This is a genomic window from Burkholderia reimsis (assembly GCF_003294055.1).
Classification (GTDB): domain Bacteria; phylum Pseudomonadota; class Gammaproteobacteria; order Burkholderiales; family Burkholderiaceae; genus Burkholderia; species Burkholderia cepacia.
The window spans coordinates 57010-102128 of record NZ_QMFZ01000032.1 but is presented as its reverse complement, the minus strand read 5'-3'; the positions used below and the strand labels follow the sequence as shown (position 1 = coordinate 102128).

Annotated in this window: 41 protein-coding genes (1 of these 41 running past the window's edge); 23 read left to right on the top strand and 18 right to left on the bottom strand. The window is 69.1% G+C overall.

The window, feature by feature from the left end; all coding sequences use genetic code 11:
* Positions 1 to 612 (bottom strand): glycosyltransferase (locus DPV79_RS43475; RefSeq protein ID WP_244321834.1); only part of this gene is annotated, 612 nt, incomplete at its 3' end.
* 27 nt (positions 613 to 639) lie between these two features.
* Between DPV79_RS43475 and DPV79_RS30320 the strand changes: the two genes are divergently transcribed.
* Positions 640 to 1014 (top strand): phage protein NinX family protein, encoded by a 375-nt coding sequence (locus DPV79_RS30320; protein WP_021164387.1) that lies wholly within the window; start codon positions 640 to 642, stop codon positions 1012 to 1014.
* Between the two features lie 29 nt (positions 1015 to 1043).
* Here the strand turns inward: DPV79_RS30320 and DPV79_RS30315 are convergent, their stop codons facing one another.
* Both DPV79_RS30315 and DPV79_RS30310 read right to left on the bottom strand, forming a co-directional pair.
* Positions 1044 to 2030, bottom strand: a complete 987-nt coding sequence (locus DPV79_RS30315; RefSeq protein ID WP_113047204.1) for an ABC transporter substrate-binding protein — start codon at positions 2028 to 2030, stop codon at positions 1044 to 1046.
* 193 nt (positions 2031 to 2223) lie between these two features.
* Positions 2224 to 3114, bottom strand: coding sequence for a LysR family transcriptional regulator (locus DPV79_RS30310; protein ID WP_059495034.1), 891 nt, complete (start codon positions 3112 to 3114; stop codon positions 2224 to 2226).
* A gap of 100 nt (positions 3115 to 3214) precedes the next feature.
* On the opposite strand from DPV79_RS30310, the gene DPV79_RS30305 reads away from it, so the two are divergent.
* Positions 3215 to 4786 carry an MFS transporter gene (locus DPV79_RS30305; protein ID WP_113047203.1) on the top strand — a complete coding sequence of 524 codons (1572 nt, stop codon included), beginning with the start codon at positions 3215 to 3217 and terminating at the stop codon, positions 4784 to 4786.
* Positions 4787 to 4887: 101 nt separating this feature from the next.
* On the opposite strand, the gene DPV79_RS30300 is transcribed toward DPV79_RS30305, so the two are convergent.
* The 4 genes from DPV79_RS30300 to DPV79_RS42830 all read right to left on the bottom strand — a co-directional run bounded on the left by DPV79_RS30300 (position 4888) and on the right by DPV79_RS42830 (position 9033).
* Positions 4888 to 6159, bottom strand: a complete 1272-nt coding sequence (locus DPV79_RS30300) for a LysR family transcriptional regulator (protein ID WP_113047202.1) — start codon at positions 6157 to 6159, stop codon at positions 4888 to 4890.
* A gap of 61 nt (positions 6160 to 6220) precedes the next feature.
* On the bottom strand, positions 6221 to 6949 hold the full coding sequence (locus tag DPV79_RS30295; RefSeq protein WP_113047201.1) for an aspartate/glutamate racemase family protein: 729 nt from the start codon (positions 6947 to 6949) through the stop codon (positions 6221 to 6223).
* Between the two features lie 22 nt (positions 6950 to 6971).
* A complete protein-coding gene (locus tag DPV79_RS30290) occupies positions 6972 to 8522 on the bottom strand; it encodes an NCS1 family nucleobase:cation symporter-1 (protein ID WP_113047200.1) in 1551 nt (516 codons plus the stop codon).
* A 238-nt stretch (positions 8523 to 8760) separates the two neighbouring features.
* Positions 8761 to 9033, bottom strand: coding sequence for a hypothetical protein (locus tag DPV79_RS42830; RefSeq protein ID WP_244321833.1), 273 nt, complete (start codon positions 9031 to 9033; stop codon positions 8761 to 8763).
* A gap of 175 nt (positions 9034 to 9208) precedes the next feature.
* On the opposite strand from DPV79_RS42830, the gene DPV79_RS30275 reads away from it, so the two are divergent.
* Positions 9209 to 9766 carry a DUF3005 domain-containing protein gene (locus DPV79_RS30275; protein ID WP_021164411.1) on the top strand — a complete coding sequence of 186 codons (558 nt, stop codon included), beginning with the start codon at positions 9209 to 9211 and terminating at the stop codon, positions 9764 to 9766.
* A gap of 106 nt (positions 9767 to 9872) precedes the next feature.
* Here DPV79_RS30275 and DPV79_RS30270 read toward each other — a convergent pair whose 3' ends face one another.
* A complete protein-coding gene (locus tag DPV79_RS30270) occupies positions 9873 to 10637 on the bottom strand; it encodes a DUF4397 domain-containing protein (RefSeq protein ID WP_113047199.1) in 765 nt (254 codons plus the stop codon).
* A 512-nt stretch (positions 10638 to 11149) separates the two neighbouring features.
* On the opposite strand from DPV79_RS30270, the gene DPV79_RS30265 reads away from it, so the two are divergent.
* Positions 11150 to 11482 carry a hypothetical protein gene (locus DPV79_RS30265; RefSeq protein WP_042978286.1) on the top strand — a complete coding sequence of 111 codons (333 nt, stop codon included), beginning with the start codon at positions 11150 to 11152 and terminating at the stop codon, positions 11480 to 11482.
* A gap of 121 nt (positions 11483 to 11603) precedes the next feature.
* On the opposite strand, the gene mmsB is transcribed toward DPV79_RS30265, so the two are convergent.
* The 3 genes from mmsB to DPV79_RS30250 form a co-directional block, all read right to left on the bottom strand.
* Entirely contained in the window at positions 11604 to 12494 is an 891-nt protein-coding gene (gene mmsB, locus DPV79_RS30260) for a 3-hydroxyisobutyrate dehydrogenase (protein WP_113047198.1), read from the bottom strand.
* A gap of 14 nt (positions 12495 to 12508) precedes the next feature.
* Positions 12509 to 14035 carry a CoA-acylating methylmalonate-semialdehyde dehydrogenase gene (locus DPV79_RS30255; protein ID WP_059706295.1) on the bottom strand — a complete coding sequence of 509 codons (1527 nt, stop codon included), beginning with the start codon at positions 14033 to 14035 and terminating at the stop codon, positions 12509 to 12511.
* A gap of 115 nt (positions 14036 to 14150) precedes the next feature.
* Positions 14151 to 15470 carry an MFS transporter gene (locus DPV79_RS30250; RefSeq protein WP_027791229.1) on the bottom strand — a complete coding sequence of 440 codons (1320 nt, stop codon included), beginning with the start codon at positions 15468 to 15470 and terminating at the stop codon, positions 14151 to 14153.
* A gap of 157 nt (positions 15471 to 15627) precedes the next feature.
* Here DPV79_RS30250 and DPV79_RS30245 point away from each other — a divergent pair, with 157 nt between their 5' ends.
* The 3 genes from DPV79_RS30245 (at position 15628) to DPV79_RS30235 (ending at position 18026) form a co-directional block, all read left to right on the top strand.
* Complete coding sequence (locus DPV79_RS30245) at positions 15628 to 16587, top strand: LysR family transcriptional regulator (protein ID WP_021163344.1); 960 nt, start codon at positions 15628 to 15630, stop codon at positions 16585 to 16587.
* A 90-nt stretch (positions 16588 to 16677) separates the two neighbouring features.
* Positions 16678 to 17469 (top strand): uracil permease, encoded by a 792-nt coding sequence (locus DPV79_RS30240; protein ID WP_113047210.1) that lies wholly within the window; start codon positions 16678 to 16680, stop codon positions 17467 to 17469.
* Between the two features lie 59 nt (positions 17470 to 17528).
* Positions 17529 to 18026 carry an SRPBCC family protein gene (locus tag DPV79_RS30235; RefSeq protein ID WP_059484229.1) on the top strand — a complete coding sequence of 166 codons (498 nt, stop codon included), beginning with the start codon at positions 17529 to 17531 and terminating at the stop codon, positions 18024 to 18026.
* On the opposite strand, the gene DPV79_RS30230 is transcribed toward DPV79_RS30235, so the two are convergent.
* Positions 18023 to 19033 (bottom strand): hypothetical protein, encoded by a 1011-nt coding sequence (locus DPV79_RS30230; RefSeq protein ID WP_244321832.1) that lies wholly within the window; start codon positions 19031 to 19033, stop codon positions 18023 to 18025. The two genes, DPV79_RS30235 and DPV79_RS30230, sit on opposite strands and share 4 nt — an antisense overlap.
* Positions 19034 to 19088: 55 nt before the next feature.
* Positions 19089 to 19811 carry a haloacid dehalogenase type II gene (locus tag DPV79_RS30225; RefSeq protein WP_021163339.1) on the bottom strand — a complete coding sequence of 241 codons (723 nt, stop codon included), beginning with the start codon at positions 19809 to 19811 and terminating at the stop codon, positions 19089 to 19091.
* A 23-nt stretch (positions 19812 to 19834) separates the two neighbouring features.
* On the opposite strand from DPV79_RS30225, the gene DPV79_RS42295 reads away from it, so the two are divergent.
* Together DPV79_RS42295 and DPV79_RS30220 are read left to right on the top strand one after the other, a co-directional pair.
* Complete coding sequence (locus DPV79_RS42295; RefSeq protein ID WP_133295744.1) at positions 19835 to 20221, top strand: hypothetical protein; 387 nt, start codon at positions 19835 to 19837, stop codon at positions 20219 to 20221.
* Positions 20222 to 20406: 185 nt separating this feature from the next.
* Positions 20407 to 22656 (top strand): putative bifunctional diguanylate cyclase/phosphodiesterase, encoded by a 2250-nt coding sequence (locus tag DPV79_RS30220; protein WP_113047196.1) that lies wholly within the window; start codon positions 20407 to 20409, stop codon positions 22654 to 22656.
* A gap of 34 nt (positions 22657 to 22690) precedes the next feature.
* On the opposite strand, the gene DPV79_RS30215 is transcribed toward DPV79_RS30220, so the two are convergent.
* Entirely contained in the window at positions 22691 to 23758 is a 1068-nt protein-coding gene (locus tag DPV79_RS30215) for a response regulator (protein WP_113047195.1), read from the bottom strand.
* A gap of 55 nt (positions 23759 to 23813) precedes the next feature.
* A complete protein-coding gene (gene cheB / locus DPV79_RS30210) occupies positions 23814 to 24818 on the bottom strand; it encodes a chemotaxis response regulator protein-glutamate methylesterase (protein WP_027791239.1) in 1005 nt (334 codons plus the stop codon).
* A gap of 338 nt (positions 24819 to 25156) precedes the next feature.
* On the opposite strand from cheB, the gene DPV79_RS30205 reads away from it, so the two are divergent.
* The gene (locus DPV79_RS30205; RefSeq protein WP_113047194.1) at positions 25157 to 25585 is read left to right on the top strand and encodes a hypothetical protein; all 429 of its coding nucleotides are present in this window, start codon (positions 25157 to 25159) and stop codon (positions 25583 to 25585) included.
* Positions 25586 to 25642: 57 nt separating this feature from the next.
* Here the strand turns inward: DPV79_RS30205 and DPV79_RS30200 are convergent, their stop codons facing one another.
* A complete protein-coding gene (locus DPV79_RS30200) occupies positions 25643 to 25867 on the bottom strand; it encodes a hypothetical protein (protein WP_027791241.1) in 225 nt (74 codons plus the stop codon).
* 338 nt (positions 25868 to 26205) lie between these two features.
* Here DPV79_RS30200 and DPV79_RS30195 point away from each other — a divergent pair, with 338 nt between their 5' ends.
* From DPV79_RS30195 to DPV79_RS30180, 4 genes are all read left to right on the top strand, one after another.
* A complete protein-coding gene (locus tag DPV79_RS30195) occupies positions 26206 to 26895 on the top strand; it encodes a DUF969 domain-containing protein (protein WP_021157620.1) in 690 nt (229 codons plus the stop codon).
* Positions 26892 to 27842: a DUF979 domain-containing protein gene (locus DPV79_RS30190; protein WP_113047193.1), complete on the top strand. Its 951-nt coding sequence runs from the start codon at positions 26892 to 26894 to the stop codon at positions 27840 to 27842. The genes DPV79_RS30195 and DPV79_RS30190 overlap by 4 nt, the downstream gene beginning before the upstream one ends.
* A 19-nt stretch (positions 27843 to 27861) precedes the next feature.
* On the top strand, positions 27862 to 28884 hold the full coding sequence (locus tag DPV79_RS30185) for a DUF2891 domain-containing protein (protein WP_060222154.1): 1023 nt from the start codon (positions 27862 to 27864) through the stop codon (positions 28882 to 28884).
* Positions 28885 to 28999: 115 nt separating this feature from the next.
* Positions 29000 to 29323, top strand: a complete 324-nt coding sequence (locus DPV79_RS30180; protein ID WP_113047192.1) for a hypothetical protein — start codon at positions 29000 to 29002, stop codon at positions 29321 to 29323.
* A gap of 31 nt (positions 29324 to 29354) precedes the next feature.
* Here DPV79_RS30180 and DPV79_RS30175 read toward each other — a convergent pair whose 3' ends face one another.
* Complete coding sequence (locus tag DPV79_RS30175; protein WP_027791246.1) at positions 29355 to 30179, bottom strand: IclR family transcriptional regulator; 825 nt, start codon at positions 30177 to 30179, stop codon at positions 29355 to 29357.
* 188 nt (positions 30180 to 30367) lie between these two features.
* Here DPV79_RS30175 and DPV79_RS30170 point away from each other — a divergent pair, with 188 nt between their 5' ends.
* The 7 genes from DPV79_RS30170 to DPV79_RS30130 all read left to right on the top strand — a co-directional run bounded on the left by DPV79_RS30170 (position 30368) and on the right by DPV79_RS30130 (position 41916).
* A complete protein-coding gene (locus DPV79_RS30170; protein ID WP_059622039.1) occupies positions 30368 to 32023 on the top strand; it encodes a GMC family oxidoreductase in 1656 nt (551 codons plus the stop codon).
* 128 nt (positions 32024 to 32151) lie between these two features.
* Positions 32152 to 33456, top strand: coding sequence for an MFS transporter (locus DPV79_RS30165; protein WP_113047191.1), 1305 nt, complete (start codon positions 32152 to 32154; stop codon positions 33454 to 33456).
* A gap of 522 nt (positions 33457 to 33978) precedes the next feature.
* Positions 33979 to 35394 carry an NAD(P)/FAD-dependent oxidoreductase gene (locus DPV79_RS30155; RefSeq protein WP_113047190.1) on the top strand — a complete coding sequence of 472 codons (1416 nt, stop codon included), beginning with the start codon at positions 33979 to 33981 and terminating at the stop codon, positions 35392 to 35394.
* Positions 35395 to 35583: 189 nt separating this feature from the next.
* Complete coding sequence (locus tag DPV79_RS30145) at positions 35584 to 37008, top strand: amino acid permease (RefSeq protein ID WP_027791249.1); 1425 nt, start codon at positions 35584 to 35586, stop codon at positions 37006 to 37008.
* A 223-nt stretch (positions 37009 to 37231) separates the two neighbouring features.
* Positions 37232 to 40168 carry a molybdopterin oxidoreductase family protein gene (locus DPV79_RS30140; protein WP_113047189.1) on the top strand — a complete coding sequence of 979 codons (2937 nt, stop codon included), beginning with the start codon at positions 37232 to 37234 and terminating at the stop codon, positions 40166 to 40168.
* A gap of 16 nt (positions 40169 to 40184) precedes the next feature.
* Positions 40185 to 40931: a 4Fe-4S dicluster domain-containing protein gene (locus tag DPV79_RS30135; RefSeq protein WP_059591871.1), complete on the top strand. Its 747-nt coding sequence runs from the start codon at positions 40185 to 40187 to the stop codon at positions 40929 to 40931.
* Positions 40932 to 40968: 37 nt separating this feature from the next.
* Positions 40969 to 41916 carry a dimethyl sulfoxide reductase anchor subunit family protein gene (locus DPV79_RS30130; RefSeq protein ID WP_113047188.1) on the top strand — a complete coding sequence of 316 codons (948 nt, stop codon included), beginning with the start codon at positions 40969 to 40971 and terminating at the stop codon, positions 41914 to 41916.
* Positions 41917 to 41942: 26 nt separating this feature from the next.
* Here DPV79_RS30130 and DPV79_RS30125 read toward each other — a convergent pair whose 3' ends face one another.
* Positions 41943 to 42695, bottom strand: coding sequence for an IclR family transcriptional regulator (locus tag DPV79_RS30125; RefSeq protein ID WP_021157633.1), 753 nt, complete (start codon positions 42693 to 42695; stop codon positions 41943 to 41945).
* A gap of 210 nt (positions 42696 to 42905) precedes the next feature.
* On the opposite strand from DPV79_RS30125, the gene DPV79_RS30120 reads away from it, so the two are divergent.
* Together DPV79_RS30120 and DPV79_RS30115 are read left to right on the top strand one after the other, a co-directional pair.
* On the top strand, positions 42906 to 43898 hold the full coding sequence (locus tag DPV79_RS30120) for an AAA family ATPase (RefSeq protein ID WP_113047187.1): 993 nt from the start codon (positions 42906 to 42908) through the stop codon (positions 43896 to 43898).
* Positions 43895 to 45119: the 5' portion of a cobaltochelatase CobT-related protein gene (locus DPV79_RS30115; protein WP_113047186.1), read on the top strand. The gene runs 497 nt beyond the window's last position; the window shows 1225 of its 1722 coding nt (coding positions 1-1225); its start codon is at positions 43895 to 43897; its stop codon lies off the right edge, out of view. The genes DPV79_RS30120 and DPV79_RS30115 overlap by 4 nt, the downstream gene beginning before the upstream one ends.

The window sequence follows — 45119 nt, the reverse complement described above, 5'->3', positions numbered from 1 at the left end:
GATCAGGGCGGGCGGGTCCTGCAGGTCGGCATCGATCAGGATCACGGCGGTGCCGGCGGCTTCGTCGATGCCGGCGGTGAGCGCGGCCTCCTTGCCGAAGCGCCGGGTGAGATCGACGATCCGCACGCGCGGGTCGCCGGCCGCGACGTCGATCAGCCTGTCGAGCGTGTCGTCGCGGCTGCCGTCGTTCACGCAAACGATTTCGAAGCGCGTGGTGTCGATCGATTCGAGGATGGGAAGGGCGGTCGCGAAGAATGCCTCGATCGCTTCCGCCTCGTCGTGGAAGGGTACGACGAGCGATACCAACGGCTTTCGGGTGTGCCTGGACATATGTCCCCCCGTGAGATCCGGTCTGCGCCGCATTGTCTGGTCCTGATGTCGCCGAACTCCCGGAAACAGCTCCGGATCGGCGCAGTTTTGTGTGTTTTCTGTTTGTAATGTCCTGATTCGTTTGCCGTGAACGGCGGCGGCAAGCGGTCGGATCATTGTACGCACGAGTGACGCGGTCGTGACAACGTGCGCGGGTTTGCTCGGGGGAGGGATTTCAGCGATATGGCAGCGCGCTTCGGTGCCGTCGGGAACCGCAACCGCCGCAGATGCAACGGTTGGCATGTCGATTCGATAACGACGGTGACGGGTATGCAAGTCCGGGATCTGACAGGCGCGCCGCCGGACTACTGCGTCGCGATCGCACAGGGTCACAACGCCCTGCGCGCCGATGCGTCCGGGTGTACGTCGATTCGCGCGGCGGGCGCGGCGCTGGCTTCGTTCGTGCCGTCGACATCGTGGACGGACGGCGGCCCGATCGTCGAGCGGCTGCCGTTCGCCGCTTTCGAGCGCGAGGGCGGCCGTGGCGCATGGCGGGCCGTGCTGCACCGGGCCGTGCCGGCCGCGGGCGAGCGCTGCACGTTCAACCAGTCGGGGCCGACGCTGCGGGTCGCCGCGATGCGCACGCTCGTCGCCTCCACGGTCGGCGACGACGCGCCGGATCTCGACATGCCGCGGCCGCGCTGAACGCTGAACGCCGCCACGCGCGTCACCGTTCAGGCGGACACGTTGCGGATCGCGATCGAGGCGACGTCGACGCGCCGCGGCAGGATCGCGTCGGCCGCCGCGCGGTCGGCGACACGCTGCAGCACGTCGATGTCGGCACCGCTGAGGCTGCGCTGTGCGAGCGCGGCCCGGCGCGCGATGTCGGTGGCTGCGTCGGGCGGCAGGCGCGTGAGCGACGCATAGACGGTCGCGTAGTCGGCGGGATGCGCGAGCGCCCACTGGCCCGCGCGCGCGAGCCGCGCCAGCACGTCCGCGAGCGCCGCGCGCTTCGCGCGATCGTCGAGCGTTTCGACCGGCGACGTGAGGAACGCCAGCCCGGAATTGATGCCGCTGCCGTCACGGACGACGCGCGCGCCGCGTCGTACCGCATGCCCGTAGTACGGGTCGAACGTCGCCCAGATGCCGATCCGCTTCGCCTCGAACGCGGCGAACGCGTCGACGGGCAGCACGAAGCGCACGTCGACGTCACGCGGCGCGAGGCCGTGTTCGCGCAGCGCGCCGTACAGCTGGTACTGCGAAATGCTGCCGCGCGCGGACGACACCACGACGGTCTGTCCTTTCAGGTCGGCGACGGTGCGGACCGGCGAATCGGGCTGCACGACGATGCCGAGCGATGTCGCCGAGCCGACGCGCGTCGCGACGATCCGCAACGACGGATCGCCGAGCGCGGCCGTCAGCACGGGCAGGTCGCCGGCCGGCGCGAGATCGATCGCCCCCGCACGCTGCGCCTCGAACAGCGGCGCGGCACCCTGGAAGTTGGCCCAGCGGAACCGGTAAGGCGTGCCGTCGAGCACGCGCGCGGCTTCGGCGAGCGCGCGCAGGCCGCCGGCCTGGTCGCCGAGCACGAGCGTGACGCCCGACGGGTCGGCACCCGCCGCATGGGCGGGCAGTGCGACGCCGCCGGCGAGCGGCGCGGCGGCGAGGGCGGCAAGACGCAGCAGCACGCGGCGGCGCGCCGGGGCGGAGGTTGGGTTCATCGGCGGAGTGTCCTCGGTTACCCGCGCGCAGGTGGCGCGGTTGCCGGGCAGGTTACGGAATCGGTTTCCAGCCGACAAACATCGAATCGTGCAATGCATATTCGCGCCGCGGCGGCCGGCCCGGCCGCCGTTGCCGCTATCGCCGCCACCGCCGCCGTCGCCGCCATCGCCGCCATCGCCGCACGCGGGCGTTTCATGCGGCGTCTTGCGCGGCCGACGGAACCGTCCGCAGGAACGCGCGCACTGCCGGCGCCTTTTCGAAGCGCCGGTGCGCGAGCGCGAGTTCCGACGTGATCGGCTTGCCGGCGATCGGCCGGTACACGACACCCGGCAGCGACACGCAGCCGGCGAGCGCATCGGGAATCACCGCGACCCAGCCGTTCACGGACACGCATGCGAGCACCGCGAGCAAGCCGCCCGGACGGGCGGCGACCAGCGGCGCGAAGCGGCCGCGGCGCGCGACTTCGAGCGTGCCGCGCTCCTGTTCGGGCACCGCGAAGCGCGCGTCGGCGAGGTCGGCCGCGCGAACGGCGGCCATCGACGCGTAGCGCGACCCGGCCGGCACGGCCGCGACGAACACGTCGCGCTGCAGCGTGACGATCCGCAGGCCGCCGGGCAGCGGCAGCGGCGGGCGGACGTACGCGAGGTCGAGGCGGCCGGTGTCGAGCTGGTTCGCGACGTCGTCCATCGGTACTTCGCGCAGGTTCAGTTCGATGCGCGGGTGCGCGTCGCGGAACGCGCCGACCGTGCGCTGCAGCGTGCCTGAATAGACGGCCGACGACACGTAGCCGATCTCGATCCGGCCGAGTTCGCCGCGCTCGGCCAGCGCCGCGAGTTCGCGGCCGCGCTGCAGGTGTTCGACCGCGGCGCGCGCTTCGGCGAGATAGGCCTCGCCGGCCGCGCTCAGCGTGACCGCGCGGCGCGACCGGTGAAAGAGGCGCACGCCGAGCACGCGTTCGGCCTCCTGGATCTGCCGCGTGAGCGCGGGCGGCGCCATGTCGAGCGCCTCGGCCGCGCGGGCGAAGTGCAGGTGCTGCGCGACGCTCAGGAATGCGCGCACGTGACGGAATTCGAGCCGATCCATGATTGCAGTTTTCGTCAATAAAAAAGCGTCTGAGTGTCAATGACGGGCAATACCGGGCAAGCCTAGCATACGGTTCGTTCAACCTGTTCCGGAGTGTCCGATGTCCCAGTCTTCACCGGCGTCGCGCGCGGGCGCGGCTGCCGCCCAGCGCACGGGCAGCCGCATGCCCGCCGCCGCGACGCTCGCCGTCGCGTCCGCGACCTGCTCGCTGATCGTGCTCGACACGAACGTCGTCGCCGTGTCGCTGCCGAGCATCGCGCGCAGTTTCCACGCGAGCTTCGCCGATATCGAATGGGTCGTGAGCGCGTACATGACCGCGTTCGCCGCCTGCCTGCTGCCGGCCGGCGGGCTCGCCGACCGCTTCGGGCGCAAGCGGATGCTCGGCGCGGGGCTCGCGCTGTTCTTTCTCGCGTCGCTCGGCTGCGGCGTCGCGCCGTCGGCCGGCTGGCTGATCGCCGCGCGTGCGGTGAAGGGCGGCGGCGCCGCGCTGTTGCTGACGGCCGCGCTCGCCGTGATCGCGAACCGTTTTCCGGACGGGCGCGAACGGGCGCGTGCGTGGGCGATCTGGGGCATGTGCATGGGGATCGCGACGGCCGTCGCGCCGCTCGTCGGTGGCGCGATCACGCAATGGATCGGGTGGCGCTGGGTGTTCCTGCTGAACCTGCCCGTCTGCATGCTGCTCGCGGCCGGCGCGCGCGTCGCAATCGACGAGTCGCGCGATCCGCACGCGAAGCGTGTGGATGCGGCCGGCAGCCTGTTGTTCGGCGCGGCGCTCGCGTGCGCGATCGCGGCCCTGATCGGCGCGCCGTCGCACGGCTGGCTGTCGGCCGCGACGCTCGGCCGGCTCGCGCTCGCCGCCGCGCTGTTCGCGGCGTTCATCGGCGCGGAGCGCTGGCAGGCGCGGCCGATGATCGATCTCGCGCTGTTCCGCCAGCCGCGCTTCGTCGGCGCCGTGCTCGCGATGTTCGGTTATGCGGCGTGCGCGCAGGTGATGATGACGTTCCTGCCGCTGTACCTGCAGAACGCGTTCGGGATGTCGGCGATCGACGCGGGGCTCGGGATGCTGCCGTTCGCGTTCGCGATGATCGCCGGGCCGTCGCTCGGCGCGGCGCTGGCCGCGCGCGTGTCGTCCGGCGGCGTGCTGGCTGGCGGGCTCGCGCTGATCGGCGCGGGCAACCTCGCGACCGCGGCGCTGACGGCCGGCGGCGACTACCGGCTCGTCGCGATCGGCATGTTCGTGACGGGCTGCGGCGCGGGCATCATGAACGGCGACACGCAGAAGGCGATCATGGCGTGCGTGCCGTCGAACCGCACCGGCATGGCGTCGGGCATCAGCACGACGACGCGCTTCTCGGCGATCGTGACGGCCGTCGGCGTGCTCGGCGCGGTGCTGGCCGCGAGCACGCAGGCGCGGCTCGACCGGTTGCTGTCCGCCGCGCCCGGCCTGCGCGCGTTCGCCGATGCGCCGTTCATGTCGAGCCTGCTGGCCGGCGACCTGGCGCGGGCGCTCGAGCGTGTGCCGCCGTCGGCCGCCGGCGCGCTCGCGAAGGCGGCGCCCGTCGCGTTCGCGAGCGGGTTTGCCGACGCGCTGACGGTGAGCGGCGTGCTCGCGCTCGTCGTGGCCGTCGTTGCATGCAAGCTGCTTGCGCAACCGATGCGCGATGGTGCGTGAAGGTGCGTGACGGTGCGTGACGGTGCGTGACGGTGCGTGAAGGTGCGTGAAGGTGTGTGACGTATGGAGCGGCGCGTTGTCGCGCCTGTCGGTCGCGCCGGTCAATGCGACTTCGTCGCGTGACGGTGGATGCGAGCCGCATGGGCGACGCGCGGCGGGTGCGATGCACGGCAATGCGTCGCCTGCTTGCGGCGCGTGCGTCGAACCGGGTCGGGCGCAGCGGCCGTAGCGGGTGCTGCGGCCGTAGCGGGTGTATCGGCTGTATCGGCTGTATCGGATGTACCGGACATATCGGACATATCGGACATATCGGACATATCGGCCGCGGCCGGTACGCTGTTCCCTACGTCCGCAACAGCGCCCGCGGGAACCGCGGCAACCGCCGGCAGCATCGCCTCGGCGTCGAGCCACGCCCGTGTCGCTTCCGCGATCAGCCCGCGCAGCCAGCGCACGCCGTCCACGCACGCGCCCGATTCGTTCCACGTCATCCGGTACACGATGTCCGGCGGCTCCGCCGGCAGCGCGACGGCGGCGAGCGGCAGCAGCTTCGCGTAATGCCGCGCGAGCCGGTACGTGGTGGTCAGGAGCATGTCGGTGCGCACGAGCGCATGCGCGGCAAGTTCGAAGTGGGGCAGCGTGACGACGATCCGCCGCTGCAGGCCCACGCGTTCGAGCTGCCGGTCGATCGCGCCGGATGCCTCGAGCCACGACGGTGTCGGGCACAGCTGCGGCGCGTCGGCAAAATCGCCGGCCGTCATCGCGCCGTGCCGCGCGAGCGGATGCGTCGCGCGCATCAGGCATACGACGCGATCGTCGAACAGGTCGTCCTGCCGGAACCGCGACGAGCGCGCCGGGCGATTGTCGATCACGACGTCGAGTTCGCCGTCGGCCAGCGCGCGCTCGTCGTCGAAGCCGTCGCCGAGCGGATGGAACACGAGCTGCGCGTCCGGCGCGCGTTCGCGGAACAGCGCGACGAGCTTCGGCACGAACAGCACGTTCAGGTAGTCGGGGCAGCCGATCCGGTAGGTGCGCACCGACGTGCGCGCGTCGAACGTCGGCTGCTGGATGCGGATGAAGTCGATCACGCGCAGCGCGTTGCGCAGCGGTTCGATCAGCCGCGCGCCGAACTCGGTCGGCACCATCCCGTAGCGGCTGCGCACCAGCAACGGATCGCCGAGCAGCGTGCGCAGGCGCTTGAGCGCGGCGCTCGTCGCCGGCTGCGACATGTTCAGCCGCACGGCCGCGCGCGACACGGTGCGCTCGGTGAGCAGCACGAGCAGGATGCGCATCAGCCGCGCATCGAGCACGTCGAGCGCGCCCGCGGCGTCGGATGCGCGGCGGGGCAGTGCGTCCGGTTCTAGCGTGTCCCGCATGCCGATACGTCTCCCGGCGGCACGATGCCCGAGCGCGACGCGGCAGCCGGCCGGCGGCGCGTCATTTTGCGAAGGTGCCCGGCCAGCCGACGATCCGCTTCGGGCGCGGCGGTGCGTACGTGCGGATCTTCGACGTCTTCAGCTTCAGGCGCACCAGCGACTCGGCGAGCGCAACCGCGGCCGATACGCCGTCGACGACCGGCACGCCCGTGCATTCCTCGATCTGCCGGTCGAGGCCGGCCATCCCGCCGCAGCCGAGGCAGATCACTTCCGCGTGATCGTCCTTCACCGCGCGCTGCGCCTGGCCGACGATCGACTCGATCGCGCGCGCCGGGTTCTCCTCGAGTTCGAGCACCGCGAGGCCGCTTGCGCGCACCGACGCGCAGCGTGCGTCGAGTCCGGCGAGCTTCAGGCGATCCTCGATCAGCGGCACCGTGCGGTCGAGCGTCGTGACGACCGAGTAGCGATGGCCGAGCAGCATCGCGACGCTCGCGGCCGCTTCGGTGATGTCGACGACGGGCACCGTCAGCAGTTCCTGCAGGCCTTCGCGGCCGTGTTCGCCGTAGCCGGCCTGGATCACCGCGTCATACGGCTCGTCGTAGCTCAGCACGCGATCCATCACGGCGATCGCCGCGAGGTAGCTCTCGAAGTTGCCTTCGATCGACTCCGCGCCGAAGCGCGGCGTCAGCCCGACGATCTCCGTGCCCGGCGACGCGGCGGCCTGCGCCTGCGCGGCGATCGCGTCGGTGATCGACTCGGTCGTGTTGACGTTGACTACCAGGATCCTCATTGCCGACTCCGTATCCGTGTGTTCAGTGTTGCGCGCAGGCGACCGCGATGGGTTCGCCCGAGCGCTCCTCGTATTGCCGTTTGCGATCGGCCAGCAGCCAGTACACGCTGCCCGCGATGGCCGCGCCGAGCAGCCACGAGAACGGCGTCATCGCGCTGAAGGCGGGCACGACGGCGAGCGTGATCGAGATCAGCGCGGACGGCAGGAGCGCCGCAAGGGCCTTGCGGTTCACGCCGCGCGTGTAGAAGTAGGCGCCGGTCGGCGCTTCGGTATAGAGGTCGGGGACGTTCACGCGCTGCTTGCGCACGAGCCAGTAGTCGACCGTGATGATCCCGTACAGCGGGCCGAGCAGCGCGCCGAGGCCGGACAGGAAGTAGACGATCACGATCGGGCTGTTGTACAGGTTCCACGGCAGGATCAGCACGGCGACCGTCGCGCTGATCAGGCCCGCGCGGCGGAACGACAGGCGATGCGGCGCAAGGCTCGTCAGCACGAAGGCCGGCGCGACGAAGTTCGCCATGATGTTCACCGCGACCGTGACGATCAGGAACGCGAGGCAGCCGAGCACGAGGAACAGCTTGTTCGGCACCGTCGCGATGATTTCCGTCGGGCTGTGGATGATGTGGCCGTTCAGCTTGAACTGCGCGCCGGCGAGCACGAAGCTGATCGTCGCGAACACGAGGATGTTGACCGGCAGGCCCCAGAAGTTGCCGACCCGCACCGTCTTCGCGCTCGGCGACGAGCGCGCGAAATCGCAGAAGTTGAGCACCAGCGTGCCGTAGATCGCGAGCCACAGCGAGCCGCCCGCGAAGATCTCCGTCCACATCTTCAGGCCGGTCAGCGGCTTGCCGATCGACATCGCGAGATGGCCGCCCGTGCGGCTGAACATCCACGCGGCGAGCGACAGCGTCGTGACGAGGATCACCGGGCCGGCGAGCCCCTCGTACTTGCGGACCATTTCCATCCCGTACGTGAGGATGCCGATCTGCACGAGCCAGATCGCGACGAACGTGACCCAGCCGAGCGTCGACAGCCCGAAGATCGCGTCCTGGTCGAACGCGGCGAGGCCCGGCCAGATCGCGGTGAGCAGCACGCGCAGCACGACGGACGCGAGATAGGTCTGGATGCCGAACCATGCGATCGCGATCACCGCGCGGATCATCGCGGGCAGCAGCGCGCCGTAGATGCCGAAGCTCATCCGGCTGATCACCGGGAACGGCACGCCGGTCTTCTGGCCCATGTAGCCGGTGAGGTTCATGAAGGAGTACACGAGCACCGCGCCGATCGCGAGCGATGCGAGCATCTGCCAGCCCGACAGGCCGAGCGCGAACAGCCCGATCGCGAACGAGTAGTTCGCGATGTTGTGCACGTCGTTGGTCCACAGCGCAAAGATGCTGTAGCGGCCCCACGTCCGCCCCTCGGCCTTGGTGGGCGCGAGGTCGGCGTTGTACAGCCGCGGGCTCAGCGCGGGGTCGCGCGCGGCCGAATCGGTTCGATGCGATGCGTCGACCGCGCCGGGCACGATGCCCGGGCGGTGGGTGGCTTCCAGTTGCACGCCGTTGTCTCCTTCCATGTGCGGGGCGCGAAACCGGCAGCGCGTATACGCTGCGACGGCCCGGCCGCCGTGGACGTTATGTCTCGGATTTGTTCGCGAGTATGGGTGGCCGGCACGGTGATGGGAAATTAAATATTCGGCTGGGCGCCATTTGAAAAATGAATGCGAGGGATCGATGGTGAGGCACGGGGATTGCGCGCCGAAGGGTTCCATCCACCGACATCAGCGGAGGTGTCATGCAGCGATATTCCCTTCGTCACGTATCGCGAGCCGTCTTCGCCGGCATCCTGATCGCCGGCCTGGCGGCGGGTGCGGGTTGCCAGAAAAAGAGCGACACCGGTACCGGTGCGAGTTCGGACACCAGCGCCACCGGCGGCATGTCGCCGGCGCCGTCCACCGCGCCGTCGGGCACGCCGGGCAGCGGTGCGGCCGACAGCGGCACCACGGGCGGCGCGGCAAGCTTGCCGGGCGCGGCTTCCGCGCCGGCGGGCGCAAGCGGCGGCTGACCGGCATCGGCCGGGCGGCGCAAGGGGCGTACTCGGCTTGCGCCGGTTCGTCACCCGTGCGCTGCCGTGCGGCACGGGCATCGCAGGCCGCGCGTGCGTGCCGTACCTGCGCGTGAAAGATTTGCAAGGACCGTTGTAGCGATTCCCGGACCGGCGCCGGCATCACGCCGGCGCACGCCGTCCGGAACAGGAGGTGCGATGCAGAACGCGGAATCGAATCCAACCCCGCAACAGCAGCGGGAACAGATCGCGAAGAGTCCGGTGAAGACCCCGGCAGCCGGCGACATGCCCGACGCGGCGACCCAGGCCGCCGAGGTCGCCGAGGCGGGGAAGCGGCCGCTGACGCCGGAGGCGGTCGCGGCGAAAACGCCGACCGGCCTGCCGCCGATCGACGTCGGCGCGCATGCGGTCGACAGCGGCGATCCCGTGCGTCGCGCGGCCGGCCGGATCGTTACGCTCGACAACGCGAACATGGCGATGACCGACAACACGGTCGACGTCGACGGCAAGGGCATGGAGGCGCGCACCGGCGCGTCGGAACTGCAGGACAACGTGATCTACTCGAACGCGTCGCTCGACGATGCGGTCGAAACGCCCGACGAGGGGCTCGGCGGGATCGAGAGCCGGCCGGGCGGCAACATGCCGCAGATCGCGACGCGGCCGGGCTGGCGCGTGCGGCATGTCGGCGATGTCGACGTCGAGCACGGCGACGGTACGCGCGCCGAGCACGTGATCTGCCTCGAGCGGATCGACTGATACCGCCGCTGACACTGCCGCTGGTACCGCCGGATACCGGTACCCGGCGCGTGGCGGCCGGTGCACGCGCACCGGCCGCCACGATCGCCGCCGCCGTATTCGACCGTTACTGCGGCCCGAGTTCCTGCGCGGACGTATCGGCGTCGTTGCCTTGCGCAACCAGCACGTGGATATCGTTCGGCGTCACGTCGCCGACTCCGCCCGACGGAATCGTCAGCAGCAGCCAGTCGGCGTTGTTGTTGATGGTGACCGGCGCGGTCTTGAGGATCGGCGTCTTGCTGCCGGCCGTCGTGACGATCACCTGGTAGCTGCCGCCGTTCAGGTAGATCGAATCCTGCGTCGTGGCCGGCACCGCGTTCTGGTAGGCCGCGCCCGCGAGCGTCGGGCTTTGCGTCGTGATGTCGGTGCCGGGCGGGACGACGTACATGTCGATGTTCTGCGCGTTCGGCGACGCATTGAAGGTGCGCACGCGCGCCTTGTCCGACAGCAGGCCCTTGTCGTACGGATCGTCGATCACGGAGATCAGCGACGTCGTGCTCGGCAGCGCGATCGTCGTGTAGTGATGGCCGTTCGCCGCGCTGAACGATTGCGACGCGATGGTCGAGGTCGTGCCCGAGATGTCGTAGCTCGCGGTCTGCGTGCCCGAGTCGACGTCGTGATAGCGCGTCACGCCCTTGTACGCGACACCCGACTGGTCGACCTTGGCGTTCAGGTAGTAGTCGAGGTTCGGGCCGGCCGGCACCGCGTTGATGAAGCGCGCCTGCGGCTTCGAGATGCCGAGCTCGGTGCCGACGTCGTTGCCGTCGCCGCCACATGCCGCGAGCACGGAAACGATGGAGCACAGGGCCGCTATCGTTCGTATTGATTTCATGTTGTCCTCTCGTTCAGGGGAACCTGTTTGCGATGCGGGATCGCCCCGCGAAGGTCGCGTGGCGAGCAACGCCGGTTGCGGGAAGGATGTTGTCCGCCGGATCGGCGGGCGCGTGGGTGGCGCAAGCGATGTGCCTGTCTGACGACGGGGGCGCCGGGCGGCCGGGTGCGGGGCGGGGCCGGTCAGGTGTGAGAGAGAGGGCGCGCGCGGGTTGTAAAAAGGGCGGTGTCGCAGGGGCCGGGCGCGGGGACGCGTCGGCGCCGACCCGGCCGGCAGGGCTCGCCCCGGCCGTCGCGCCGCCCAGCGCGCCCGCAACGGCGTGCGGGCAGGGCGAAACTACCTGTCGGCCGAAGCAGGCCGCCGGCGAGGGCTGTAAATCTTGCCTGCACCCGTCATCGTTTAACCATTCGAAACAATGTGTTCACCGAAAGGGGCATGATCTCCGGCGATCGGGCAGGCATACTGTCGCCTATGTTGCTCAATGCACGTCGAAGTACGTGCGCTTGCCCCCCATGCCCACTCCAGTTTCCTTTCGAACCCTGCGATGGTTGACCGTCGCGGCTGTTGCATGCTTGCTCGCCGCGTGTTCGACCGCTTCCGACGTGACCGCGACGTCGAACCCGAACGTATTTACCGTGACGACGCGCACGGTCGGCGTATCGACGACGTGGGCCGACGCCCATACGAAGGCCGTCGATGAAGCCACCAACTACTGCACGCAGCGCGGCATGCGCGCCAGCCTGAAGCAGGAGGCGCTGACCAGCGGCAGCCGTGTCGGCGCGCGCTCCGAACTCGCGTTCGAGTGCCATCCGACCTTCGAGACGGCGTCGAATCCGCGCGGTTGAGCGACCGGCGGCGGCGTACGCCGCCGTCTGCGTTTTCCTTCCTTTTCCCCGATGCAAACCGACCCGCGAGGCCGTCCAGGCACATCGCGGGTCGGCGCACGTCCGGCGTCGGCTGCGGCGGTTACGCCGGCTGCGCCTCGTACAGCTTCACGCACGCGGAGAAGTCGAGCGTGCCGAGCCCCTGCTGGCTCATCGACTGATAGAGCTGCTGCGCGAGTGCGCCCATCCACACCGGCTGGTGCGCGCTCCGTGCCGCTTCGGTCGCGAGCCCGAGATCCTTCAGCATCAGGTTCGCCGCGAATCCGCCCGCGTAGCCGCGCGCGGCCGGCGCGGTGTCGCTCACGCCCGGATACGGGTTGTACGTGTCCGAGCTCCAGCAGCGGCCGGTCGACGTATTGATGATGCCGGCCAGCACGGACGGATCGATGCCGAGCGCGGCGCCGAGCGCCATCGCTTCCGAGACGCCCATCATCGAGATCCCGAGCAGCAGGTTGTTGCAGATCTTCGCGATCTGCCCGGTGCCCGTGCCGCCGCAATGCACGACGTTCTTGCCCATGTCGAGCAGCACGGGGCGGATGCGCTCGAACAGCGCGGCGTCCGCGCCGACCATGAAAGTCAGCGTGCCGGCCTGCGCGCCGCCGGTGCCGCCCGACACGGGGGCGTCGGCGAGCGGGAAGCCGCGCTGCGCGGCGGCGTCGGCCACTGCGCGCACGGTGCCGGGATCGATCGTGCTGCAGTCGATCAGCGTCGCGCCGTCGTGCGCGCCGGCCAGTACGCCGTCGTCGCCGAGATAGACCGCGCGCACGTGTTGCGCGGCCGGCAGCATCGTGATCACGACCGCGCCGCGCGCGGCTGCTTCGCGCGGCGAGCCGGCGGCGGTTGCGCCGGCGCGCACCGCGACGTCGACTGCGTGCGCGTCGAGGTCGAACACCGTCAGCGCGTGGCCGGCTTTCAGCAGGTTGGCGACCATGGGGCCGCCCATGTTGCCGAGTCCGATGAATGCAATTTCCATGTGCAGGCCCCCACTCAACGCAGCGCGATCGTCGTGTTCACGCCGCCGGCCGTCGCGTCGTCGTCGAACCAGCGCGCGGTGACCGTCTTCGTCTGCGTGTAGAACTGCACGACCTGCTTGCCGTACGGGCCGAGGTCGCCGAGCTTCGAGCCGCGCGAACCCGTGAAGCTGAAGTAGGGCACCGGCACCGGAATCGGGATGTTGATGCCGACCTGGCCGATGTCGATCTCGCTCTGGAACTTGCGTGCCGCTGCGCCGCTCTGCGTGAACAGCCCCACGCCGTTGCCCATCGGGTTGCGGTTGACGAGCGCGATCGCGTCGTCGAGCGTGTCGGCTTCGAGCACGACCACCACCGGCCCGAAGATTTCTTCCGTATAGATCGACATGTCGGTCGTCACACCCGAGAAGATCGTCGGGCCGACGAAGTTGCCCTGCTCGTAACCGGGCACCTTCACGTTGCGGCCGTCGAGTTCGAGCTTCGCGCCGGCCTTCACGCCCTCGTCGATCAGCGCGGTGATGCGCGCATGCGCGGCCTTCGACACGACCGGCCCGACATCGGTACCCGGTTCGTGGCCCGCGTTGACCTTCAGCGCCTTCGCTTTCTCGACGAGCTCGGGTAGCCAGTCGCGCGCCGTGCCGACCAGCACGACGACCGACGTCGCCATGCAGCGCTGGCCGGCCGCGCCGAAGCCCGCGCCGACGAGCGCGTTGATCGTCTGCTCGCGGTGCGCGTCGGGCAATACGACCGCGTGGTTCTTCGCGCCCATCATCGACTGCACGCGCTTGCCGTGCTGGCTGCCGAGGTTGTACACGTGCGTGCCGACGCGCGTCGAGCCGACGAACGAGATCGCCTTGATGTCCGGATGCGTGCAGAGGCGGTCGACCACCGTCTTGCCGCCGTGCACGACGTTCAGCACGCCCTGCGGCACGCCGGCCTCGATCGCGAGTTCGACGAGCTGCATCGTCGACAGCGGGTCCTGCTCCGACGGCTTCAGCACGAACGTGTTGCCGCAGACGATCGCCATCGGGAACATCCACAACGGGATCATCCCGGGGAAGTTGAACGGCGTGATGCCCGCGCACACGCCGATCGGCTGGCGCAGCGTATAGGTATCGACGCCGCCGGCCACGTTCTCCGCGAATTCGCCTTGCTGCAGCGTGCCGATCGAGCACGCGTGCTCGACGACTTCGAGGCCGCGGAAGATGTCGCCCTGCGCATCGGGCAGCGTCTTGCCCTGCTCGGCCGTCAGCGTGTGCGCGATCCGTTCGAGATTGCGGCGCACGAGATCCTGGAACTTCAGCATGATGCGCAGGCGCGCGCCGATCGGCGTCGTCTTCCACGTCTGGAACGCGCGCTGCGCGGACGCGATCGCGGCGTCGACCTCGTCGAGCGTCGCATACGGCACGCGGCCGATCACTTCCTGCGTCGCGGGGTTGACGATGTCGCCCCATTCGGCGCTTTGCGATTCGACGAACGTGCCGTCGATCAGCAGCTTGGCGGTGGGCAGGGCGAGGGTGGTCTGGGGAACTGCGGCGTTCATGGAACTCTCCGGGAAACGGGGTGATGACAAACAAGGCGGCCCGTATCCGCCGCCGCGCATGCGCGCACGGCGGACGGCAGGACGAACTGGAATCGATCGGATGCCGGCGGCGTGCTCACGCGCGCGCCGGCCGCATCAACGCGGTACACACGAGCGCGAACACGCCGAAGCCGACGAGGTAAGCGATCACGTAATGCGGCTGGCCGCCGCCGGCCTTGAGCAGCGACGTCGCGATCATCGGCGCGAAGCCGCCGCCGATCACGCCGGCCAGCTGCACCGACAGCGAGATGCCGCTGTAGCGGATCTCCGCCGGGAACTGCTGCGCGAACAGCAGCGATTCCGGCGCATAGAGAATCGGGAACACGACGCCGAGGCCGAGCACGATCGCCCACCATGCGGTCGACGTTTGCTGCGTGCCGAGCATCATGAAGAACGGCGCGGCGAACGCGCACATCAGCACGAGGCCGATCGCGAACATCCGGCGCTGGCCGATGCGGTCGCTGAGATGGCCGCACAGCGGCATCGTGACGAGCGACAGCGCGGCGCCGGCCGTGATCGCGTGCAGCATCTCGGCCTTCGGCAGATGCAGCTGCTGCGTCGCGTAGGCGAGCGCGAACGTGACGACCATGTAGAACCAGGTGTTCTCGGCGGCGCGTGCGCCGACGATCGTCAGCACCTCGCGCGGATGGCGGCGCAGCGCGGCCGTCACCGGCGACTTCTCGGCCTTGCCCTGGCGCTGCATCTTCTCGAAGTCGGGCGACTCGGGCACCTTCGCGCGGATGAACCAGCCGAGGCCGACGAGCGCGATGCTCGCGAGGAACGGCACGCGCCAGCCCCACGACAGCATGTCGGCTTCCGGCAGCGCGGCCACCGCGGCCATCGCGACCGACGACAGGATCAGGCCGAGCCCGACGCCCGTCTGCGGCAGGCTGCCGAACAGCCCCTTGCGGCCCTTCGGCGCGTGTTCGACGGCCATCAGCACCGCGCCGCCCCATTCGCCGCCCACTGCCATCCCCTGCAGGAACCGCATCCCGATCAGCAGCGCGGCGGCCCAGTAGCCGATGCTGTCGTACGACGGGATCAGCCCGATGATCATGCTCGGCACGCCCATCAGCAGCAGCGTGATCATCAGCATCGACTTGCGGCCGATGCGGTCGCCGAAGTGGCCGAACACGATGCCGCCCATCGGCCGCCCGATGAAGCCGACCGCGAACGTGCCGAACGCGGCGAGCGTGCCGACGACGGGGTCCAGCGACGGGAAGAAGATGCGGTTGAACACGAGCGCGGCCGCCGTGCCGTAGAGGAAGAAGTCGTACCACTCGATCGTGGTGCCGGCCATGCTGGCCCAGCCGGCCAGCAGGTGATGCTTCGCGGTGCGCTCGGGCGCAGGTGCCGCGACTGTCGCATGCTCATCGAGGGTGGATCGCGTCTGCATGGTGTCTCCGTGGTGGTGCCGCGGCTCGTGGTCCGCAGGTCACGGTCGAGTATAGTTATGCGCAGATTCATCATGTACCGATAAAGAAACCGGTTGGATGTGCATTTATGCATATCGACGGCCGGCCCGGAGACTCCAGCCCCTTTTTCCCTCGCCGATGCGACATGCCACCGAGCCGGTTTCCGGCAACCTGAACTGGGACGACCTGCGCTTTTTCCTCGAAGTCGCGCGCACGCAGCGGGCGAGCGGCGCCGCGAAGCGGCTGGGGGTCGACTACACGACCGTCGCGCGGCGCATCCGCGCGCTCGAGGCGGCGATGGGCACGCTGCTGTTCGACAAGTCGCGCTCCGGCGGCTTCACGCTGACGGCCGAAGGCCAGCGGCTCGTCGCGTATGCGGATGCGATGGAGACAACCGTGCAGTCCGCGTGCGACCAGGTCGCGAACACCGGCGAGGCGCTGTCGGGCCACGTGCGGATCGGGTCGACCGAGGGGTTCGGGTGCTTTTTCCTCGCGCCGCAGCTCGCGCAGTTTCGCGCCGAGCATCCGCACGTGACGGTCGACCTGCTGCCGGTGCCGCATTTCGTCAACCTGCCCAAGCGCGAGGCGGACCTCGCGATCACGCTCGAGCGGCCCGAGCGCGGGCCTTACGTGGTCACGAAGCTGTGCGATTACCAGTTGCGGCTCTACGCGACGCGCGACTATCTCGCGAACCATCCACCGATCACCTGTACCGACGATCTCGCGGAGCACGCGTTCATCAGCTACGTCGACGATCTCGCGTTCAGCAACGAGCTGCTGTACCTCGACCGGGCGGTGCCGGGCGCGACGGCCGGGCTGCGCACGACGAGCGTGATCGCGCAGTATTTCGCGGCGCTGCAGGGCGGCGGGCTCGCGATCCTGCCGTGCTTCATGGCGGCCACGCAGCCGGCGCTGGTGCCCGTGCTGCCGGACGACGTGGTCGTTACGCGTTGCTTCTGGCTGACGTGCCGCGAGGATCTGCGCAAGCTGCGGCGCGTGACCGCGCTGTGGGATTACCTGCGCGCGGCGGCGGACGCGAATCGCGCGCTGCTGTCGGGCGAATCGGGGGCGCTGAGATTCGTCGGCGAGCCGGCCTGACGGGATGGCGGGCGGGGCGGTGACGAACGAGTTGATCTGAATTGAAAGAATGGCCGACGAAGATCCGGCCGCTTATCGGGGGAAATGCAGATGGCGTTGACGCAGGCGGGCAAGGTGTTCGTGGTCTGTGTGGCGGTATTCGGCGTGGCCGCATACTGGCTCGCGTCGCGCGTGGTGCGCCGACAGACCGGCGGCAAGCGCGGGGCGGGCGGCGCGGTCGCCTTCTGGTGGCTCGTGTGCTTTTGCCTGGTGTCGCTGCTTTTCCCGTTCGCGTACTGGATCGGCGACGAACTCTACGCATTGGCGGTGTTGCCGAAATACGAGGCGACCGTCGTGTCCTACCAGTCCGAGTGGGACACCTGCGAGCGACGCGACAGCAGCGGGCGCACCGACCGATATCGGTGCATCAAGTACACGTCGATCCTGGAAGCCGTGATGCCGGATGGCGAGCGGGTCGTGCTGCCGGGCAACATTCGATCCGGCGGCGTGCCGGAGATCGGCGAGAAGATCGATGTCGTGTTGCCGGCCGGGGCCAACCAGCTGCATGAACGCAGTGTGCGCAGTGTCGGCCTGCTGGCCGGCGGCGCGCTGATGGTCGCGATCATCGGGTATTTCGTGTACCTGATCGCGGCGTATGGTGCGGGGAAGAACATCGACGGTGCGGCCCGATTCGGCGTGGCCGCGGTGATGAACGCGCTCGTGCCGCTCGGTGCGCTGCTGATGGAAATCGGGTTCCTGAGCGTGCCGTACCGCTACTGGGTGCGGGGGAATCCCGAACAGTGGCCGGTGTGGGTGCTGGCGCTTGGCGTGCTGTTCGCGCTGGCGCTGCTGCCGTTGCTGCTCATCTACGCGCGAACCGCGTGGCGGGCGGTCGTGAAGTGACGAATGCGGCGGGGCGGTTGTGTCATCATGCCCGCACCGGCAACCGCCAGGAGACGGTCGTGGAAATTCATTCGCAGTGGACGTTCGATTGCCGGCCCGAGCATGTCTGGCCGCATTTCCTCCATGCCCGGATGGACGACACGCGGCCGTTGCTGTTCCGCCTCGGCGTGCCGAAGCCGGTCAGCTGCCGCGTGCTCGAAGGCGTGCCGGCCGTCGGCAACACGCGGCAGTGCACGACCGATCGCGGCACCATCGATCAGCGCATCCTGGTCCTCGACGAGCATCGCCGGCTGCGTTACCGGATGGTGGCGTCGACGGTGTGGTGTCGCGACTGGGTCGGCCTGCTTGAGGACGAATTCACGCTGACACCAGTCGAAGGCGGCAGGACGCGCGTCGAACGGCGCACCGTGTTCAGCGCGCGTGGCCTCTTCAGGCCGGTTCGGCAGATCGGGTTGTGGCTCGCGTTGCAGCAGGCGCACCGGTATGCGGCCCGCAACTGGCGGCGTCTCGCGATGGCGGCGCAGGGGCGGGCGGGTGCGATGGAGGCGGTGCGCTAGGGCTTGGGCGCGGGCGCGTAATAGATTTGCCCGACATCCGTGTCGCGCACCTCGCCGTTGCGTTCGGCCTCCGTGCGCGTAGCCAGGAAATCGACCGTGCACAGATCCGGGCGGCCCAGCGCCTTCAGGATGCCCGACGTGCGCCACGCCGGCAGCCAGTCGGCCCACGACAACCGCACGCCCAGGAGCAGCGCGAGCATGACGCCGATCGCGGCCGGCCCGCCCAGCAGCATCGCCAGGTCGACACCCAGGTCGGAAAAGCCGTCGTCGCCGGTCCAGAGCAGCAGGATCATGATCGGGACGACAAAGCAGTTCATGCCGATGAACATCCATTTCCACGCCAGCCAGAGGTTGTGCGTCAGGCCGGCCAGCCCTGTGTCGCTGCACGTGTGATCCATGACCGTGCGGCGCCGGTCCGGCGACGACAGCGCGAACAGGCGGCCACGGCGATCGACCACGGCAACCACGTCGTCGCCGACGTCGAAGGACTGCCCGCCGAGGAACCCGCGGTACGACTCGCCACCGATTTCGATTTCGACCGGTAGCTTCGCGAACAGGATCTTGCCGTTCTTCCCCACGGTCACGAACGCGTTTGCCGACGCGAAGGTCCTGGTTTCGCGCAGGTTCGCGTACGACCACGTCGCCGGATGCTCGACCTTGTCGGCCGCGGCGTTCAACTCGGCCAGGACGAGATCCTCGTCGGCTTGCTGGAACACCAGGGCATTGGCCGCGGCCCCGTTGCCGGTGAGTGCCGCGAGGATCGGCACCACGGTGTGCGTGAACCAGTAGCCGAGCGACTTCTTGCGGGCTTCGGGGCCGACGGGCGGCACCTGACGGCTTCCGGCACTGCCCTGGTCGGGGCGCTCGAGAAAGCGCATCGCGGTCAGTTTGCCTTCGACAAGACGCAGGGGTGACGACATGAGGGCAGGCGGCTGCAATGGGACAAGGTTTGCGGAGTCTACCAGTCGTCTGTCGGCGCGTTTGTCCTGCTTGACGCGCCGTTCCACCGGCGCCGCATCGCGGCCGCCAGTGCCACGCTCGCGCGCCCCGACCCGGAGGCCTTCAACCCGGGCAGCCCAGCCGGTCCGCGAGTTCGTTCAGGTCCTTGACGTCGAAATCCCACTGATCGGCGGCTCGCAGGTCGGTCGTCTGGCCGGGCCCGTGTTCGGTCGGCCGCAGCACGAACGCGGTCGACAGCCCCTGTCGGCGTGCGGCCGCGAGATCGCCGTTGTGCGCGGCGACCAGGCATAGCTCGGCCGGCTCGATGCCGAGAATCTCGACGGTATCGCTGTACACCTGCGGCGACGGCTTGTACGCGCGCACGACTTCCGCGCCGAGGATCGCATCCCACGGCAGCCCCGCGCGTTTCGCGACGTCGACCATCAGCCGGATGTTGCCGTTCGACAGCGGCGCGATGATGAAGCGTCGCTTCAGCCGCTGCAGCGCCGCGACGGCATCGGGCCACGGGTCGAGGCTGTGCCACGCGAGGTTGAGTGCGTCGATGTCGGCGTCGGGCACGTCGACGATTCCGTAGCGGTCGAGCGTGCGGACGAGGTTCTCGCGGTGCAGGACGTCGAGCCGCACGTAGCGGCGGCGCCCGCTGCGGATTTCTTCCATCGACGGCGAATATTCGGCCCGCCACGCATCGGCGAATTCGAGCGGGTCGAGTGCGGGTGCATGGCGATCGAGGAACGCGGCGGCGCCGCGTGCGACGCCGCTTCTCCAGTCGACGATCGTTCCGAAGACATCGAAAACGAGCGCCTTGATTTCGGCAGGGTTCGTCATGGTGATCCTGTGAAGGTCAATCGATGAGGGTGCACATCGCGGTGCCGCGCGCGATGCGCGGCGCCGGAGCCATCGACATTGAATCACGGATACGAAAACGCGGCCTGCCGGGCCCGATGCAGTCGGCCGCGCCGGAACGGAGAAGCAGGGCAGCGGCGCGCGCCGACGGCCGAGCGCGGCACCCGGAGCATGGCGGTCACGGCCGCGACCAACGTATCGAAGGCGATCACGCGCACGGATCCCGGCGCGGACGATCGAACGCGAACGGAGTCGGGGCGCCGCCGCAAGCTGACGAATGGCTTTCGATCGCGGCCCGCATGGCGCATGGCCTTGCCCGGAGCGGTCGCGCCGCGCGCAGGTCTTCCGGCGGACCGACTGCCGGCCGCACATGCCGCATCGACCGCGTGTAACCCCTGATGCGCATGGACGCCCGGGTTGCCACGGATTGGTGTTAAATGTATTTCGGCACGCGTTGGCACCGCGTGCAATACGGGGCGCACCGGGCATCGGCGTATACCCGGAGCGAAAAACGGCACGAAGGATCGAAAACGAATCGGGCGCATCAGACCCGATCGGACAGACGGCAGGATTCATCTTGAATACCGAACCGCAAAGTTCTCGTTACAGTCTCGGGCTCGCGGCGGAAGTGCTCGCGTCCGAGCAAAGCGTGCTGAGGCTGATCACGCGCAACACACCGCTGCCGGAGCTGCTCGTCGAAGTCTGCCGGCGCGCCGAGGCTTTGCTCGGCGACGGTGCGTCGTGCACGATCCTGCTGCTCGATATCGACGGCGTGCACGTGCACGTCGGCGCCGCGCCGTCGCTGCCCGGACAGTACAGCGCGGCGATCGAAGGCGCGTCGATCGGGCCGGTGGCCGGCTCGTGCGGCACGGCGATGTACCTGCGCCGGATGGTCGTCGTTGAAGATATCGAAACCGATCCCCTGTGGGCCGACTATCGTGCGGTTGCGCTGCCGCTGGGCCTGCGCGCGTGCTGGTCGGTGCCGTTCCTCGACGACGCGGGCGCCGTGCTGGGCGCGTTCGCCGTCTATCACCGCATGCCGCGCCGGCCGGGCGATGAGGAAACCGAACTGCTGCGCGACATCGGCAACAGCGTCGGCCTCGCGGTGCACCAGGACCGGATCGCGCGACAGCTCGCGCGCAGCGAGGAACATCACCGGCTCGTGGTGAACAGCCTGAACGAAGGGATCCTCGTCGTGTCGCGCGATGGCGTGGTGGTCGCGAGCAACCCGAGTGCGAACCGGATGATGCGCGTGAAGGGCGACCTCGTCGGCCGCAGGCTGTCGACGGTGATCCTGCGCAAGCTGCGCGAGGACGGCACGCCGATCGCGCCCGACGACTGGCCGAGCCGGCGCGCGCTCGAAACGGCCACGCCGATGCTCGACTACACGGTCGGTTTCGGCCTGGCGGACGGCGACACCATCTGGGTGCGCGGCAACGCGGTGCCGATCGTGAAGCCGGGCGAAACGCAGGCCGACTCGGTGCTCGTTTCATTCAACGACATCGGCCCCGTGCGCGAAGCGCAGCAGCAGCTGCGCTACCTGGCGACGCGCGATGCGCTGACGGGCCTCTACAACCGCCGCTGGCTCGGCGACCGCATGCGCGAGCTGTTCGGCGGCCACGATGCGGCGGGCGGGCCCGCGCGCGTCGCGATCCTGTTCATCGATCTCGTCGGCTTCAAGAAGGTCAACGACACGGCCGGCCACGACGCGGGCGACGCGCTGCTGCGCAGCGTCGCGGCGCGGCTCGCGGCATGCGGAGGCGGGCAGCATGCGCTCACGCGCGTCGGCGGCGACGAGTTCGTGATCCTCGTCGACGACTGCGACGATCCCGACCGGCTCGCGGTGCTCGCGCGCGAGGTGATCGACGCGATCGCGAAGCCGTTCGCGATCGCGAACAACGAATACTGGCTCGGCGTGTCGATCGGGATCAGCGTCGCGCCGCGTGACGGCGACGATGCCGTCACGTTGATGCGCAATGCCGATTCCGCGATGTACGACGCGAAGCAGCGCGGCCGCAACCACTTCACGTTCTTCACCGCGCAGCTCAACCTGCGGCTGCAGCGCCGCTTCGCGATCGAGCAGTCGCTGCGGCGCGCGCTCGCGTCGGACATGCTGCGGCTCGCGTATCAGCCCGTCGTCGACGCGCGCAGCGGCCGCACCGTCGGCGCCGAGGCGCTGCTGCGCTGGACGAGCCCCGAGCTCGGGCCGATGTCGCCGGCGGAGTTCATTCCGGTCGCGGAAGATACGGGGCAGATCGTCGCGATCGGCCAGTGGGTGCTCGAAACCGCGTGCCGGCAGGCGGCCGAATGGCGCCGCACGATCGCGCCCGACCTGGTGCTGGCCGTCAACCTGTCGCCGCGGCAGTTTCACGAAGGCCTCGTCGAGTCGGTCGATCGCTGCCTCGCGCAGACGCGGCTCGATCCGTCCGCGCTCGAGCTCGAGATTACAGAAGGACTGCTGATGAACGACACGGACACCGTGCTGCCGATGCTCGAGGCGCTCACGGACATGAACGTGCGCATCTCGGTCGACGATTTCGGCACCGGCTATTCGTCGCTCGCGTACCTGAAGCGCTTTCCGCTGCACAACCTGAAGGTCGACCGCTCGTTCGTGTCTGGCGTGCCCGATCATCACGATTCGGTGGCGATCACGCAGGCCGTCGTCGCGATGGCGCATTCGCTCGGGATGAAGGTCACGGCCGAAGGGGTCGAGACGCAGGCGCAGTCGCGGTTCCTGCAGCAGATCGGCTGCGACATGCAGCAGGGCTACCTGTTCAGCCGCCCGCTCGACCCGAGCGACTACGCGCGCCGGTTCGGCGCGGCGTGAGCGAGGCGCCGAACCGGCGTTCAGCGTTCAGCGTTCAGTCGGCGCGCGGCGCACCGAAGCCGCCGGAGACGGGCGGGGTCGGCGTCGCGTCGATCTCGACGCGGTTCTTGCCCTCGTGCTTCGCGCGATAGAGCGCGCGGTCGGCCGCTTCGATCAGCACGGTCGTCGGCAGGCCGGGCGTCGGCACGATGGTCGCGCCGCCGATGCTGATCGTCACGGTGTTGCCCGTCGACGAATGCGCATGCCGTAGCCGCAGCGCCTCGATCGCGAGGCGGATCTTCTCGCCGAGCAGCCGCGCGGCACCCGGCGACGTGGCCGGCATCACGACCGCGAATTCCTCGCCGCCGAAACGCGCGGCGAGATCCCCCGACTGGCCGAGACAGCGCTCGATGGTCGACGCGATCTGCTTGAGCACGCTGTCGCCCGACACGTGGCCGTACGTGTCGTTGTACAGCTTGAAATTGTCGACGTCGATCATCAGCAGCGACAGCTCGCTGCGCTCGCGCGTGCCGCGCCGCCATTCGGCGGCGAGGTATTCGTCGAGATAGCGCCGGTTCGACAGCCCGGTGAGGCCGTCCGAATGCGTGAGGCGCCGCAGCTCGAGATTGGCTTCGAGCAACTGCTGCTGCGATTGCCGCAGCGCGCGATAGGCCTCGTCGCGCTGCAGCAGGTTCATGTACGAGCGCGAGTGGTAGCGCACGCGCGCGACGAGCTCGATGCGGTCGGGCAGCTTCACGAGGTAGTCGTTCGCGCCGGCCGCGAAGGCGGCGCTCTTGATCACGGGCTCTTCCTGCGTCGACAGCACGATGATCGGCACGTCGCGCGTCGCCGGATTCGTCCGGTACGCCTTCACGAGGCTCAGCCCGTCGGTGCCGGGCATCACGAGGTCCTGCAGGATCACGGTCGGCCGCGTCTCGATCGCGGTGGCCATCGCGTCGTCCGAACGCGGGCAATAGTGGAAATCGATGCCCTCCTCGTCGACGAGCGCGCGCCGCACGGCCTCCGCGACGATCGTCTGGTCGTCGACCAGCAGCACCATCGCCGGCACGTCGGCGGGCGGCACGTAGGGGCCGCCTGGCGGGCGAGTCGGGTCAATGGTCATGGTCGATGCGGGTTGTTGCGAAAGCAGGCATGGGTGTTGCGCGGGTTCATCGGGCTCAGATCCGCGCGAGCGCCGCCAGCTCGCCCGCGATGCGTCCGAGCGGCAGGATCGCGCGCGCCGCGCCGAGCGTCGCGGCCGCCTTCGGCATGCCGTAGACGGCGCTCGTCGCCTCGTCCTGCGCGATCGTATGGTAGCCCTTCATCCGCAGCGCCTTCAGGCCGATCGCGCCGTCGCGGCCCATCCCCGTGAGCAGCACGCCGATCACGCGGCCGGGCCAGTGCTCGGTCAGGCTGTTGAAGAACACGTCGACCGACGGGCGATACGGCGTGGCGGCCGGCTCGCGCGTGTATTCGAGCGTGCCGGCGCGCGTGATGCGCAGGTGGTCGTCGGTCGCGGCGAGCAGCGCGACGCCCGGCTGCGGGCGGTCGCCTTCGCGCGCGACGCGCACGGCGAGCGACGTCTGGCCGTCGAGCCATTGCGCCATGCCTTCGGCGAACGCGCGGTCGACGTGCTGCACGATCACGATCGGTGCGTTGAAATCGGCCGGCAGGCCGCCGAGGACCGACGCGAGCGCGCCGGGGCCGCCGGCCGATGCGCCGATCGCGATCAGCGGTCCGCCGCCGGTGCGCGGGGGCGTGCCGGCGAGGCGCGAGCCGCCGGGCGCGTCGAGCAGGCGGCCGATCTGGTCGATCTTCGCGAGCAGCAGCCGGGTCGTGTCGCCGGCCGAACCGTCGCCGAGCCGCGGCGTATCGACCGCGTCGAGCGCGCCGGCGCCCATCGCCTCGAACACGCGCCACGCATTCGCGCCGATGCAGCTCGTCACGATCAGGATCGCGCACGGTCGTTCGGATCGCATGATCCGCCGCGTCGCTTCGATCCCGTCGAATTTCGGCATGATCAGGTCCATCAGCACGACGTCGGGCGGCTGCGTGGCGCATAGTTCGACGGCTTGCGCGCCGTCGGTCGCGACCCACAGCACGCGGTGCTCGGGCCGTCGCGCGATCGCGCGGCGCATCGCCTCGACGGCAAGCGGGAGGTCGTTGACGATGCCGATGTTCACAAGCGGAATTCTCCGGTCGGTTCGTGATGCTGGAGGTGGGCCGGGTTCATGGAAGGAGGGGGCCTGTTCGGCGCCGCCGGACGGCATCGGCGGCCGGCCGGCACGGCATTCTTTTCGGTTGGCGACGCCCCGAATGCTGTCATGCGGCGCGGGCGGCGGCAATCGAAAAATTTGCGCATTGCGCCGATTCAGTGCGTTTCCTCTATGGCTGTGCGGCGGGCGGCGGAATCGGGCCATCCCGCGCGTGCGTGCACGGTCGTGCGGTTTCGGCATGGCAGGCCGCGGAAGCCGGCATGTTACCGTGGCGGCTTCGAAGAAAAAGACGGGGAGAATCCAGGATGGTCGTGCCCGACACCGTACTCGTCAGCCGCGACCCGTGGGCACCGATCGTGACCGAGCATGACGGCCGGCTGCTGTACCGGATCTACATCGAGAGCGGACACGCGTCGTTCCACCGCGATTTCCCGGTCGAACCCGACGCGGTGCGCGTGCTGCGCGACGACGCCGAGCGCTACTACTTCCTGTTCGCGGCGCTTCATCATCCATACCAGCTGAGCGCGACGAACCTGTCCGACGCGGAGCGCGAACGCTACTTCCGCACGATCCTGTTTGCCGGCTGCGACGAAGTCGAAGCCTTCATGACGGCACTCGACCGCGCCAGCAACGGCGCGGTCGCGAACCTGCTGAGGATCTTCACGCAGGCCGACTACCGGCAACTGCGCGCGGGCCGGTGGTTCGACATGGGCGCCGGGACGCCGGCCGCGTAGCGCCTGCGCGGGCCCGTGGTCCGCTTCGGCGGGCGCCGGAGGAAACCGGCCGCGCCGTCAATGGCTGCGCGCGTACCCCTGGATCAGCGCGCGCATCATGCCTTCGACCGTCGCGTCGAGCAGGTCGTCTTCCTGCTCGGCTTCCTCGACGAGCGCGGCATACGCGGTCGCGAGCGTCACGCGATCGACCTCATGGCGTTGCTCCATCAGCGTCACCATCCCGTCCTTCGCCAGATGAGCGGAGAACGCACGGCTGCCGATGGTCTGGAATACGTCAATCATGGCGGCTCTCCCGTCCGTTGCCGATGCTTTCCAGTGTAGTCGGCGCACTGGGGCTCCGCCACGCGCGGCGGCCCGTCGCACGCCGCCCTCCGGGGCGGCCACGCGCGTGCCGCGACCGGTGCGTCCGCGCCGGCCGGCCCGCCACCGATTCCTCGGATGAAACATCGCCGACACATGGCCCGGGCACGGTGTCCGCACACTTCAACGTTTACCCGAGGCAGCAAATTGTCGACTTTTTATCGATAAAGTCTCGTGCTAGATTGCGCCGTCACAGCCCGGTCCAAACCGGGCAGGCGGCGCGTTGCCGAGGCGCCGCGCGTCCGATACAAGGAGGAGCAATGCTGGTGCTGATTGGGGTGCCGATCGTCGTGATCGGTTTTGCGCTGCGCTTCAATGCGCTGCTGGTGGTCACGATCGCGGGGCTCGCGACGGGGCTGGCGGGCGGGCTGAATCTCGTCGACATCGTCAGCGCGTTCGGCAAGGCGTTCACCGAAAACCGCTACATGGGGCTCATCTGGCTGACGCTGCCGGTGATCGCGCTGCTCGAGCGCAACGGGCTCAAGGAGCAGGCGAAGCGGATGATCTCGCGTGTGCAGGCGGCCACCACCGGCCGCGTGCTGATGCTGTACTTCGTGCTGCGCCAGGCGACGGCCGCGCTCGGCCTCACGTCGCTCGGCGGCCATGCGCAGATGGTGCGTCCGCTGATCGCGCCGATGGCCGAGGCCGCCGCGGTCAACCGGCACGGCGAGCTGCCCGAAGCGGTGCGCCAGCAGATCCGCGCGCATGCGTCGGGCGTCGACAACGTCGCCGTGTTCTTCGGCGAGGACATCTTCATCGCGATCCAGTCGATCCTGCTGATCAAGGGCTTTCTCGAACAGAACGGGATTTCCATCGAACCGCTGCACCTGTCGGTATGGGCGATCCCGACCGCGATCGCCGCGCTGCTGATCCACTGCACGCGCCTCGCGCTGCTCGACCGCCGGCTCACGCGCGGCTTCGGCCTGGTGAAGCAGGAGGGCGCGCGATGATCGGCCTCGAATCGCTGTACACGCTCGCGGGGCTGATGTTCGCCGCGTTCGCGTGCTTCAACCTGACGGACCGCACGAACCTGCGCCGCGTCGTCAATTTCGCGTTCTGGGCGATCTACGCGGTCACGTTCCTGTTCGGCGCGCTGCTGCCGCACTTCGTGACGGGCTGCCTCGCGATCGCGCTCGCGGTGATCGCGGGCTCCGGCAAGCTCGGGCGCGGCAAGTCCGACGAAGCCGGCGAAGCGGCGGCCGTGCGCCGCGAGACGCTCGCGCAGCGCTTCGGCAACCGGCTGTTCCTGCCCGCGCTGCTGATTCCGGTCGTCACGCTGATCGGCACGTTCGCGTTGAAGGGGGTGCCGTTCGTCGACCAGAAGAGCGTGACGCTGATCTCGCTCGTGCTCGGCACGCTCGTCGCGTTCGTCGTCGCGCTCGCGATGCTGCGCGATTCGCCGGTGCATGCGGTGAGGGAGGCACGCCATACGATGGATGCGGTCGGCTGGGCCGCGATCCTGCCGCAGATGCTCGCGGCGCTCGGCGCGCTGTTCGCGGTCGCGGGTGTCGGCGGGGTGGTGTCGGGGCTCGTGAAGGAGTGGGTGCCGATCGATTCGCCGTTTGCGGTGGTCGCGGCCTATACGGTCGGCATGGCGCTGTTCACGATGATCATGGGCAACGGCTTCGCCGCGTTCCCCGTGATGACGGCCGGCATCGGCCTGCCGCTGATCGTCCACCAGTTCCACGGCAACCCGGCGATCGTCGGCGCGATCGGGATGCTGAGCGGCTTCTGCGGTACGCTGATGACGCCGATGGCCGCGAACTTCAACATCGTGCCGGCGGCGCTGCTCGAACTGAAGGACAAGAACGGCGTGATCAAGGCGCAGTGGCCGACCGCCGTGCTGCTGCTCGCCGTGAACACGTTGCTGATGTATGCGTTCGTATTCCGCTTCTGACTCGATGGACGAGATCCTCATGACCGACCGACTCACCCCCGAACTCGCGTCGAAGTTCGCGTCGCTCGCGCTCGCGCACCTGACCCGCGAATATCCGAACAAGCTCACGCATTCGCTCGCCGGCCCGCAAGATGTGCAGGGGCCGCGCGCGCTGCACCCGATCTTCTACGGCAGCTACGACTGGCACTCGTGCGTGCACGGCTACTGGCTCGTGCTGCGCGTGCTCGAACGCTACCCGGCGTTGCCGGAGGCCGAACGCATCGTCGCGATCGTCGATGCGCACTTCACCGATGCGAACGTCGCCGGCGAGCGGGCGTACCTCGCGCTGCCGCACAACAGCGGCTTCGAGCGGCCTTACGGCTGGGCGTGGCTGCTCGCGCTCGCCGCGCAGCTCGAGCGGCTCGCGCTGAGGGGCGCGCTGCCGCAGGCCGCGCGCTGGGCGAAGACGTTGGCACCGCTCACCGACCTGTTCGTGTCGCGCTTCGAGACCTTCCTGCCGAAAGCGACCTATCCGCTGCGCGTCGGCACGCACTTCAACACCGCGTTCGCGCTGGCGCTCACGCTCGACTTCGCGCGCGACACGCAGCGCGACGGGCTCGCGGCGCTGATCGTCGATACCGCGAAGCGCTGGCACCTGAACGACGTCGCGTGCCAGGCGTGGGAGCCGTCGGGCGACGAATTCCTGTCGCCCGCGCTGATGGAGGCCGAGCTGATGCGGCGCGTGCTGCCGGCCGCCGAATTCGACGGCTGGTTCGCGCGCTTCCTGCCCGATCTCGCGCGTGGCGAGCCGGCGACGCTGTTCGAGCCGGCGACGGTCAGCGATCGCAGCGACGGCAAGATCGCCCATCTCGACGGGCTGAACCTGAGCCGCGCGTGGTGCCAGCGCGCGCTCGCCGGCGCACTGCCGGAAGGCGACGCGCGGCGCGCGAAGCTGCTCGATGCGGCCGGCCGGCACCTCGCGAGCGCGCTCGCGCACGTGGCCGGCGACTACATGGGCGAGCACTGGCTCGCGACGTTCGCGTTGCTCGCGCTGGAGGCGTAGCGCGCGAAACCCCACGGGCGGCAAGGTCATCGGTGCGCGGCTATACTCGCCGCTCGGGCCGCCTCGTGCCATCCATGTTGCGCGAGGCGGCCATCCTTCCGTTCGCCGCTTCGCCATGGACAAGCTTATTTTCTACGTCGCCGCGATCCACGGGCTCGCGGGCCCGGTGTCGATCGTGTCGCATGCCACGTCGCACGACCGCTGGACCGACGACGACGTCGAGGTCACGCGCGACGAAACCGAATATCGCTTCGACAACGGCGCGATCGTGCGCCGCTCGGTCGAGCAGGACCGCGCGCCGTCCGACCTGCTGTGCGCCGAGTGCTGGATCGACTACGACGTGCTTCGCCATCCCGATGCGCAACCGATCGGCCCGACGCGGATCACGTTCGACAACGCGTGCCGCGAAACCTTCTGGCTGCGTTATCACCTCGCTTGAACGAACGACCGAGTAACCGCGCGCGGCCGCTTCAACCCGCCGGTGCGCCATCGGCCGCCTGCAGCAGCGGGGCGAGCCGCGTCGCCGCGTCGCGCATTTTCGGCACGTTCTCCAGCAAATCGTTGAGCGTCGCGCGCGCGGTCGGCGCATGCACGGCGAGCGCCGCAAGCACGCGGCCGCTCGCGGCATCCTTCACCGGCACCGCGACGGCCACCATCCCGCGCACGAATTCCTCGTTGTCGATGCCGACGCCGCGCGCGGCGAGCCGGTCGAGCTCGGCCGCGAGCAGTTGCGCATCGGTCAGCGTCCGGTAGGTCATCTTCTTCAGCGTGAGCCGCGCGAGCATCGCGTTGCGCTCCAGCGCATTCATCTGCGACAGGAACAGCTTGCCGCTCGCCGTGCAGTGCAGCGGCACGCGCATGCCGGGCCGCATCTCGAGCCGCAGCGGCTCGGTCGTCTCGACACGTTCGACGTACAGCACCGTGTCGCCGTCGAGCGCGGTGAGGTTGCAGGTTTCGCCGAGCACGTCGACGAGCGCGCGCAGCACCGAGCGGCAGCCGCGCGTGAAGGTGTTGTTCGACAGCGCCGCGAGCGCGAACTGCGCGGCGCGCGGGCCGAGCGCGATGCCGCGGTCGTGGCCGCGCGAGTCGGGCATGTGGATCACGTAGCCGCGCGCCTCCAGCGATTCGATCAGCCGCAGCAGCGTCGCCTTCGGGATATGCAGCCGCGCGGCGAGCTGCGACAGCGTGTACGGCTGGCCGGCCGACGCGAGCGCTTCGAGCACGGCGAGGGCGCGCAGCACGCGCGCGTCGTCGGCGGGCGCGCCGTCGGGCAGCGCGGGGGCAGGTTCGCGCATGTGTCTCCTCCGTCGGGATCGGCGTGCGTCCCGGGATGGTGTGTGTGCGATGGAAATGAAACGAATTGAACGGTTTTTGTACCACATTCGCCGCGTGGACAATAAATCGCCTTGTACGTGTTCCGTGTGCTCAATAAATTTGGACGAAACATACCGGATTTTTCAATACCCCGGAACGGAGACACGGAATGACACGCAGCTTCGACTATGTCGTGGTCGGCGCGGGATCGGCCGGTTGCGTCCTCGCCAACCGCCTGTCCGACGGCGGCCGCCATACGGTGTGCCTGCTGGAAGCCGGCCCCGCCGACCGCTATATGTGGATCCACGTGCCGATCGGCTACGGCAAGACGATGTTCCACCCCGTGTACAACTGGGGCTTCCACACCGATCCCGATCCGAACATGCACAACCGCCGCCTGTACTGGCCGCGCGGCCGCACGCTCGGCGGCTGCAGCTCGATCAACGGGCTGATCTACGTGCGCGGGCAGCAGCAGGACTACGATCACTGGGCGGCGCTCGGCAATCGCGGCTGGAGCTGGCGGGAGTGCCTGCCGTATTTCCGCAAGCTCGAACACAACACGCTCGGCGAAGGGCCCACGCGCGGCACCGGCGGCCCGCTGTGGGCTTCCGCGATCCGGCAGCGGCACGAACTGGTCGATGCGTTCGTCGCCGCGTCGAACCGGCTCGGCGTGCGCACCGTCGACGATTTCAACACGGGCGACCAGGAAGGCGTGGGCTACTACCAGCTCACCACGCGCAACGGGCTGCGCTGCTCGACCGCGGTGGCCTACCTGAAGCCCGCGCGCGGGCGGCCGAACCTGCATGTCGAAACCGATGCGCAGGCGCTGAAGGTGCTGTTCGACGGCACGCAGGCGTCCGGCGTGCGGTACGTCCGGCACGGCAAGGTTCACGACGTGCGTGCGCGGCGCGAGGTGATCCTCGCGGCCGGCGCGCTGCAGTCGCCGCAACTGCTGCAGGTGTCGGGCGTCGGGCCGGCCGCGCTGCTGGGCCGGCACGGGATTCCGGTCGTCGCCGATCGGGCGGGCGTCGGCGAGAACCTGCAGGATCATCTGCAGATTCGTCTGATCCATGAAGTGACGAAGCCGATCACGACCAACGACGAACTGCATTCGTGGGTCGGCCGCGCGAAGATGGGGCTGCAATGGGCGCTGTTCCGCGGCGGCCCGCTCGCGATCGGCATCAACCAGGGCGGGATGTTCTGCCGTGCGCTGCCGGACGAATCGGCGACGCCCGACATCCAGTTCCATTTCTCGACGCTGTCGGCGGATTCGGCGGGCGGAAGCGTGCATCCGTTTCCCGGCTGCACGTATTCGATCTGCCAGCTGCGGCCCGAATCGCGCGGCACCGTGCGAATTCGCACCGACGATGCGCGCGACGCGCCGTCGATCCAGCCGAACTATCTCGACACCGAGCGCGACCGCCGCACGACGGTGGCCGGCGTGCGCTTCGCGCGACGCGTCGCGGCCACCGAGCCGATGGCGTCGCTGATGAAGCGCGAGGTGCGGCCGGGCGCGGACGCGCAGACGGACGACGAGCTGCTCGAGTTCTGCCGGGAATACGGGCAGACGATCTTTCATCCGTCCGGTACGGCGAAAATGGGCGTCGCGAGCGATCCGCTCGCGGTCGTCGACGAGCGGCTGCGCGTGTACGGCACGCGCGGGCTGCGCGTGGTCGACTGCTCGATCATGCCGACCCTCGTATCGGGCAATACCAACGTGCCGATCGTGATGGTCGCCGAGAAGGCGTCCGACATGATCCTCGAGGACGCGCGCGCCGCCGATCGCGGCCGCAGCGTCGCGCCGGCCGCCGAGGCCGTCGCGTAGCGCCTCGCCACGCATCTCCCCGCGTGGCCCGTGCGCCTGCGCCCGGACGGCCGCCGCGCGTTCATCGATGCCCCCGCCGGTACGGCGCCGGGGCAGGTTGCGGCGCATCCTTACCTGGAGAAGCTCGCATGGCAATCGATTCCCGGGTCGTCCGACGCGTGGCCGCGGCCAGCGTGATCGGCGCGACCGTCGAGTGGTACGACTTTTTCCTGTACGGCGTCGTCGCCGGCATCGTGTTCGACAAGCAGTACTTTCCGGCCGGCGACGCGTTCGTGTCGACGATGCTCGCGTATGCGACGTTCGCGGTCGGCTTCGTCACGCGGCCGCTCGGCGGCTTGCTGTTCGGCCATCTCGGCGACCGCGTCGGGCGCAAGTCCGCGCTGATCCTGACGATGCTGATCATGGGCATGTCGACGGCCGGCGTCGCGTTCCTGCCGACCTACGCGCAGATCGGCATGTGGGCGCCGGTGCTGCTGCTGACGCTGCGCGTGCTGCAGGGCATCGGCCTCGGCGGCGAGTGGGGCGGCGCGGTGCTGATGGCGTACGAATATGCGCCGCCGCACCGGCGCGGGCTGTACGCGAGCCTGCCGCAGATCGGGCTCGCGATCGGGCTGTGCCTCGCGGCCGGCGTGGTCGCGGCGCTGTCGCGCGTGTTGCCGGACGCCGCGTTCCTCGCGTGGGGCTGGCGCGTGGCGTTCGCGGCGTCGCTGCTGCTCGTCGCGGTCGGCTTCTACATCCGCACGCGGGTGGCCGATACGCCCGAATTCGTCGCGCTCAAGCGCCAGCGGCGCGACACGAAGCTGCCGGTGGTCGAACTGCTCGGCAACTACCGGCAGGCGATCCTGCTCGGGATGGGCGCGCGCTATATCGACGGCGTGTTCTTCAACGTGTTCGCGGTGTTCTCGATCGGCTACATGACGCGTAACCTGTCGATCTCGCGCGGCGATGCGCTGCTCGGCGTGATGAGCGCGGCGGTCGTGATGTGCGGGTTCATCCCCGTGTTCGGCAGCCTGTCCGACCGGCTCGGCCGCGCACGCGTGTACCGGTGGGGCGCGACGCTGTGCGGGCTGTCGGTGCTGCCCGCGTTCTGGCTGCTGCAGACGCAATCGTCGAACCTGCTCGCCGTATGGCTCGCGCTGGTGATCCCGTTCGGGATCTTCTACGCGATGGCATACGGGCCGGAGGCCGCGCTGTTCGCGGAGCTGTTCGATGCGAACGTGCGGTACACGGGCATTTCGTTCGTCTACCAGGTGTCGGGCATCTTCGCGAGCGGCCTGACCCCGATCGTCGCGACCGCGTTGCTGCGCGTGAACGGCGGTGCGCCGTGGCTCGTCGGGGTGTACGTGATGTTGTCTGCACTCCTGTCGATCGTGTCCGCGCGGGCGATCGAGAAGCGCGGAAGCGTGGCCGAGGTCGCGGTGCGCGCGATGTGACGGCGGGCGGGGCGGGCAGGTGGCGCGGGCGGGGCGCGGGGCCGTTTCGACAGGGCGGTCGTCTGTCGTCGATCATCGGTCGGCGTCGTGCGCGCGCCGGTGTCCGCGCCCGTACCCGCGCCGCTTGTCGATGCCGCCAGCCGCTCGTCCGATGCTGCGTGCCGTTCGGGCTCCAGATTGTCCCGGGGAGAGCCCGCGCCGCGACTGCCGCCGCCCGCCCGCGGTCGCCCGCCATTCCTCGCCATTCCCCGCCGTTCGACACCCTGACACGCTGGTCCAAGCGAATCCGGCCCACTGGCCCTACCTGCCAAAAAACGGCCTGCCTACACTTTCCTCGACAGATCGCCGCATTGAAGCATCTGCACACGATCGACCCGAAGAGAACGATCAGGAGACAGGCATGACCAACAGGCAGTCGGCAGCATTCGCCCGCCCGGCGAGCGTACGCCCCGCATCAGTCAGTCGAATCGCCTCGCGCGCCCGTTGCGGCGCGGCAGGCAAGCCCGCATCGGAGGTCTGACCATGTCGACCCCTTCCATCGAACGCACCGCGAGCGGCTTCGCCGGCGGCCGGTCGAACGATACGCGTTACGACCCGACCTACGATCCGCTCGTGTCGCCGGGGCCAGGTTGCGGCAAGCAGTACGCGCCGACCTACTGGGTCGCGACGGCCGGCAACCCGCCGCCCGACGACGGCCCCGTCACGTGCGATCTCGACGTCGACGTCGCGATCATCGGCGCGGGCTACACGGGCCTCGCGACCGCGCTGTGCCTCGCGCGGGACCATGGCATCAAGGCCGTCGTGCTCGAAGCCAACCGCACCAGCTGGGGCTGCAGCAGCCGCAACGGCGGGCAGGGGCAGAACGCGTCGGGCCGGCTGTCGCGCTCGCAGTGGATCGAGCGCTGGGGCAAGGACGTCGCGCTGAAGATGCACGACGAGATCCTCGAAGGCTTCGAACACTTCAAGTCGCTCGTGTCGGAAATCGACTGCGATCCGCAGCCGGGCGGCCATTTCCTGATCGCGCACCGTCCGCGCATCATGGCGAAGCTCGCGGCCGAGGCGAAGGTGTGGAAGGACGTGTTCGGCTACCCGTCCGAACTGCTGAGCGCGGAAACCTTCCGCCGTGAATTCATCAACGACCACGAGGCGGCCGGCGCGCTGCACGAGCCGGAAGGCATCGGCATCCATGCGCTGAAGCTCGCGTTCGGCTACCTGCGCCTCGCGCGCGAAGCCGGCGCGAAGGTGCATACGAGCAGCCCCGTGCTCGGCTTCGAGACGATCGACGGCGTGCACCACCTGCGCACGCCCGGCGGCGTCGTGCGGGCCCGCGCGGTCGGCATCGCGACCGGCGCATACACGGCGCAGACGCTGCATCCGTCGCTGCGCAGCAAGGTGATGCCGATCCTGTCGAATTCGATGGTCACGCGCCCGCTCACCGACGCGGAAATCGACGCGTGCAATTTCCGCACGACGCAGGTGCTGACCGATACGCGTACGCTGCGCTTCTACTACCGTTTCCTGCCCGATCGCCGTCTGCAGATCGGCAGCCGCAGCGCGATCACCGGCGACGATGCACCGAACCCGCGCCATGTCGAATTGCTGAAGGAAGGGATGGCGCGCAAGTTTCCCGCGCTGCGCGGCGTGCAGATCGATTATTCGTGGTGGGGCTGGGTCGACGTGAGCCACGACATGATGCCGCGCGTGTGCCAGCCCGACCCGCGCCAGTCGGTGTACTACGCGCTCGGCTACGGCGGCAACGGCGTGTCGTATTCGCAGCAGGCCGGCCGCCGGCTCGCCGAGCAGATCGCGGGGAAGGGCGCACGCCAGACGCTGCCAATCTTCACGTCGCCGCTGCCCGGCCACCCGTTCGCGCCGTTCCGGCGCATCGGGCAGCGGATGCTCTACCTGTCGTACTTCAGGAACGACGAAAAGCCCTGAAAAAGCTCTGAACGCAGTGCACATCGCCCGGTGTGACGCAACGCGCGCCGGGCCGTCCAACACAAGAAAAGCAACAGAAATCCGTGCGGCCGGGGCTGCAGGCGCCCCTGCACGCGCCGTCGCCGGCGGCGCCCGTGTTCACCCGACGGTGGCGCGGGCGGCGTCCGGACAACTGGATATGGAGAAGACATGCAACCCTCGATGAACCAGAGTGACCTGAAGTGTGGGCTCAAGCAGCGCCACATGACGATGATCGCGCTTGGCGGCGTGATCGGTGCCGGGCTGTTCGTCGGCAGCGGCGTGGTGATTCAGCAGACCGGGCCGGCCGCGATCCTGTCGTTCCTGATCACGGGCGGGCTGGTCGTGCTCGTGATGCGGATGCTCGGCGAGATGGCCTGCGCGATGCCGGCCGTCGGCTCGTTCTACGAATACGCGCGCCTCGCGTTCGGCAACTGGCGCGGGCCCGGCAAGATGGCGGGTTTCCTCACCGGCTGGATGTACTGGTATTTCTGGGTGATCGTCGTCGCGCTCGAAGCGGTCGCCGGCGCCAAGCTGATCCAGTTCTGGCTGCCCGACACACCGGCATGGATCATCAGCCTCGCGCTGCTGGTCGTGCTGACGCTCACGAACCTGATCTCGGTCGGCAGCTACGGCGAGTTCGAATTCTGGTTCTCGTCGATCAAGGTCGGCGCGATCATCGTGTTCCTGTTCCTCGGCGGCCTCTACGTGCTCGGCCTGTGGCCCGCGTCGATGCACACGACTTCCGTGCTGCCGACGCTGCTCGGCCACGGCGGTTTCATGCCGCTCGGCATCGGGCCGGTGATGAGCGGGGCGGTCGCGGCCACCGGCTTCTACTTCGGCGCCGAGATCGTCACGATCGCGGCGGCCGAGGCGAAGGAGCCGGCCAAGGCGGTTGCGAAGGCCACCAATTCGGTGATCACCCGCGTGCTGGTGTTCTATGTCGGCTCGGTCGCGCTCGTCGTCGCGCTGGTGCCGTGGAATTCGCATCAGATGGCCACGCCGTACGTCAGCGCGCTCGAAGTGATGGGCCTGCCGGCCGCCGCCAACGTGATGAACGCGATCGTGCTGACGGCCGTGCTGTCCGCGCTCAACTCGGGCCTCTATGCGGCGTCGCGGATGCTGTTTGCACTGACCCGCCACGGCGATGCGCCGGCCGCACTCGCGAAGGTCAACAAGCGCGGCGTGCCGGTGCGCGCGATCCTGCTCGGCACGGTGTTCGGCTACGTGTCGGTCGTGATGTCGTATGTGTCGCCCGATACCGTGTTCGCGTTCCTCGTCAACTCGTACGGCACCGTCGCGCTGTTCGTGTACGTGCTGATCGCGTTCTCGCAACTGCGCCTGCGCAAGCGTCTCGACCCGGTGGCCGCGAGCAAGCTGCGCGTCAGGATGTGGGCGTATCCGTACCTCACCTGGGTCGCGATCGTCGGCATGGTCGGCATCCTCGTCGCGATGGCGTTCATCCCGGACCAGCGCAAGCCGCTGTGGCTCGGCGTCGCAAGCCTCGCCGTGCTGGTCGTCGCTTACGGGCTCACGCGCCGCAGCCGCCGCGAGCATCTCGACGACAGCGAACTGCTCGCGTATCCGCCGCGGTAATGCCCGGTAACGCATGACGTCGAAGGCCCGGCACGCAAGCCGGGTCTTTGCGCATGGGGCGCCGGCGGCGGCCCGATGGATCGCGCGGCCAACTATCGGGCCGCGCGATAGAACCGATCAGCGGATGCGACTTTATGTCGGCGGCCGGCGCGACTAGCATGGACGAATCGATTCACGGGCGTGCCCTGCGGGGGGCGCCCTCATCCGCGAACGAGGACAGACGATGGAACATCGGGCACGCGAGCGCGACGAACAGGCCGATATCAAGACGACGACGTGCTACATGTGCGCGTGCCGCTGCGGCATCCGCGTGCACCTGCGCGACGGCGAGGTGCGTTATATCGACGGCAATCCGGAGCATCCGCTGAACCAGGGTGTCATCTGCGCGAAAGGTTCGTCGGGGATCATGAAGCAGTATTCGCCCGCGCGGCTCACGCAGCCGCTGATGCGCAAGCCGGGCGCCGAGCGCGGCGACGCGCAGTTCGAGCCGGTGTCGTGGGATGTCGCGTTCGACGTGCTCGAAAAGCGCCTCTCACACCTGCGCGCGACCGACCCGAAGCGGTTCGCGCTGTTCACCGGCCGCGACCAGATGCAGGCGCTCACCGGCCTGTTCGCGAAACAGTTCGGTACGCCGAACTATGCGGCGCATGGCGGGTTCTGTTCGGCGAACATGGCGGCCGGGATGATCTACACGATCGGCGGCTCGTTCTGGGAATTCGGCGGGCCCGATCTCGACCACGCGAAGCTGTTCTTCATGATCGGCACCGCGGAAGACCACCATTCGAATCCGCTGAAGATCGCGCTCGGCAAGTTCAAGCGCGCGGGCGGCCGCTTCATCGCGATCAATCCGGTGCGCACCGGCTACGCGGCGATCGCCGACGAATGGATTCCGATTCGCCCCGGCACCGACGGCGCGCTGTTCATGGCGCTGATGCACGAGCTGATCGCGCGCGACGCGTTCGACCTCGAATTCGTGTCGCGCTTCACGAACGCGGCCGAGCTGGTCGACCAGCGCGACGGCGCCGACACGTTCGGGTTGTTCGTGCGGGACGCCGGTGCGCCGGAAGTCAACGCGCTGTATCCGCAGAACCGGATGTGGTGGGACACGAAGACGAACCGCGCGGTGCTGCATCACACGGAAGGCGCCGAACCGGCGCTCGACGGCCGCTACACGCTCGACGACGGCACGCCCGTCGCACCGTCGTTCACGCTGCTGCGCGAACAGGTGGCCGGTTGCACGCCCGAGTGGGCGGCCGACATCACCGGCATCGCGGCCGACACGATCCGCCGTCTCGCCCGCGAGATGGAGACGGTCGCGCGCGAGCACGCGATCGAGCTGCCGGTGCGCTGGACCGATTCGTGGGGCAAGGAACACGCGACGGTGAAGGGCGTGCCGATCGCGTTCCATGCGATGCGCGGGCTCGCCGCCCATTCGAACGGCTTCCAGACGATCCGCGCGCTCGCGGTGCTGATGTCGCTGCTCGGCACGATCGACCGGCCGGGCGGCTTCCGGCACAAGGCGCCGTATCCGCGCGCGGTGCCGCCGTCGGCGAAACCGCCGAACGATCCCGGCCAGATCAGGCCGAACACGCCGCTTGCGACCGGCCCGCTCGGCTGGCCGGCCGGCCCCGAGGACCTGTTCGTGCATCCGGACGGCACGCCCGCGCGGCTGGACAAGGCGTTCTCGTGGGAATACCCGCTCGCGGTGCACGGGCTCATGCATTCGGTGATCACCAATGCGTGGCGCGGCGATCCCTATCCGATCGATACGCTGCTGATCTTCATGGCCAACATGGCGTGGAATTCGTCGATGAATACGACGGAAGTGCGCAAGATGCTGGTCGACAAGCGCGACGATGGTGAGTACCGGATCCCGTTCCTCGTCGTGTGCGATGCGTTCGCGTCGGAGATGACGGCGTTCGCCGACCTGATCCTGCCCGACACGACTTACCTCGAACGGCATGACGTGATGTCGGTGCTCGACCGGCCGATCTCCGAATTCGACGGCCCGGTCGACTCGGTGCGCGTGCCCGTCGTGCCGCCGACCGGCGAGTGCAAGCCGTTCCAGGAAGTGCTGATCGAGCTCGCGAGCCGGCTGAAGTTTCCGGCCTTCACGACGGCGGACGGGCAGCGCAAGTACCGCGACTATCCGGATTTCGTCATCAACTTCCAGACCGCGCCGGATTCGGGCACCGGCTTCCTGATCGGCTGGCGCGGCAAGGACGGCGACAAGGCCGTCGTCGGCGAGCCGAACCCCGACCAGTGGAAGCGTTACGCGGAGAACAACTGCGTGTACCACCACCGGTTGCCGGAGCCGCTGCAGTACATGCGCAACTGCAACGGGCCTTACATGCAGTGGGCGGTCGACAACGGGATGCGCAAGTTCGGCGTGCCGATCGTGATCCAGCTCTACTCGGACGTGATGCAGAAATTCCGGCTCGCCGCGCAGGGCCGCACGTCGGGCCGCCAGCCACCCGACCATCTGCGCGAACGCATCGCGCGTTATTTCGATCCGCTGCCGTTCTGGCACCGGTCGCTCGAAAGCGGGTTGACCGACGCGGGCCGCTATCCGCTCGCGGCGATCACGCAGCGGCCGATGGCGATGTACCACTCGTGGGATTCGCAGAACGCGTGGCTGCGGCAGATCCACGGCGAGAACCATCTGTTCGTGAACCCCGTGACGGCCGCCGCGCAGCAGATCGACGACGGCGCGTGGATCTACGTCGAATCGCCGTGGGGCAAGGTGCGTTGCCGCGCACGCTACAGCGAGGCCGTGGAGCCCGGCACCGTGTGGACGTGGAACGCGATCGGCAAGGCGGCCGGCGCGTGGAACCTCGGGCCGCAGGCGGGGGAGTCGCAGCGCGGTTTCCTGCTGAACCACGTGATTACCGACGAGCTGCCGGATGCGGCGCGTGACGGCGCGCGGATGTCGAACTCCGATCCGATCACCGGGCAGGCCGGCTGGTACGACGTGCAGGTGCGGATCTATCCGGCCGAAGCGGATGCCGCGACCACGCTGCCGCAGTTCGCGCCGATGCCGGCTCTGCCCGGCACGCCGCGCGTGCTGCAGCGCGTGCAGGCGTATTTCGCGGGCACCGGCGCATTCGCCGCGCGGCTGCGGCGCGCGGCTTCCGCCGGCCCGAAACCTGACGACCGTTGATCGAAGGAGCACGACCATGACCCAGATGGCCCTCGTCATCGACCTGAACGTGTGCGTCGGCTGCCATGCCTGCGTGACGAGCTGCAAGGAATGGAACACGTCGGGCGAAGCCGGCAGTCTCGCCGATCTGCGCCCGTACGACGACGATCCGTCCGGCACGTTCTTCAACCGCGTGCAGACGTACGAAGCGGGCGTGTTCCCGATGACCGACACGATCCATTTCCCGAAGTCGTGCCTGCATTGCGAGGATCCGCCGTGCGTGCCCGTCTGTCCGACCGGCGCGAGCTACAAGCGCAAGTCGGACGGGATCGTGCTGGTCGACTACGACAAGTGCATCGGCTGCAAGTACTGCGCGTGGGCGTGCCCGTACGGCGCGCGCGAACTCGACGAAGGCCGCAAGGAGATGACGAAGTGCACGCTGTGCGCGGACCGCATCGACAACGACGCACTGCCCGAACGCGACCGGAAACCGGCGTGCGTGCTCGCGTGCCCGACGTCGGCGCGGCTGTTCGGCGACGTGCACGATCCGGAGTCGGACGTGTCGCGCGCGATCCGCGAACGCGGCGGTTATGCGTTGATGCCCGAATGGGGCACGCGGCCGTCGAACCATTACCTGCCGCGCGTGAAGACCGAAGCGTCGTGCGCGTGCGGCAGCAGCGGCGGATGCGGCAGCGGGTCGACCGGCCGCGACGAGAGCGACTCGTTCGAAGCACGCGCGGCGCGTGGCGACGTCGATCTCGTGTCGCTCGCGACGCAGCGCTGAGCCCCGCGCATTTCATCCAGAACCAGACGGAGTTGCCATGCGCCCAGCCTTTTCGGTCGTTTTCCTCACCACGCTGTGCGGCGCCGCACAGGGTTTGCTGTTGACGCTCGTGAGCGTCGAGGCGCTCGCGCGCGTGGCCGGCGTCGACGTGGCCGCCGCGTTCTACGTGACCGGCGCCGCGCTGTCGGTCGCGCTCGGCGTGCTCGGCCTGTTCGCGTCGTTCTTCCATCTCGGCCACCCCGAACGCGCGTGGCGCGCGATCGCGATGTGGCGCACGTCGTGGCTGTCGCGCGAATGCATCGCGCTGCCGGTGTTTCTCGCGTGCGCGTTCGCGTATGGCGCGGCCCACCTGTTCGGCTGGCCCGGCACGTTGCTGATCGGCGCGGCCGGCGCGCTCGCGAGCGTCGCGCTGTTCGTGTGTACCGCGATGATCTACGCGTGCCTGCGTTTCCTGCAGGAATGGGCGAGCCCGTTGACGCTCGTGAACTTCGTGCTGCTCGGCTGCGCGTCGGGCTGCACGCTGGCGACGGCTTGCGCCGCGTGGCTCGCGCCGGCGCTGGTCGGCCGGCTCGCGGTGGCCGCGTGCGTGCTGACGCTCGCGGGCTGCGTCGCACGGCTCGCGTCGCTCGCGCGCAATGCGCGGCTGCGGCCGAAGTCGACCGTGCAGAGCGCGACCGGCATTCGCCACGAGAAGGTCGAACAGAAGTCGCGCGGTTTCACGGCCAGCGCGTTCAATACGCGGGAGTTCTTTCACGGCCAGGGCAACGGCACGCTGCGTGCGGTGAAGGCCGGCTTCCTGATCGGCGCATTCGCGGTGCCGTTCGTGCTGACCGGCGCGGGTGCGCTCGCGCCGACGTCGGTCGCGGCGGCCGTCGTGCTCGGCGCGGCATTCGTGATCCAGTATGCGGGGCTGGTCGCGGAACGCTGGTTCTTCTTCGCGGATGCGCGGCATCCGCAGAACATCTACTACCAGCGCGCGTCATGACGTTGCGCGCGTGCCGCCGCGCGGCGCTAGAAGGTCGCCGCGAGCGCGCCGGCCGCTTCCTGCAGGCGCGGCACGCAGTCGAGCAGCCGCGACAGCGGCGCGCGCGACACGGGCGCATGCACGGCGACCGCGGCGATGCACGCACCGTCGTCGCCGACGACCGGTGCCGCGATACACGCGATGCCCGCGACGAATTCCTCGTTGTCGATCGCGACGCCCTTGTGCGCGGTGCGGTCGAGTTCGGCTTCGAGCAGTTCGGGATCGGAGATCGTATTCGGCGTGTAGCGCGGCAGCGCCAGCGCGCGCACCAGCGCGGCGCGCTCGTCGCGCGGCAGCAGCGCGAGCAGCAGCTTGCCGCTGGCGCTGCAATGCGCGGGCACGCGCGAGCCGGGCTTCAGGTCGAGCCGCAGCGGCCAGTCGGCTTCGACGCGGTCGAGATAGACGACTTCCGTGTCGTGCAGCGCGGTGAGGTTGCAGGTTTCGCCGAGATCGGCGACGAGCCGTTCGAGGATCGCATGGCGCAGCCGGCGCGCGCCCGCATGCAGCATCACGCCGGTGCCGAGCCGGGCGAGGCGCGGGCCGATCGCATACGCGTTCTTGCGGCCCGGCTCGCGGATCACGAGGCCGCCGGCTTCGAGCGACGCGAGCATCCGGTGCAGCGACGCCTTCGGGATATCGACCTCGCGCACGAGATCGGCGAGCGACACGGCATCGCCGGCCTGGACGAGATGTTCGAGCAGCGCGAAGGCGCGCAGCGTGGGCGTATCCGCGGGCAGCATGGCAGGCGTTCCGGAAACTGGACTGCGGCCATTGTACCGAACGGCCCGACAGGCCGGCCGCGCGGGGCGGCGGGTGCGGCAAGCCGGCACGGATAACCGGCGATGGAACGAATCGTTCCGTAAACAAGGAACGACGCCCGCGCATCAGGGAACGACACGCCAACACCGACAAACGCCGACAACGACAGGCAACGACAGGAGCGCAACGCAATGGAAGGGGTGACGAACAAGCCGGACTGCATGGTGTCGGTCCGCGAACGGTTCGGGTTCGATTCGGACCTGATGGTGCCCGCGTTCAGCGCGCGCGACGACCACGTGCCCGATATCGACGACGCGTACCGTTTCAACCCGGACGTCACGCTCGCGATCCTCGCCGGCTTCGCGCGCAACCGCCGCGTGCTCGTGCAGGGGATGCACGGCACCGGCAAGTCGACGCATATCGAACAGGTCGCGGCGCGGCTGAACTGGCCGTGCGTGCGCGTGAACCTCGACGGCCACATCAGCCGGCTCGACCTCGTCGGCAAGGATGCGATCGTCGTGCGCGACGACGTGCAGGTGACCGAGTTCCAGGAAGGCATCGTGCCGTGGGCGCTGCAGCGGCCCGTCGCGCTGATCTTCGACGAATACGATGCGGGGCGGCCCGACGTGATGTTCGTGATCCAGCGGATTCTCGAACGCGACGGCAAGTTCACGCTGCTCGACCAGAACCGCGTGATCCATCCGCATCCGTCGTTCCGGCTGTTCGCCACCGCCAACACGGTCGGGCTCGGCAACCTGAACGGGCTGTATCACGGCACGCAGATGCTCAACCATGCGCAGATGGATCGCTGGAACGTGGTCGCCACGCTCGACTATCTGCCGCGCGACGAGGAGATCGGCATCGTGCGTGCGCGCGTGCCCGAACTCGCCGACGAAGCCGGCCGCCCGCTGCTCGAATCGATGGTGAGCCTCGCGGAGCTGACGCGCAACGGCTTCGCGACCGGCGATCTGTCGACGCTGATGTCGCCGCGCACGGTGATCAACTGGGCCGAGAACTGCCGGATTTTCCGCGATCCGGCGCTCGCGTTCCGGCTCACGTTCCTGAACAAGTGCGACGACGCCGAACGGCCCGTCGTCGCCGAGTATTACCAGCGCTGCTTCGGCGAGGAACTGGCGGTTGCGTCGCGCGCCGGCGGCGGTGGCGAGCCGGGAGCCGGGCGGTGAGCGCCGATCGCGACGCCGCGCGCCGCGCGTCGGCGCGCGAAGCGCTGGGCGCGTCGACCGTGCGTGCGCTGACACGCGATGCGGCGCTGCATTACCGTGCGGGCCGCGTGTGCCGCGACCTGCGGCCGCTGCCGATCCACGCGCCGCACCTGCGCGCGCAGGCCGCCGACGACGATCTCGCGTCGTGGCGCGGCGCGGTCGACGGCGCCGCGCTGCGCATCCTGCATTCGGACGCCGACCTGCATCGCGCGTTGTCCGGCGACGATCCGGTCGAACGCGTGCTGTTCGAAATGCTCGAGCAACTGCGCTGCGAGTCGCTCGCGCCACCCGCGATGCGCGGCGTCGTGCAGAACCTGCGCCATCGTTTCGAAACCTGGTCGCGCGCGTTTCATCGGTCCGGGCAGGCCGATACGCATGTCGGGATCCTCGTGTACACGGTCGCGCAGATCGCATGGTCGCGGCTGACCGGCTGGCCGGTGCTCGAAGAAACGGAAGACCTGATCGAAGCGTCGCGCGCGGCGATCGTGCCGGAGATCGGCGTGCCGCTCGCGGGGCTGAAGCGCTGCCGGCACGATCAGCGCGCATTCGCGGAACATGCGCTGACGCTCGCGCGCCGGATTGCGGCGATGATCCGCGACGCGCGCGCGGCCGTCGTCGAAACGGCATCGGAAGACGCACGCGAGCAGGACGACGCGCTGACGAATTTCTCGCTATGGGTCGATTTCGACGATACGGGCATTGACCTGCCGGCACTCGTCGAAACGGGCGACAGCGTCGTGCTGCATGGCGGCGATGCGGTCTATCGCGCGTACACGACGCGTTACGACCGCGAACTCCGGCCGGCCGCGCAGATCCGCGCGGCACTGCTGCGCGAGTATCGCGACCGGCTCGACGGCCAGGTCGCCGCGCAGCGGATCAACGTCACGCGGCTCGCACGGGTGCTGCGCGCGGCGCTCGTCGTGCCGCGCGTCGACGGCTGGTCGTTCGGCGAGGAGCACGGCCGCCTCGACGGCCGCCGGCTCGCGCAGCTTGTCAGCTCGCCGGCCGAACGGCGGTTGTTCCGGCTCGAACGCGTGCGGCCGCACGCGGACTGCGCGCTCGCGTTCCTGATCGACTGCTCGGGATCGATGAAGGCGTGGATCGACGGCGTCGCGCTGATGGTCGACACGCTGGCCCGCGCCGGCGATGCCGCCGGCCTCGCCACCGAAGTGCTCGGCTTCA

What these genes read in the sequence shown, in the direction of transcription:
- DPV79_RS30320 (WP_021164387.1), top strand. Translation starts at nt 640, where the DNA reads ATGCAAGTCCGGGATCTGACAGGCGCGCCGCCGGACTACTGCGTCGCG.
- DPV79_RS30315 (WP_113047204.1), bottom strand. Translation starts at nt 2,030, where the DNA reads ATGAACCCAACCTCCGCCCCGGCGCGCCGCCGCGTGCTGCTGCGTCTT.
- DPV79_RS30310 (WP_059495034.1), bottom strand. Translation starts at nt 3,114, where the DNA reads ATGGATCGGCTCGAATTCCGTCACGTGCGCGCATTCCTGAGCGTCGCG.
- DPV79_RS30305 (WP_113047203.1), top strand. Translation starts at nt 3,215, where the DNA reads ATGTCCCAGTCTTCACCGGCGTCGCGCGCGGGCGCGGCTGCCGCCCAG.
- DPV79_RS30300 (WP_113047202.1), bottom strand. Translation starts at nt 6,159, where the DNA reads ATGCGGGACACGCTAGAACCGGACGCACTGCCCCGCCGCGCATCCGAC.
- DPV79_RS30295 (WP_113047201.1), bottom strand. Translation starts at nt 6,949, where the DNA reads ATGAGGATCCTGGTAGTCAACGTCAACACGACCGAGTCGATCACCGAC.
- DPV79_RS30290 (WP_113047200.1), bottom strand. Translation starts at nt 8,522, where the DNA reads ATGGAAGGAGACAACGGCGTGCAACTGGAAGCCACCCACCGCCCGGGC.
- DPV79_RS30275 (WP_021164411.1), top strand. Translation starts at nt 9,209, where the DNA reads ATGCAGAACGCGGAATCGAATCCAACCCCGCAACAGCAGCGGGAACAG.
- DPV79_RS30270 (WP_113047199.1), bottom strand. Translation starts at nt 10,637, where the DNA reads ATGAAATCAATACGAACGATAGCGGCCCTGTGCTCCATCGTTTCCGTG.
- DPV79_RS30265 (WP_042978286.1), top strand. Translation starts at nt 11,150, where the DNA reads ATGCCCACTCCAGTTTCCTTTCGAACCCTGCGATGGTTGACCGTCGCG.
- mmsB (WP_113047198.1), bottom strand. Translation starts at nt 12,494, where the DNA reads ATGGAAATTGCATTCATCGGACTCGGCAACATGGGCGGCCCCATGGTC.
- DPV79_RS30255 (WP_059706295.1), bottom strand. Translation starts at nt 14,035, where the DNA reads ATGAACGCCGCAGTTCCCCAGACCACCCTCGCCCTGCCCACCGCCAAG.
- DPV79_RS30250 (WP_027791229.1), bottom strand. Translation starts at nt 15,470, where the DNA reads ATGCAGACGCGATCCACCCTCGATGAGCATGCGACAGTCGCGGCACCT.
- DPV79_RS30245 (WP_021163344.1), top strand. Translation starts at nt 15,628, where the DNA reads ATGCGACATGCCACCGAGCCGGTTTCCGGCAACCTGAACTGGGACGAC.
- DPV79_RS30240 (WP_113047210.1), top strand. Translation starts at nt 16,678, where the DNA reads ATGGCGTTGACGCAGGCGGGCAAGGTGTTCGTGGTCTGTGTGGCGGTA.
- DPV79_RS30225 (WP_021163339.1), bottom strand. Translation starts at nt 19,811, where the DNA reads ATGACGAACCCTGCCGAAATCAAGGCGCTCGTTTTCGATGTCTTCGGA.
- DPV79_RS42295 (WP_133295744.1), top strand. Translation starts at nt 19,835, where the DNA reads ATGAGGGTGCACATCGCGGTGCCGCGCGCGATGCGCGGCGCCGGAGCC.
- DPV79_RS30215 (WP_113047195.1), bottom strand. Translation starts at nt 23,758, where the DNA reads ATGACCATTGACCCGACTCGCCCGCCAGGCGGCCCCTACGTGCCGCCC.
- DPV79_RS30205 (WP_113047194.1), top strand. Translation starts at nt 25,157, where the DNA reads ATGGTCGTGCCCGACACCGTACTCGTCAGCCGCGACCCGTGGGCACCG.
- DPV79_RS30200 (WP_027791241.1), bottom strand. Translation starts at nt 25,867, where the DNA reads ATGATTGACGTATTCCAGACCATCGGCAGCCGTGCGTTCTCCGCTCAT.
- DPV79_RS30195 (WP_021157620.1), top strand. Translation starts at nt 26,206, where the DNA reads ATGCTGGTGCTGATTGGGGTGCCGATCGTCGTGATCGGTTTTGCGCTG.
- DPV79_RS30190 (WP_113047193.1), top strand. Translation starts at nt 26,892, where the DNA reads ATGATCGGCCTCGAATCGCTGTACACGCTCGCGGGGCTGATGTTCGCC.
- DPV79_RS30185 (WP_060222154.1), top strand. Translation starts at nt 27,862, where the DNA reads ATGACCGACCGACTCACCCCCGAACTCGCGTCGAAGTTCGCGTCGCTC.
- DPV79_RS30180 (WP_113047192.1), top strand. Translation starts at nt 29,000, where the DNA reads ATGGACAAGCTTATTTTCTACGTCGCCGCGATCCACGGGCTCGCGGGC.
- DPV79_RS30175 (WP_027791246.1), bottom strand. Translation starts at nt 30,179, where the DNA reads ATGCGCGAACCTGCCCCCGCGCTGCCCGACGGCGCGCCCGCCGACGAC.
- DPV79_RS30170 (WP_059622039.1), top strand. Translation starts at nt 30,368, where the DNA reads ATGACACGCAGCTTCGACTATGTCGTGGTCGGCGCGGGATCGGCCGGT.
- DPV79_RS30165 (WP_113047191.1), top strand. Translation starts at nt 32,152, where the DNA reads ATGGCAATCGATTCCCGGGTCGTCCGACGCGTGGCCGCGGCCAGCGTG.
- DPV79_RS30155 (WP_113047190.1), top strand. Translation starts at nt 33,979, where the DNA reads ATGTCGACCCCTTCCATCGAACGCACCGCGAGCGGCTTCGCCGGCGGC.
- DPV79_RS30145 (WP_027791249.1), top strand. Translation starts at nt 35,584, where the DNA reads ATGCAACCCTCGATGAACCAGAGTGACCTGAAGTGTGGGCTCAAGCAG.
- DPV79_RS30140 (WP_113047189.1), top strand. Translation starts at nt 37,232, where the DNA reads ATGGAACATCGGGCACGCGAGCGCGACGAACAGGCCGATATCAAGACG.
- DPV79_RS30135 (WP_059591871.1), top strand. Translation starts at nt 40,185, where the DNA reads ATGACCCAGATGGCCCTCGTCATCGACCTGAACGTGTGCGTCGGCTGC.
- DPV79_RS30130 (WP_113047188.1), top strand. Translation starts at nt 40,969, where the DNA reads ATGCGCCCAGCCTTTTCGGTCGTTTTCCTCACCACGCTGTGCGGCGCC.
- DPV79_RS30125 (WP_021157633.1), bottom strand. Translation starts at nt 42,695, where the DNA reads ATGCTGCCCGCGGATACGCCCACGCTGCGCGCCTTCGCGCTGCTCGAA.
- DPV79_RS30120 (WP_113047187.1), top strand. Translation starts at nt 42,906, where the DNA reads ATGGAAGGGGTGACGAACAAGCCGGACTGCATGGTGTCGGTCCGCGAA.